The 45,632-nt window shown below is 45.7% G+C and carries 36 protein-coding genes and 2 pseudogenes (1 of these 38 only partly in view); 28 read left to right on the top strand and 10 right to left on the bottom strand.

Translation table 11 applies throughout. The features are described from left to right. Positions 1–2,080, bottom strand: partial view of a bifunctional (p)ppGpp synthetase/guanosine-3',5'-bis(diphosphate) 3'-pyrophosphohydrolase gene (locus tag QUA00_RS07450; RefSeq protein ID WP_333409222.1) — the 5' portion only. Its footprint begins 194 nt before the window's first position; only the first 2,080 of its 2,274 coding nucleotides appear in the window; it begins with the start codon at positions 2,078–2,080; its stop codon lies off the left edge, out of view. Positions 2,081–2,223: 143 nt separating this feature from the next. Then, positions 2,224–2,430, bottom strand: a complete 207-nt coding sequence (locus tag QUA00_RS07455; RefSeq protein ID WP_333409223.1) for a hypothetical protein — start codon at positions 2,428–2,430, stop codon at positions 2,224–2,226. A 113-nt stretch (positions 2,431–2,543) separates the two neighbouring features. On the opposite strand from QUA00_RS07455, the gene patD reads away from it, so the two are divergent. The 12 genes from patD (at position 2,544) to QUA00_RS07515 (ending at position 12,200) form a co-directional block, all read left to right on the top strand. Further along, positions 2,544–2,942, top strand: a complete 399-nt coding sequence (gene patD / locus QUA00_RS07460; RefSeq protein WP_333140213.1) for a heterocyst frequency control protein PatD — start codon at positions 2,544–2,546, stop codon at positions 2,940–2,942. A gap of 45 nt (positions 2,943–2,987) precedes the next feature. Then, complete coding sequence (locus QUA00_RS07465) at positions 2,988–3,572, top strand: zf-TFIIB domain-containing protein (RefSeq protein WP_333409224.1); 585 nt, start codon at positions 2,988–2,990, stop codon at positions 3,570–3,572. 370 nt (positions 3,573–3,942) lie between these two features. Further along, positions 3,943–5,616, top strand: coding sequence for an ABC transporter ATP-binding protein (locus QUA00_RS07470; protein WP_333409225.1), 1,674 nt, complete (start codon positions 3,943–3,945; stop codon positions 5,614–5,616). Between the two features lie 161 nt (positions 5,617–5,777). Then, the gene (locus QUA00_RS07475; protein ID WP_333140207.1) at positions 5,778–6,851 is read left to right on the top strand and encodes an RNA polymerase sigma factor, RpoD/SigA family; all 1,074 of its coding nucleotides are present in this window, start codon (positions 5,778–5,780) and stop codon (positions 6,849–6,851) included. A 175-nt stretch (positions 6,852–7,026) separates the two neighbouring features. Next, positions 7,027–7,512, top strand: a complete 486-nt coding sequence (locus QUA00_RS07480; protein WP_333409226.1) for a GNAT family N-acetyltransferase — start codon at positions 7,027–7,029, stop codon at positions 7,510–7,512. A gap of 9 nt (positions 7,513–7,521) precedes the next feature. Continuing rightward, positions 7,522–7,968: a hypothetical protein gene (locus QUA00_RS07485; protein ID WP_333409227.1), complete on the top strand. Its 447-nt coding sequence runs from the start codon at positions 7,522–7,524 to the stop codon at positions 7,966–7,968. Positions 7,969–8,062: 94 nt separating this feature from the next. Beyond that, entirely contained in the window at positions 8,063–8,269 is a 207-nt protein-coding gene (locus QUA00_RS07490; protein ID WP_333038077.1) for a glycogen debranching protein, read from the top strand. A 374-nt stretch (positions 8,270–8,643) separates the two neighbouring features. After that, positions 8,644–9,639: an AEC family transporter gene (locus tag QUA00_RS07495; RefSeq protein WP_333140201.1), complete on the top strand. Its 996-nt coding sequence runs from the start codon at positions 8,644–8,646 to the stop codon at positions 9,637–9,639. Positions 9,640–10,008: 369 nt separating this feature from the next. Next, a complete protein-coding gene (locus QUA00_RS07500) occupies positions 10,009–10,383 on the top strand; it encodes a DUF433 domain-containing protein (protein ID WP_333140199.1) in 375 nt (124 codons plus the stop codon). Positions 10,384–10,504: 121 nt separating this feature from the next. Continuing rightward, positions 10,505–10,750, top strand: a complete 246-nt coding sequence (locus QUA00_RS07505) for a type II toxin-antitoxin system HicB family antitoxin (protein ID WP_015178899.1) — start codon at positions 10,505–10,507, stop codon at positions 10,748–10,750. Continuing rightward, entirely contained in the window at positions 10,750–10,968 is a 219-nt protein-coding gene (locus QUA00_RS07510; RefSeq protein WP_333102003.1) for a type II toxin-antitoxin system HicA family toxin, read from the top strand. Before QUA00_RS07505 ends, QUA00_RS07510 begins: the two co-directional genes overlap by 1 nt. Before the next feature lie 416 nt (positions 10,969–11,384). Further along, complete coding sequence (locus tag QUA00_RS07515) at positions 11,385–12,200, top strand: hypothetical protein (RefSeq protein ID WP_333409246.1); 816 nt, start codon at positions 11,385–11,387, stop codon at positions 12,198–12,200. Positions 12,201–12,423: 223 nt separating this feature from the next. Here the strand turns inward: QUA00_RS07515 and QUA00_RS07520 are convergent, their stop codons facing one another. After that, positions 12,424–13,002, bottom strand: a complete 579-nt coding sequence (locus QUA00_RS07520; protein WP_333409228.1) for a Uma2 family endonuclease — start codon at positions 13,000–13,002, stop codon at positions 12,424–12,426. A gap of 113 nt (positions 13,003–13,115) precedes the next feature. Here QUA00_RS07520 and QUA00_RS07525 point away from each other — a divergent pair. The 4 genes and pseudogenes from QUA00_RS07525 to QUA00_RS07540 form a co-directional block, all read left to right on the top strand. Further along, a pseudogene (locus QUA00_RS07525) lies at positions 13,116–13,445 on the top strand (Uma2 family endonuclease); the annotation flags it as partial. A gap of 368 nt (positions 13,446–13,813) precedes the next feature. Next, a pseudogene (locus QUA00_RS07530) lies at positions 13,814–14,305 on the top strand (Uma2 family endonuclease); the annotation flags it as partial. Positions 14,306–14,381: 76 nt separating this feature from the next. Further along, positions 14,382–14,795, top strand: a complete 414-nt coding sequence (locus tag QUA00_RS07535; protein ID WP_333140194.1) for a nuclear transport factor 2 family protein — start codon at positions 14,382–14,384, stop codon at positions 14,793–14,795. 146 nt (positions 14,796–14,941) lie between these two features. Then, positions 14,942–15,430 (top strand): hypothetical protein, encoded by a 489-nt coding sequence (locus tag QUA00_RS07540; RefSeq protein WP_333409229.1) that lies wholly within the window; start codon positions 14,942–14,944, stop codon positions 15,428–15,430. Positions 15,431–15,755: 325 nt separating this feature from the next. Here the strand turns inward: QUA00_RS07540 and QUA00_RS07545 are convergent, their stop codons facing one another. The 3 genes from QUA00_RS07545 to QUA00_RS07555 form a co-directional block, all read right to left on the bottom strand. Beyond that, positions 15,756–16,424 (bottom strand): 2OG-Fe dioxygenase family protein, encoded by a 669-nt coding sequence (locus QUA00_RS07545; protein ID WP_333140191.1) that lies wholly within the window; start codon positions 16,422–16,424, stop codon positions 15,756–15,758. A gap of 201 nt (positions 16,425–16,625) precedes the next feature. Further along, entirely contained in the window at positions 16,626–17,390 is a 765-nt protein-coding gene (locus QUA00_RS07550; protein ID WP_333409230.1) for an aldolase/citrate lyase family protein, read from the bottom strand. A 91-nt stretch (positions 17,391–17,481) separates the two neighbouring features. After that, positions 17,482–17,994, bottom strand: coding sequence for a hypothetical protein (locus QUA00_RS07555; protein WP_333140187.1), 513 nt, complete (start codon positions 17,992–17,994; stop codon positions 17,482–17,484). A gap of 161 nt (positions 17,995–18,155) precedes the next feature. Between QUA00_RS07555 and QUA00_RS07560 the strand changes: the two genes are divergently transcribed. The 11 genes from QUA00_RS07560 to QUA00_RS07610 all read left to right on the top strand — a co-directional run bounded on the left by QUA00_RS07560 (position 18,156) and on the right by QUA00_RS07610 (position 39,273). Beyond that, positions 18,156–20,270 carry an FAD-dependent oxidoreductase gene (locus tag QUA00_RS07560; RefSeq protein ID WP_333409231.1) on the top strand — a complete coding sequence of 705 codons (2,115 nt, stop codon included), beginning with the start codon at positions 18,156–18,158 and terminating at the stop codon, positions 20,268–20,270. A gap of 292 nt (positions 20,271–20,562) precedes the next feature. Continuing rightward, the gene (locus QUA00_RS07565) at positions 20,563–26,379 is read left to right on the top strand and encodes a HAMP domain-containing protein (protein ID WP_333409232.1); all 5,817 of its coding nucleotides are present in this window, start codon (positions 20,563–20,565) and stop codon (positions 26,377–26,379) included. Next, positions 26,360–26,611 carry a hypothetical protein gene (locus tag QUA00_RS07570; RefSeq protein WP_333308046.1) on the top strand — a complete coding sequence of 84 codons (252 nt, stop codon included), beginning with the start codon at positions 26,360–26,362 and terminating at the stop codon, positions 26,609–26,611. The genes QUA00_RS07565 and QUA00_RS07570 overlap by 20 nt, the downstream gene beginning before the upstream one ends. 143 nt (positions 26,612–26,754) lie before the next feature. Then, complete coding sequence (locus tag QUA00_RS07575) at positions 26,755–27,582, top strand: protein-glutamate O-methyltransferase CheR (RefSeq protein ID WP_333140179.1); 828 nt, start codon at positions 26,755–26,757, stop codon at positions 27,580–27,582. Beyond that, positions 27,536–28,261, top strand: a complete 726-nt coding sequence (locus QUA00_RS07580; protein ID WP_333308048.1) for a chemotaxis protein CheB — start codon at positions 27,536–27,538, stop codon at positions 28,259–28,261. Before QUA00_RS07575 ends, QUA00_RS07580 begins: the two co-directional genes overlap by 47 nt. Positions 28,262–28,268: 7 nt before the next feature. After that, complete coding sequence (locus QUA00_RS07585; protein WP_333409233.1) at positions 28,269–30,338, top strand: response regulator; 2,070 nt, start codon at positions 28,269–28,271, stop codon at positions 30,336–30,338. 277 nt (positions 30,339–30,615) lie between these two features. Further along, the gene (map, locus tag QUA00_RS07590; protein ID WP_333052584.1) at positions 30,616–31,443 is read left to right on the top strand and encodes a type I methionyl aminopeptidase; all 828 of its coding nucleotides are present in this window, start codon (positions 30,616–30,618) and stop codon (positions 31,441–31,443) included. Positions 31,444–31,648: 205 nt separating this feature from the next. Then, positions 31,649–32,341: a response regulator transcription factor gene (locus QUA00_RS07595; RefSeq protein ID WP_333052586.1), complete on the top strand. Its 693-nt coding sequence runs from the start codon at positions 31,649–31,651 to the stop codon at positions 32,339–32,341. Positions 32,342–32,461: 120 nt separating this feature from the next. Next, entirely contained in the window at positions 32,462–32,620 is a 159-nt protein-coding gene (locus QUA00_RS07600; RefSeq protein ID WP_333409234.1) for a hypothetical protein, read from the top strand. Positions 32,621–33,012: 392 nt separating this feature from the next. After that, the gene (locus QUA00_RS07605; RefSeq protein ID WP_333409235.1) at positions 33,013–33,372 is read left to right on the top strand and encodes a hypothetical protein; all 360 of its coding nucleotides are present in this window, start codon (positions 33,013–33,015) and stop codon (positions 33,370–33,372) included. Positions 33,373–34,086: 714 nt separating this feature from the next. Beyond that, positions 34,087–39,273 (top strand): nSTAND1 domain-containing NTPase, encoded by a 5,187-nt coding sequence (locus QUA00_RS07610; RefSeq protein ID WP_333409236.1) that lies wholly within the window; start codon positions 34,087–34,089, stop codon positions 39,271–39,273. A gap of 71 nt (positions 39,274–39,344) precedes the next feature. Here QUA00_RS07610 and QUA00_RS07615 read toward each other — a convergent pair whose 3' ends face one another. Next, positions 39,345–39,617 (bottom strand): type II toxin-antitoxin system RelE family toxin, encoded by a 273-nt coding sequence (locus QUA00_RS07615; protein WP_332980082.1) that lies wholly within the window; start codon positions 39,615–39,617, stop codon positions 39,345–39,347. Continuing rightward, positions 39,604–39,816, bottom strand: coding sequence for a hypothetical protein (locus QUA00_RS07620; protein ID WP_333140163.1), 213 nt, complete (start codon positions 39,814–39,816; stop codon positions 39,604–39,606). Before QUA00_RS07620 ends, QUA00_RS07615 begins: the two co-directional genes overlap by 14 nt. A gap of 227 nt (positions 39,817–40,043) precedes the next feature. Here QUA00_RS07620 and QUA00_RS07625 point away from each other — a divergent pair, with 227 nt between their 5' ends. Next, complete coding sequence (locus QUA00_RS07625; protein WP_333409237.1) at positions 40,044–42,317, top strand: FdhF/YdeP family oxidoreductase; 2,274 nt, start codon at positions 40,044–40,046, stop codon at positions 42,315–42,317. A 29-nt stretch (positions 42,318–42,346) separates the two neighbouring features. Here the strand turns inward: QUA00_RS07625 and QUA00_RS07630 are convergent, their stop codons facing one another. Together QUA00_RS07630 and QUA00_RS07635 are read right to left on the bottom strand one after the other, a co-directional pair. After that, complete coding sequence (locus QUA00_RS07630) at positions 42,347–43,954, bottom strand: M10 family metallopeptidase (protein ID WP_333409238.1); 1,608 nt, start codon at positions 43,952–43,954, stop codon at positions 42,347–42,349. A gap of 168 nt (positions 43,955–44,122) precedes the next feature. Further along, a complete protein-coding gene (locus QUA00_RS07635; RefSeq protein WP_333140157.1) occupies positions 44,123–45,367 on the bottom strand; it encodes a glycosyltransferase family 2 protein in 1,245 nt (414 codons plus the stop codon). Positions 45,368–45,632: the final 265 nt, after the last annotated feature.

Consider the following 45,632-nt stretch of genomic DNA (forward strand, 5'->3'; position numbering starts at 1 on the left):
TGAGAACTCCCACTCGATCGAGGGCTTCAATTTGAATGTTAACCGGATAAGTGTTGGGCCGAGATTCATTGCGGTTGCTGGAATTCCAACTCACAGGAACCAAGCGATCCCCAGGCACGTTCTCAACATTTGAACATCCTTGTCGGTGAATCGAAATTCCGCGGGTGCGAGTCACAACTCCAATAATTGATTCCCCAGGAATCGGACAACAACAGCCGGATAAATGGTAGAGCAATCCCTCTACACCTGCGATCGGCGATTTGCTCGGAGACGAACTCGGTACTGGTTTCGGTGCCGTCGATGCAGGTATTAGCTGGGGCAATTCGTGGGTTCCTGCAGGAGCCGCTTCAATTTTTTGCTGCACTTTTACTAAATCTCGCAGTCGATTTACTACGAGATTTAGGGTGACTTCGCCGTACCCCAAACCGGCGATTAAATCTTCGACGCTGTGGTAGTTGCAGCGCTGAGCCACAGACTGCATGGGTTCAGATTTCAGCAAGGATTCTAAGCCGTTTTTACCTAATTCTTTTTCCAGCAATTCCCGCCCGCGAGCGAGATTTTCATCTCTGTGCGATCGCTTCAACCACTGGCGAATTCGGTTTTTTGCTCCGTTTGTCTTGACAAAATTCAGCCAGTCGGAACTCGGATGACCATTTTTTTGGGTCAAGATTTCTACAATATCGCCGTTCTTTAAAACCTTGTCTAGTGTTACCATTCGCCCGTTTACTCTGGCACCGGTGCAGTGATTGCCAATTTCTGTGTGAATGCGGTAAGCAAAATCTACGGGAGTTGATCCGCTATTGAGAGCAATCACGTCTCCGTTAGGAGTAAAAACGTAAATATCTTCGTCGAATAAGTTGTCCTTAATGCTTTGTAAATATTCGCGATCGTCTTTGAGGTCGCTTTGCCATTCAAGGAGTTGTCGCAGCCAAGTAAATTTTTCGTCGTCGCCGGTGACTTTTGTGTTAGAACCGCCAGTTTCTTTGTATTTCCAGTGCGCGGCAATGCCGTATTCTGCAATGTGGTGCATTGCTACGGTGCGAATTTGCACTTCGATGGGGCGGCCGCTGGTTCCGATTACTCCGGTGTGCAAAGATTGATAGCGGTTGGCTTTTGGTAAACCGATATAATCTTTAAAGCGTCCGGGAATCGGGCGGAAAGAATCGTGGACGATCGCCAAAGCCCGATAACAGTCATCATTGGTTTCTACTATGATCCGCACCGCCGCAATATCGTATACTTGCTTAAACCCTTTTTGGCGGCGCTGCATCTTCCCGTAAATCCCGTACAAATGTTTGGGACGGCCGCTAACTTCATAGCATTTAATGCCTAAATTGTCAAGCCTTTCTCGCAAACTATCTGTGACTTCTGCGAGTTGAGTTTCTCGATCGGCTCGCTTCTCGGCCACCAATTCCTGAATTTCGCGGTAAGCTTCGGGTTCCAGGTATTTAAACGCTAAATCTTCCAATTCCCACTTAAAGCGGCCAATACCCAAACGGTTTGCTAGGGGAGCAAAAATATCTCGGGTTTCTAGGGCAATACTGCGTTGCTTTTCTTCGGACAAATGCTCCAAAGTCCTCATGTTGTGCAGCCTGTCTGCCAGTTTGACCACAATGACGCGAATATCTTTAGCCATTGCTAGGAACATTCGGCGGAAATTTTCCGCAAGGCGCTCTGTTTTGCTGGAAAAATTAAACTTAGAAAGCTTGGTGACACCTTCAACCAACTGTCGCACTTCCGCGCCGAACCGCTGTTCTATTTCTTCGAGAGTAATATCTGTATCTTCAACAATGTCGTGGAGGAAGCCCGCGGCAATCATGACGTTGTTGCCGCCCATATACCGGAGTATTCCAGCGACAGCTACCGGATGGCAAATGTAAGGTTCTCCCGATTTGCGGTATTGTCCTTCGTGCAAGTCGCGGGCAAATTCAAAGGCCCGACAAATTAAGCTGTCGTCAGTCGAGCAATTCGGGTTAGAGCCCCCATCAGGCTCCGATCGAGCATTCAGGCATTCTTGCAGCCAATCGGGAACTACAGCAGGATCGATCGAAGGAGAGGGAGTCAGAGTGTTCGCGTTCATGGGGTACACCTTTAAAACTTAGAAATACAAATGGTTAAAAGCCAGTTTTTGGTTGAATTGCCGAAATTATGTGTTTAGCTATACTAAACTACTTGAATGCCACAATTTGCAATTCAAAAAAATAGTCGATTTTTCTGTTAACTCTACCTATCTAATTCCGAGTCGCCCCCCCTCGGAGGTAGGAAAATATAGTGACACCACTGCCACCGCCGCAGTCTGTCGATCGAGGAAAATCGGGTAAAATAAGCATATTTTGGCGGTAGCAGTTGAGGTTGCGGGCGATCGGCATTTACCGGCAACGCTAAACTAAAAGCAGCAGCCAGAAGGGTAGAGTTAGGGCAGAAAATCAAAAAAAGTTCTCACAAAACAGGGAATAGCTCCAAAAACGCACAGCTTCCCTCCCTATGAGCAAACTTAAGTAAGTATCTACTTAGATTATAAATACAAATTTGTTTACAAAATCATGATATTGTCCGAAGACCGCCGCCAGTGCTACCAAGAATTACAGCAAGCGCTAGAACAACTACAAAGAACTGCTGCACAGGATAATCTGGATCGGGCCGCGCTGGCGATCGAATACAGAAAAGTGCAACAATTTTTCGGAAACCAAATTATGAGAGCCGAAAGCGATGACTTAGACGCCTCAGAAACACCCCCAGAGCAGTCCTATTTGACGGAAATTCACAAGCAACTGCGGTTATTGGGGACAGATGTCACGTTTTTGCAAGCGTCGCGCCAGCCAGCGACAGCAAAGGCGAGGCAAACTGGGGCGATCGCGCGGCTTAACACGCTAATTGGCTACTGTGGCGCGCTGCTGCAAAAAAATTCTGGTTCTTCAGGGCCCGCCCAGATACAGAATTAATAATTGAATTAACAGGGAATTAATAAGGCAAGGAGAAATAAAGCGGTGGAATGTCCAAAATGTAAACATCCCAATTTAGAAGGCGGTACCTTAGCCGGCCGTATGTCCGTGCAGTGGTGTCCCAACTGTTACGGTATCTGGATTCCAGGCAGAGAATACGAAGCTTGGCAAAAAGAGCAAAGCCAGTGGTACAACAAATCCGAGAAGCCTGATGCGACAGGGACTCTGGGCATAGAATTCACCCCCTCTGTCTACGACAGCAAAGCAGCCCTGTGTCCCGAAGACGGTCACTATCTGTCGCGGGCGAAAGTTCCTTTCAGCAGAGTGCCCTTTTACATAGAGCGCTGTATGTTGTGCGGGGGCATTTGGTGCGATAACGGCGAGTGGGACATTCTCGAAAGTCTGGGATTCCACACCGAGATTGACAAGATGTTTTCTGCGAATTGGCAAGCTAAGGCCCGCGTGCAAGAACTCGCATCTCGGGAACGTCAAGTGCTGACTGAGAAGCTGGGGCCGGATATCGCCGGATATGTGTTGGAACTCGCGGAAGTTTTAGCAGACCATCCTCACGCAGATTGTGCCGCTACTTACATACTGCGGAGAGCTGAGTTGAAGCGAAGGGAGATTTAGTCAGTTATTAGTTGTCAGTTGTCAGTTGTCAGTTGTTAGTTGTCAGTTGTCAGTTGTCAGTTATCAGTTGCTCGGTGAATGATGTACTAATAAAAGCTTTGTTTGTAGCTATTTTTATTTGTATTTACAAACAGCAGAGCAGTCTCTTGCCCATAACTAATAACTCTGAAACACTAAGAAGTAACAACTAACAGCCAGTATATTGACCATTAAATAACAAATAACAACTGACCACTGACCACTGACTACTGACCGAAAGCATCCAGGATACAAGCCCCCGAATTTATCTCGCGCAAGTTAATGCTTTAATTCTTTAATCTAAAATCCAAAATCTAAAATCTAAAATCGATTGACTAAGGACTAATGACTAATGACTAATGACTCTTCTCTATTTTCCGTTGACAATCTGCGAGTAGCTTATCCTCAGCGGCGGGGCCAATCCGGTTGGGCAGTAGACGGGGTTTCCCTGACGCTGAAACCGGGGGAAAAGCTCGGATTAGTTGGGGAGTCTGGGTGCGGTAAGTCAACTTTGGGAAGGGCGGCGATGCGGTTGCTGCCGGATTCAACGCTGATTGAGGGGCGAGTTAGTTTTGCTGGAGAGTCGGTGTTTGATATGAATCCTTCGCGGCTGAGACGGTTTCGGGGCGAAGCTGTAGCATTGATTTTTCAAGATCCGATGACTCGTCTCGATCCTTTGATGACTGTAGGAGAACATTGCATCGAGACTTTGCAAGCTCACCGACCGAATTTGGATCGCAAGCAAGCTAAGAAACGGGCGATCGAAACTCTGGAAGCTGTGAAAATTCCCGCGTCTCGTTGGTCGCAATTTCCCCACGAATTTAGTGGCGGAATGCGGCAAAGAGTAGCAATTGCTTTGGCTCTTTTGCTCGATCCCAAATTAATTGTGGCGGACGAACCGACTACAAGTTTGGACGTAACTGTAGCTGCTCAGATTTTGCAGGAATTAACCCGACTTTGTGAGGAACGGGGAACGGCTATTTTGTTGATTTCTCACGATTTGGCGATGGTGGCTGAGTATTGCGATCGCATTGCGGTGATGTACGGCGGTAAAGTCGTAGAAACAGGGCCGGTGCAAAACGTTTTTGAAAAGCCGCAGCACGAATATACTCGATCGCTCCTCAAAGCAGCTTTGCACATTCAAGCCGATTCTGACAAAGGGTTAGCATTCGAGGAAATCAGGACTGAAGCGGTTACTGCAAACTCAACAAATGCGCCTCTTTTGACCGTAACCAATTTGCAGCAACACTACAGTTTAGAAAGCAATTTATTAGATCAGTTGTTTTCCAGGAATCGCCAGGTAATAAAAGCCGTAGACGGCGTTAGTTTAGAGCTACAACGGGGAGAAATCCTAGGGCTCGTGGGGGAGTCCGGCTGCGGGAAAAGTACCTTGTCACGCACGATTTTGCAGCTAATTACCGCGACTGGTGGCAAAGTGGAATTTCAAGGAATAGATATAACTGCCCTGAACCGCGATGCTGTGAGGAAGCACCGCCGCGAAATGCAAATGATCTTTCAAGACCCCCACGCTTGCCTGAATCCGATGATGACTGTCGGGCAAAGTATTGCTGACCCTTTGTTTATTCACAAATTAGCTAATGGCAGCGAAGCGAAAAAACAAGTAATCCAAATGTTAGAGCGGGTGGGTTTAAGTCCTGGGGAGGATTTCTTTCGTCGCTATCCGGGGGAATTGTCAGGAGGACAACAGCAGCGAGTTTCGATCGCCCGCGCTTTGATTACTCGGCCGCAACTGATAATTTGCGACGAACCTGTGAGTATGCTGGATGCCAGCGTGCAGACTCAAGTTTTAGAGCTGATGTTGGAGTTGAAGCAGGAATTTAATTTGACTTATCTGTTTATTACGCACGATTTGTGGGTGGCGAGATTTTTTTGCGATCGTATTGCGGTAATGAATGCTGGAAAAATTGTTGAAATCGGTAAGACTAGGGATATTTTTACTAATCCGCAGCACCCTTATACTCAGCAATTATTGCAGGCAGCTCCTTTACTGGCTCGAACTCAATAGAAAGGTCTAAAATTGGGGCGAACAGATACTAAAATTGGGGCGAACAGATATCAGCCACTAAAATCACTCACCGGCTTCTAGATGGATTTCGGAAATTTCGGGTTAAATTGGTTAAAGTTAAGGGATACTTTTCAAATCCTTCCACCGACACCAAGCACGATATGGCAGAATCTGACCTAGGCAGTTTTGCGGTGGCACCCGAAGCCTCATTCGCGATCGCAGAAGATGAAGACACCGAGATCGATCGTCCGACGGTAACTCGATCGTCAGCATACAACAACTGGTCTGCCGACGATCCAGTGGGAGCTTTGTTCAAGGAAATGGCTCGGTATCCTCTACTGACAGCAGCCGAAGAGGTGGAGTTGGCGCGCCGCGTTCAAGAATTGGTAGCCCTGGAGAAACTAGAACAGCGTTTGCAGCAGGAATTGGACAGAGTGCCGACAAAAGCTGAAATCGCTGCGGCTTTGGGGATAAGCGAAACTCAACTGCAACAGCTTCGCCACCAGTGTCAGTCGGCGAAACGGAAAATGATCAGCTCGAATTTGCGCTTGGTGGTTTCGATTGCCAAACGCTATCTTAATCGGGGCGTGCCTTTTCTCGATTTAATTCAGGAAGGAGCTTTGGGTTTAAATCGGGCAGCCGAAAAGTTCGATCCAGAGAAGGGTTACAAGTTTTCTACCTATGCCTATTGGTGGATTCGCCAAGGAATTACCCGGACAATTGCCAATCAAGGGCGGACGATTCGCTTGCCTGTTCACGTTGTCGAACAGTTAAATAAACTCAAAAAAGTTTATCGAGATTTGAAGCGTTCTCTTCAACGCAATCCAACTGAAACTGAACTTGCGAGAGAAATGCAAGTTACTTGCGAACAGCTTCGCTACCTCCAGCAAGTACGTCGGCAATCTTTGTCTCTCAACCACCGCATCGGCTCAGAAGAAAGTTCGGAACTTTTGGATGTTCTCGAAGATAACGCGACGCAATCTCCCGAAGCTCAGATGAATGAGATGATGATGCGCCAAGATATTTTGGAGGTGTTGGACAGTATTTTGACTGAGCGGGAAAAAGAGATTGTTGCTATGCGTTACGGTTTGCTGACCGGCGAACCTTACACTTTAGAAGAGGTCAGCAGTTTGTTCAATTTGTCCCGCGAACGAGTCCGTCAAATTCAAAATAAGGCAATGCGAAAGCTGCGTCGCCCTCAAGTGACGGAACGATTGAAGGGCTGGTTGAAATAAGCCAAAAACATTGAGTTGGCATTTTGAAAAATCTTAAAATTATTGTGGGGTGGCACTCCGAGGCCACCGTAAATATGCTGGTTTAATGTGGAAAAAATTAATTAAAAATTACCAATTAAAAATGTCTTGATGTGGTATTTTTAATTGTTGATTGTCGCGTACTACTTACTTATTTATGTCTTCTGAGGTAATTTTGCGTCCAGCTACCCGCGCCGACGTGCCGGTGCTGTTTGATTTGATTAAAGCTTTAGCTGAGTACGAAAAATTATCTCATGCCGTTACTGGCAATGCCGTTGATTTGGAGCATCATTTGTTTGGCGATCGACCTTTTGTTGAAGCGATTTTAGCCGAGTGCGAAGGTCAAGTTGTGGGCTGGGCGCTATTTTTTTACAATTATTCTACTTTTTTGACTCAGCCGGGAATTTATTTGGAAGATTTGTTTGTGGTGCCTGAGTTTCGAGGGCGGGGAATTGGCAAGTCTTTGATAGTTTATTTAGCGCAGTTGGCAGTAGAAAGGGGCTGCGGGCGTTTGGAATGGAGCGTTTTGGATTGGAATGAATTGGCGATCGGATTTTACAAGGGTATCGGTGCTGATGTGATGCCCGACTGGCGGATTTGCCGGCTTGCGGGCGAGTCTTTGGCAAATTTGGCATCGAAGTAATTAAGGCGTGTGGAACAGGCATCTTGCCTGTGTGTGGAACAGGCATCTTGCCTGTGTGTGGAACAGGCATCTTGCCTGTGTGTGGAACAGCCATCTTGCCTGTGTGTGGAACAGGCATCTTGCCTGTGTGTGGAACAGGCATCTTGCCTGTGTATGGAACAGGCATCTTGCCTGTGTATGGAACAGGCATCTTGCCTGTGTATGGAAAAGGCATCTTGCCTGTGTATGGAACAGGCATCTTGCCTGTATGTGGCACAGGCATCTTGCCTGTATGTGGCACAGGCATCTTGCCTGTGTGTGGAACAGGCATCTTGCCTGCGTGTGGAACAGGCATCTTGCCTGTGTGTGGAACAAGCATCTTGCCTGTTGTGTGTGGAACAGGCATCTTGCCTGTTGTGTGTGGAACAGGCATCTTGCCTGTTGTGTGTGGAACAGGCATCTTGCCTGTTAACCTAAAATGCCGCACTAGGGTTAATTAATACCTACCTACTTAATTGACAAAAATATAGGAAAATTTAGATAAGAGTTAAGTTAATTGGGAGAGTAGATCGTGATTATTTGGGTAAACGAGCAAATCGATCCGTCGGGTATTCTTTATTCTTGCATTGCTTGTTGCGATGAGACTCAAGCGAAGGATTGCCACGAATCTTTTGAGAAGAATTTGACGGCCGAGCAAAAACAGCAGGGCTGGGTTGCTACCTTGCGGACTGTTAGTTCTTGGGATGAGGTGCCTGTTAATGCTTTGAAATTGAATTAATGAGTGCAAGTCATCAGCAGCTTTAGTCTCACCCTGTTTCCGTTCGATCGAAGCGGCTGGAAAACGTTGCACGTCTGTTCGTCCAAGGCAAGATAACTCGATCGCACATTGGTCAAATTAACAGAGGTTTTGTGAATCTGAAGGCAAAAAGCTGCAAGCATTTGGGGCAGCCAGTCTGAGGATTGTGCCGTGGAAGGTGCGGGAATTTGGGCGAAAATTTTCGGGCCAGCAGTGCTGCGAACACGCTAGGACGAAAAAGCGTGCAAGTGCGATCCCCTTCGAGGGCTCCGCTAACGACAATTCGCATTTCTTAAACGGATTTTAGCATTACTATTAATAGATAGAGGCATTTCCAATTGTCTAGTTAAATTTTTATGATTGAAACCTTATTTCACGCTTATACCCCTCTAGTTATCTGGACGGGCTTGGGACTGCTGCTGTTTCGGTACATCCCAGTTGATTTTCCCAAGCTGCTGAGCCACTTTCTTTTCTGGATTGGGATACCGCTGCAAATTCTAGTTTTAGCCCGTCAGAGCGATTTTTCGGGTGCTGTGGGATTCACGCCGGCGATCGCCATATTCGTGTTATTTCTGAGTACGAGTTGTGCTTGGCTGACTTGGGTATTATTGCGTAGGCTGAGTGCGGCCCACATCCAAAAGCCCTATTTTCAGGGCAAAAATTCTCTGGTTAATTTATTCTTATTAAATTTTAATTCCCTGAAGCGATCGAGCCAAGGCAGTTTTCTCCTAGCTGCGATGTTAGGGAATACGGGCTTTGTGGGATTAGCAATCACCCCGTCTATCATCAGCACCGATAACAACAACTGGGCTGTCTTGTACAGCGTCACTAACAACGTTATTGGAACTTATTGTTTCGGTGTATTTATTGCTAGCTATTTCGGGAACTCCGAGCAAAAAAAACACTGGTGGACTCAGATCCGGGACGTGCTGACAGTTCCCGCCCTGTGGGCTTTTTTAATTGGTTTTTATACTAGAAACATCCCCCTGCCCGAAACAGTGGAATCGGGATTGCAGACTGCTGTTTGGGTGGTAATTGCCAGTGCTTTGGTGCTGGTTGGCATCCGGCTGAGGTCTATTAAGAAATGGGAAAGTTTTGAACTGGCGTTAATCCCGTCACTGTTAAAAGTGGTAATTGTGCCGGTGCTAATCGGATTGGGTGCTAGTTATTTCGGATTGAGCGGCGATCCGAGGTTCGTGTTGGTGTTGATGTCGGGAACGCCCACAGCTCTTTCGGTGCTGATTTTAGCAGAAGTCTACGAGCTCGATCGCGATTTGTTAGCTAGTAGCATCGCCATCACTTCTGTCGGTTTGCTGTTGATGCTTCCGCTGTGGTTAGCTGGGTTTAGTTGAAGTTGGGCGATCGCGTGGGAGTTAGAAACCGGGTTTCTTCACTAAATCGGGCGTGAGAATTCCAAGACGATCGCAGAAACCCGGTTTCTTGGATTTTGGGGCGCGTGGGAGTTAGAAACCGGGTTTCTTCTCAAAATCTCGGTAAGGATGCGTAAATTATCGCAGAAACCCGGTTTCTTGGAGTCTGTGGGGAGTCAGAAACCGGGTTTCTTTTCAAAATCTCGGTAAAGATGCGTAATTATCGCAGAAACCCGGTTTCTTGGATTTTGGATCGTGTTACTAAAACAGGAAACAAACCAAAAACTAATGATTGTTGCAAGGTTTTTGATAATTATTATAATATAGAAATAACTTCGAGGATGTTATGGCATGACAAGCATATCCGACGAACAAACAGCTATCATCCGTACAGAAAGAGGACTGTCGATCGCAGGTACGCGCATCACCATCTACGACATCATGGACTATGTGACGGCTCAATATCCGCCTAAGTTTATCAAGGGATTGTTTGACCTTACAGAGGAACAAATTAACGCAGCTTTAGCTTATATTGAGGCAAATCGCGCTGATGTTGAAGCTGAGTATCAAATGGTGCTTAAGGAAGCTGAAGAATTGCGGCTGTATTATGAAGAAAAAAATCGCGATCTCATTGCCAGAATAGCCGCCATGCCACCAAAACCAGGAACCGAAGCTGCTTGGGAAAAACTTCGAGCGACTAAGGCCAAACTTGATGCTAAAGCATAATTTTTTTGATCGATCGTAATCTCAACGGACAGGCCATAATTTTGTTTGGCTCTATTGCTAATCAAGGTTGGCTTGATATCATCCCAATTCGTTTTGTCACCTTAAAGGAGATTGCTTTAATATGTTAACTAAATACATCCAAGCTGCTATGAAGCAAGCTAAGTATGAAATTTTCCCTGATGATGGGACTTTCTACGGAGAAATTCCTATCTGTGAGGGAGTCTATGCAAATGCTGTAAGTCTCGAAGCTTGTCGAGAAGAATTGCAAGAGGTATTGGAAGACTGGATTTTACTTAGTCTCACCCTGAAACTTCCTTTACCTGTCCTTGATAATATCGACCTTACAGTTACCAAGGAAGTTGCCTGATGCCTCCTTTAAAACCCGTCAAACGTCGAGACTTAATTTATTATCTGAAACAACTGGGATTTGACGGCCCCTATTCGGGAAAAAGGCATCAGTTCATGTTGAAAGATAACCTTCGCATTACCATCCCCAATCCTCATCAAGGTGATATCAGTGCCAACTTTTTAGCTAAGATTTTGCGACAGGCTAAAGTTGATATTAGTGATTGGGAGAACCTCTAAACTTGAGAGGGTTTTGTCAATTATATTAAATAAAACGATCGCGCTTCTTCTGCTACTGGAGATGGTAGGGGAGGGGCGAGCGCAATTTGATTACCAACAAAAGTAAGGTGTGTCACCTGCGATAATCGATCGTTTTGGTGAAAAATGGCAAGGTGACGCACCCTACTACTAAAAGACCTATTCTAAAGATGTCTTTGTTTTACTTCTTGACAAAAGCATAAAAACTCGTTAGGATAACTTTTTAGGTAAAAGTTTTATTTAAACCAACAAGGTACAAGAAAAACTCACCCAAAAGTTGGTGTTTTGGCATTTTACAAAAAAAGGAAACAACGACAATGACTATTATCCAAGACGGTGAGTTCAAAGGCGCTATTGTTGGAACCAACGGCAATGACGCAATTCAATAATCTGGAATCATTTTTGGTGTCCAAGGTAACGATACCCTTTCTGGCAATGGTGGTAACGATACCATTTACGCTGGCAAAGATAACGATATCTTGTATGGTGGTGGTGGAGATGATTTTCTCCGCGGCGATCAAGGTAACGATACAATTTACGGCGGTGAAGGTAACGATACCATCTACGGTGGCAAAGGTGACGATTTCATATTTGGTGGTGAAGGTATCAACATTCTTTACGGGAGTAATGGCAGCGATACTTTCAATGTCAAAGCAGGAGATCAACTTCCAGACTACAATCCTGCAGAAGGAGATGTTTTAATCGGTAACTTTTCTGTCGAAAACGGAGTTCTTCAAGCTATAACTACTCCAACTCCCACACCAAGCCCAACGCCTACTCCTACACCCGCTCCGGCTCCGACTCCCACCCCTACCCCTGTGATTCCAAGACAAGATAGCGTTGCTGCTTATTCTAATGGCAGTGAAGTAATAGGAGTAGGTCGCACAGCCCCTCGTAATTCCGAGCTTGCTTCAGAATCTGGATCTGATACTTTGACTGGCTCCGGTAGCAGTATACTTGTAGGCATTGCTGGAGATCCAGATTCATTTGCTGCCAACTTAAACTCGCGGTTAATAGGAGATGCCATCAAAAACTTTGGAACAGAAGATGAAATCCTTCTTCCTAATGTTCTCCAAGGTAAAATCCGAATTGTTTTTTCAACACGTGAGAAGGGATTTATTGTCCAAGGAAACCAAAAAAATTACTTGTTGGTTTCTAACAGTCAAAACAATTTAACTGCAACAACAATAGAACAAGCGATTAAATACATATAGCATCGCATTTCTTTCGTCATCTACTAAATGTGAAAACTCATCTTGTCTCTATTTTAGAAATAAATAGGAGCTAAAATGAAAAAACTCCCTATAGAAATCAATTTATAATTAAAAGCTTGTTTGAATGCCAGCAGTTGTTGTGTTTGGTTTTCTTAAGGGGGCTTTATTGTGTCTTGTAACTTCACCTGCATCAATCAGTTTATATAGTAGCACTTCTCAACTTCTACATCGATCGCATAAAAGCATTAACCGCATCATATTGATCCGCCATCCGCGAATAAAACTCGATCGATCGCAAATCCAACTCCGGCAAAAGTTCGCTCTTACTCACCAACTCATATCCCATTGGACGCAAGCAATAAACCGAAATTACCCCATCCTCCCAAAACCAAACCTCTTGCACACCCACCCGACGATAGATTTCCAGCGTATCAATTCCACCACTCGTCACTGTTATTTCGATCGCCAAATCTGGAACCGACTTGCGCGTACCCAAACAATAAGACTCATCTGGTTCCTTCCGTGCACCTAACTCCTTCATCCCGATAGTTGTACTGCCGCGCCCGTAGAAACGAATGTTCTTCGTCCGCATATAAATCTCTAAAAGCTGATCTAAAGTGTTTCTAGATTCTTCATGTTCCTCAGAAAAAGGAGCCATAATTTCTAAACACCCATCCAAATAAGTTAAGCGCGCCCCAGTTGCCGCCAAATCAGCATCCAACTTTTCCAGAGTCTCCCATGTCACGTTTGAGAGGAAAGCCGCAACTGTACCCAATCCTGCTTTAGAAATTGCGACAACCATCTGAGTTACCTTTTACGATCGCTTTTTTATATTAGCGAATATTAGCTAAAGTTTCAAATCTGATTGCTCTAAAATTTCGCAGTACAATGAACAATAACTGCACGGAAAAGACGATGAACGAGACAATAACTGCTACAGGTCTGCCTCCTGCATTCCCCGACCATACCCAATTGCCAGACGAAGACGGTACATTTGTGAAAAATTTTCAGGAGCATCCCCAGAGCATCATTCTGACAGATTCGATCGGGCCGGTTGTAGAGCGACTGCATCCAGACGGACAATATGCGATCGGGCAAGATTGCGGGATTTACTGGCGAGAAACTGACCCGCCAGAGCGAGGTGCAGAAGCACCGGATTGGTTTTACGTGCCGAATGTACCCGCAACACTCGATGGTTTTCGCCGTTCTTATGTACTTTGGCGGGAACACATGGCTCCGTTCATCACAAATTTGGGTAGAAACCCCGTCCTTTTAGGACGGCTTTATATTAGAATGTAATTGGTCAACGACCCACCCGAGACGATGGATCAAACAGCCTATACGAGCGAAGTTCAGCCCGAGGTGCTGGCGGCGAAGCAAAATCGGTAGACCGGTTCAAGAGGATAGGGCAATGGAAGTCTAACCCTAGAATCAAACCTACGAAGAATTCCGTTTGGTATTCGACACGTAAAAACCGCAGGGCTTGCGGGGTTAGTCTGTGGAGCGAACATAAGACCAAAACTCTTTGAGGGTGGAGGCAGTTGCGAAGAAGCAGAAACTTAAGTCGCGAGGCTTAAGAATCACCGTACCTTCAGGTCGGTGAGTATGTCAATGCTTTAGAATTTGCTAGCGGTAATGGAGAGGAAGAGCGCGATTCCCTTCGGGATAGCTTCGCTTCACGTACTCCGCTTTCTGTGGCGGCCGACGGTACAACAACTAAACCCGGTAAGTTTTGGGTGTACGAGAGAATTATCCGCATCCCTTACTACGGTATTTATGAAATGAGAACTGGCAATTTAGAAGTCTATCACCTGATAGATTTTGGGTATCGAAGGATGGAGCCAAACGAACGCGGTCACTATCCGATTCCTGTACTAGATGTAGAATTGGGACTGTGGCAGGGAAGCTATCAAAATCAAGAACTGCTTTGGCTGCGGTGGTGGGATTCGCAGGGGAATTTGCTGTTAACTGGCTCCGAACAAGTTGAAATTGAGCGGGCTCGAACCGAGAAAGAACGAGAAAGAGCCGAACAAGCAGAGCGAAAAGTTACCCAGTTAGCGGAGCGACTGCGAGCAATGGGAATCGATCCCGATGCTGAGGATTGATATCAAAGTCCCAAAACTATCTCTGTAGCGCGAGCATCCCGCACCTAATCTTTTATAATCACAAAAAACAAAGCTGATGGAAACTAAACCACCTCTACCGCCCTTTACGTTGGAAACGGCTAAAGCCAAAGTTCAAGCTGCTGAAGATGCCTGGAATACCCGCGATCCAGAACGAGTAGCCTTAGCTTATACGGAAGATTCTCAGTGGCGAAACCGTGCCGAATTCTTCAGCGGACGGGAACAAATCAAGGCTTTTTTAAGACGAAAATGGGGAAAGGAACTAGATTACCGTTTAAAGAAAGAACTGTGGAGTTTTACAGAAAATCGGATTTCTGTTCGATTTGAGTATGAGTGGCACGATGATTCTGGCTACTGGTATCGCGCCTATGGTAATGAACAGTGGGAATTTGCAGAAAATGGGTTAATGCGAAGACGTGAAGCTAGTATTAATGATGTTCCGATTCAAGAATCTGAACGGAAGTTTCGATAAGATTTATCTGTGAGTTGTTAGAGGCATTAATAAGGGGGGACTTGCGGGCGGTGAATTTGACTTTTGCAAGAACTCTAGAGAAGTTTATAGAGCATCTGCGATCGTGTAGAATCTTAAAAAACAATTTTAATGGAGTTTTGTTGCAAATGAAAATTTTGGCGATCGAAACACTAATTGTTAGTTCTCTCCTTCTGTCAAACTCATCATTGTCATCTGCTCAAAGTAATCCACAAGGGTCTACAATTCTACCCACAGGAGCTTACTACGCTCAAGGAACAATGTTCAATAACTCCCGTAGAGAGATTGCACATCAAAACAATAGAATCTGCATCAAGATCGTTGATGGCCCTGCAAATCCCTACAAAGGAGTCGAATCTATCACAATTAGCAGCGTGTCTGTTGAAAATGGGAAATACTATATTGATGCAACTGGCACAGAGCTAGTATTAAAAAACAATGGAAAAGCATTCTCTGGCGACATTCGCGGTACATGGGAGTATAGAGGTATCTCGCCCGATCGAAGGAGTCAACCCATACAAGCTCAAAAAATGGCCGAGTGTGTAGCGGCTCAAGGACGATATGTGGAGAAGATGGAAGGAATATCAATTCCAGGAATCGATTTTCCCAAGCATTAACCACGATCGAGATGGGTGGGGGCGCAACCAAAAAGTCATCTGTGGGATGCAGTAATGGGTAATCGGAGTAAGGTGCGCGGCGCGCACCTTATACCAATTTTTTATGAGGTTGCATAGAATCCGATCCCCCCTAGCCAAGAGGGCGGGCACGGGGAGTAGGGGTCGCACCGCCCCTACTAAGGGGGGGACAAGATTCTTCTCAAAGTCAACCCCTACTCCCCAACAATCAGGGGGAGTAGGGGGTATGCGAGGGGGGATCGAGATATGTGCAACTTCACATTAAATTGGTATTACATCATTAGGTTATTCGTCCCAGACTGTATCCTCAATCGGTAAGCAAACTCGGAGAAGTCAGCACAAAGACATCCCTGGTTCCCACTCCTTCAGATTCCGGTTTAATCGGCGTAGTAAAGTGGAAAAACTCGTGGTCGTTAACTAACAGCAATTCTCCCGGATGCAGAATTTTATTAAAAACAGGCTTCTCTCTTTTAGCCAAGTACAAATGCGTTTCCCCGCCGACAATATTAGTTCTGTCCACCGAGAAAATCCCGATAAAGTCAGTACCGTCTTGGTGGATGCCTTCCGGTGCGGGGTTGCCGAAATTGTTTGGCGAACAAGTCGTCCTGATTTGATGGATGCCGATTTCAGCTTCCGGGTGAATTTTGCAGGAATCGAAAAAAGCAAAAATCATCTGTTTGAAATTATCGAGGGCGATTAGTCGATCGTCCAATTCGGCAAATTCCCGCCTGATATCACCCACTAGCGGATTGTATGTTTTGCTTTGAAACAAATAGCCGTGAGGTAACTTAACTAACTCATTTCCGTTGACTGCAAACCGCGATAATCTTCTCGAACGATACTTACCTTTCACATACGGATCGACAGGCATATCGTCAAAAAATTCCTTGAAACCTTCTAGCTTGATCGAGTTTACTTTTTTGAAAGTAAACATGAAAGCATAATCCAAATGAATGGATTCTAATACGGTTTTCATAGATTTTACTCCCTGAAGCCTTGCTCCCCTCCCTAATTTAGCCTGGAGGAGGTGTATGCTTCTACTCTAGCGCAGGTTTTTTGTATGTGTCGTAAAAGACACTACAAAAATTGCAAAGATATCGTAAAGCTTGCAAGATGAATCCGGGGCTGGTTCTTCTTTTAATCCAAAATCCCAAATCTAAAATCTAAAATCTAAAATCTAAAATCGATTGACTCCTTTCACCAGCGACTGACAGGCCCGCAGGAAAACGGCAACATCGACCCCAAGTGCGACGTACTGAACGCCAGCATCAATCCACTGCTGGGCGATTTCGGGGTTTTCGGCAAAAGTACCTGCGGCTTTGCCTGCTTTGCGGATGGTTTGCACTGCCTCCTGCATCATGTCGATGACGCGGGGATCGCGGACTTGGCCGGGAATGCCGATCGACTGCGACAGATCGTAAGGCCCCAGAAAAATCACGTCAACCTCTGGCACAGTAACAATTTCCGCCAGGTTGTCGATGCCAGCTTTGCCTTCGACATGAATCACAACTAAGGATTCTTCGTTGAGTTTGTCGGTGATATTTGTACCTGCGGCGGTGTAAAGTCCCGCCCGCGTAGCGAAGGAAAGGCCTCGCGTGCCCAGAGGACTGTATTTAGCGCTTTTGACAGCGGTTTCGGCATCGATTTTGCTTTCAATTTGAGGTACTTGAACGCCTGCACTGCCGATGTCGAGAGCTCGTTGAATTTGCGGCCCGTCGTTTTTGCGGACGCGAATAATCGGTGCAATTCCAGTGCAGTCGGCGGCGCGACACAAATCTTCAGCAGCAAGCGGGTTCAGGGGCCCGTGTTCCATATCGATAACCGCAAAGTCGAATCCAGCGTGACCGCATATTTCTATGAATGCGGGATAAGCGCAGTTCATAAATAAACCGAGGACTGTTTCGCCTTGTTTAATTTTTTGTTTCAGTTGGTTTTGACGCATGGGTAATCCCGGAAAATTGAGTTTTTTTTAGCGCAGATGAAGCCAGATTGCTTTTAATAATACAGCTAAAATATTGTCGTAATGAATTACTTTAGGTTAACAGAATAGACAAAAATTTTGTAGCTGCTTTTGCTTCTCTCTTAAAGGGAATCAAGCACAAAAGCCAGCCAACAATAAACATTCCTAAGATTGGTAAAAATATGGCTCCCACGGATGGTTCTACTAACCAAGCAAATAAAGCAAACATTCCAATACTGCCAGTTGTCCACAGCCAAAGAATCAGAAGTCCTATAACTGTTTTATGTAAACTCATCCTAATTTTGATGGAACAACCGAATTGTTGAGTATGTATATCTCCTTGTATAATTGGGAACAATAAATGTCTCCCGATGATGATGCGATTGATTTTGAAGGTTTTGCCAGAAATCGTTCCTTCATAGGGTTTCGCAGGTGGCGGGCCAAAGGGTATAATTATTCTAAAAACTTTTGGAGGAGTAACAACTTCGTCCAATCTGCGTAAAACTTCCGAATAAGTCAAACTGGTGGTAATTGTTAAACTCTCAAAAGGAATAAATAACCTAAAAAATTTGACTATTTTGAGCATAATGTTCATCCGGCTGTTCAATAGTTGTTGCTGGTATTAATGCCTCTTCTCTAAAAAAGTTTTCCCTGACAACACCGCGAAATACCAGTATACTGCAAAATAAACATTTAGATGGGATGAGTGTTTTTCGCGCTATGTCAAAATTAATTCCACAATCTCCGATGAAACTTCGACAGGATCTATTTTGGCTCAAAGGTCGATCGATCCTTAGCCTCACCCTCGGCATAATGTCCGCGATTGGGAACATTTCGCCAGTATTTGCCGCACCGGGTCGCAATCCAGACAATGCAGAAACTTGCGACATTCTAGTAGCAGGCGGCGGGCTTGCAGGCGCTGCTACCGCTTACGAAGGTTTGCTGGCGGGGCGCACAGTTTGCCTCACTGAAATTACTGACTGGGTAGGCGGTCAAATTTCTTCCCAGGGAACTTCCGCACTCGATGAAAGAGAGACTCAGCGATCGCTCTTATTTTACCCCCGTGGCTACCTAGAATTGCGGCGGCGGATTAAGGAACATTACGGCCGGCTAAATCCCGGAGGCTGTTGGGTTAGCTATTCGTGTTTCATGCCCTACGACGGTCACAAAATTCTATTTAACATCTTGCAGGATGCCGCTAGAAAAGGCAAAGGCACGCTGAAATGGTTTCCCAATACAGTTATTAAAGAACTAGCAATTACTCCTGCTGTGGCGGGGAATGCGGTTGGTGGTCAACAAATTAAAAGTGCGATCGCCATTCAACACAAACCCGCCGCCAACACCCCGCCAATCAACACCGAAACTCTTTCTCAGACTATCGAAGATGCCTATCGCTACGAAAATTCTCCGCGATTTAACAAAACTATTATTCAGTTTATTCCTAAAGCATCTGGAACCCCCTCTAACCCCAGAAGCGGAGGGAATTCCACAAGTTCCCCCCCTTCTGGCAGTAGGGGGGGTGCTGATTGGTACGTTGTAGATGCCACCGAAACAGGTGAATTGATCGGACTTGCCGATGTTCCCTACCGCCTCGGAATTGACCCGCGTTCCCCTCTCGAACCTTCCTCCGCCAGCCCCACCGGCGACGCTTACTGCACTCAAGGTTTTACCTACACCTTTGCGATGGAGGCAACGAAGGAACCGCAGCAGCATCAAGTGCCGTCTTTTTATCAACAATACGCTCCTTACTACAGTTACGAATTGCAGAGATTGGCGAGCTTTCCCTTAGTTTTCAGCTACCGCCAAATCAGGAGCATGAGACCCGATCAAAAGCGACCTTCCGACCCGAAGCAATACCCGATTTATCCGGGGGATATTTCGATGCAAAACTGGACTTGGGGCAATGACTATCGTCCCGGCAATTCTCAAGATAATTTAATTTACACTCGCGAGCAGTTGCAAGAGTCCGGTCAACTGCAACCGGGGGGATGGATGGGCGGTTTGCGAACGGAAACTTTGCGAAGAGGAGAGGAAAATGCCAAAGGATTTTTCTACTGGCTGGTAACAGGAACTACTGACTCGCAGCTAGGAGATGGAGTGAAAAAGCCTAATCCAAACAATCGTTTTTTGAGCGGTTTGAATTCGCCGATGGGGACGGTGCACGGACTTTCTAAATATCCTTATATGCGGGAGGGCAGGCGTATTATTGGGCGGCCGAGTTTCAATCAGCCTCAAGGTTTTACGGTGTGGGAAATTGATATGTCTCGCACTGACTTTACGGCTGATTTTTATCGCGAGAATTTGTCGGAGGAAGAGTATCGGAAGTTGTGGTTGGCTGTGGGTGGTTTGAATGCGCCGGCTTTGGCTGTGGGAAGTCAATCTGTTGAGGATACAAAATCGCGATCGCGCGCTACGATTTATCCTGATTCTGTGGGTATCGGTCATTATGCGATCGACTTTCACCCCTGCATGACTAACAGTCCGCCGGAAGCACCGGGAAATACCGAACGGGAAGGCACTCGCAAAGGTCAAGGGCAAGCTTATCCCTTCCAAATTCCGCTGCGGGCAATGATTCCTCAGAAAATTGACAATATGTTAGTGGCGGGTAAAAGTATTGCTGTTAGTCACACAGCAGCCGCTGCTTATCGAGTGCATTCTTTTGAATGGTCTGCAGGTGTGGCGGCGGGAGTTACGGCTGCTTTTTCCCTAGAAAAGGGGATTCTCCCTTATGAATTAGTGGACGAATTGCCGTCCCGCGAGCCAAACTTGGAAGTGTTGCAGTTGCGGTTGCAACAAAATGCTAATCCGATCGCCTTTCCGGGTACTTCTATTTTCAATAGTTCGTGGCAAAATTGGAAATAATCGCAGTTGGTAATCTGTAGGGCGGACATCCTGCCCCCCCTACAATAAAATTCACTCTTTGTGGAACAGGGTGGAACAGGCTTTCGGGCCTGTTCCTGACACCCCACAATTAACTCGTTACCAAGAAGAGCCTGCTAACCAGTAGAAAATAACCAGTCACAAAATAGCTGATAAACAGCAATTTGTCATCTATCTTTCAATAGAAGCAATCAGACACTGCTTTAGTTGGATAATATCAATAATCTCAAAAATTTTCCCCCCTTCCCCTTCAAACTCGTCAAAGGTAACGGTCATGTCAACTGCACAGATAACAAGCCCCACTTCCAATAATGGTTATGCCAAACAGTTACTCAGAACCTTAGTGGCCGTCAAAAAAGGGGACTTTTCAGTTCGGATGCCCATAGACCAGACCGGTCTAGCGGGGAAAATTGCTGACGAACTTAACGAAATTATCGAACTCAATGAGAGAATGGCGGCCGAACTCGATCGCATCGGCACAGTTGTCGGTAAAGAAGGCAAAATCGCCCAGCGGGCGACGATCGGCAGCGCCGAGGGGTCATGGGCAGCTAGCGTCAACTCTGTCAATACCCTAATTACAGATTTAGTGCAACCAACCTCTGAAACCGCCAGAGTAATTCGCGCCGTAGCAAAAGGAGATTTATCGCAAACCATCGCCCTAGAAATAGAAGACAGACCCCTCAAAGGAGAATTCCTCCAAACAGCGCAAATTGTTAACACAATGGTAGACCAGTTGAGCTCCTTTGCGTCGGAAGTAACGCGGGTAGCTAGGGAAGTGGGAACCGAAGGGAAATTAGGCGTGCAAGCTGAAGTTAAAGGAGTTGCCGGAACTTGGAAAGATTTAACGGATTCAGTTAACTCGATGGCGGGGAATTTAACAGCCCAAGTCCGTAACATTGCTGACGTGACAACCGCTGTGGCAAATGGCGATTTATCCAAAAAAATTACAGTAGATGTTAAAGGGGAAATTCTCGAACTGAAAAACACGATTAACATCATGGTGGATCAGTTGAGTTCCTTCGCATCGGAAGTAACCAGAGTTGCTAGGGAAGTAGGAACGGAAGGGAAATTAGGGGTGCAAGCTGAAGTGCGGGGAGTTGCCGGAACCTGGAAAGATTTAACGGATTCAGTTAACTCAATGGCCGGCAATCTTACCGCACAAGTACGGAACATTGCGGAAGTGACGACGGCTGTGGCAAATGGTGACTTATCTAAAAAAATTACAGTAGATGTTAAAGGTGAAATTCTGGAGTTAAAAAACACTATTAACATCATGGTGGATCAGTTAAATTCCTTCGCATCTGAAGTAACGCGGGTGGCGAGAGAAGTAGGTTCCGAAGGCAAACTTGGCGGTCAAGCAGAAGTTAAAGGAGTTGCCGGAACTTGGAAGGATTTAACGGATAGCGTTAACTTCATGGCAGGCAGTTTGACAGCACAAGTGCGGAACATCGCTGAAGTGACAACCGCTGTGGCAAAGGGCGATTTATCTAAGAAAATTACAGTAGATGTTAAAGGGGAAATTCTCGAACTCAAAAACACCGTCAACACGATGGTTGACCAGTTAAATTCCTTCGCATCTGAAGTAACCAGGGTGGCTAGGGAAGTGGGAACGGAAGGGAAATTAGGCGTACAAGCAGAAGTGCAGGAAGTTGCAGGAACTTGGAAAGATTTAACGGATTCAGTTAACTCAATGGCCGGCAATTTAACAGCACAAGTCCGCAACATTGCTGAGGTGACGACGGCTGTGGCTAACGGTGACTTATCTAAAAAAATTACGGTACAGGTTAAAGGCGAAATTTTAGAACTGAAAAACACCATTAACGTGATGGTGGATCAGCTTAATTCCTTCGCATCTGAAGTAACCAGGGTTGCTAGGGAAGTGGGTTCGGAAGGTAAACTCGGCGGTCAAGCCGATGTCCGAGGCGTAGCAGGAACTTGGAAGGATTTAACGGATTCAGTTAATTTTATGGCGGGTAGTTTGACAGAGCAAGTACGGAATATTGCTGCTGTTACGACGGCTGTGGCTAATGGCGACTTGTCGAAGAAAATTACTGTAGATGTTAAAGGTGAAATTCTGGAGTTAAAAAACACCGTCAACACGATGGTGGATCAATTAAATTCCTTCGCTTCGGAAGTAACCAGGGTTGCTAGGGAAGTGGGAACCGAAGGGAAATTAGGCGTGCAAGCTGAAGTTAAAGGAGTTGCCGGAACCTGGAAAGATTTAACGGATTCAGTTAACTCGATGGCGGGTAATCTTACCGCCCAAGTCCGTAACATTGCGGAAGTGACAACGGCTGTGGCAAATGGCGACTTGTCTAAGAAAATTACAGTAGATGTTAAAGGGGAAATTCTCGAACTGAAAAACACGATTAACATCATGGTGGATCAGTTGAGTTCCTTCGCATCTGAAGTAACCAGAGTTGCTAGGGAAGTGGGAACGGAAGGTAAATTAGGTGTGCAAGCTTATGTGCGGGGTGTAGGGGGAACTTGGAAAGATTTAACTGATAATGTTAACTTGATGGCGGGGAATTTGACGGCACAGGTGCGGAATATTGCGGAAGTGACGAAAGCGGTGGCAAATGGCGATTTGTCTAAGAAAATTACCGTTGATGTCAAAGGCGAAATTCTTGAACTGAAAGACACTATTAACGTGATGGTGGATCAGCTTAATTCCTTCGCTTCTGAGGTAACGCGGGTGGCGCGGGAGGTGGGAACTGAGGGTAAATTGGGCGGTCAAGCTGAGGTGAAAGGAGTTGCGGGAACGTGGAAGGATTTAACTGACAATGTAAACTCGATGGCGGGCAATTTGACCGCGCAAGTGCGGGGTATTGCTAAAGTTGTGACGGCGGTGGCGAATGGTGATTTGAAGCGAAAATTAATGCTGGAAGCTAAGGGAGAAATTGCGACTCTGGCAGATACGATTAACGAGATGATTGATACGCTGGCGACGTTTGCCGATCAAGTTACTACAGTGGCGCGGGAAGTGGGAATTGAAGGGAAATTGGGCGGTCAGGCGAAGGTTCCGGGTGCGGCGGGGACGTGGCGAGATTTGACGGATAATGTGAATGAATTGGCGGCGAATTTGACTACTCAACTGCGGGCGATCGCCGAAGTGGCAATTGCTGTTACCAGAGGCGATTTAACGAGGTCAATTTCCGTCGCCACTGAAGGAGAAGTTGCCATTGTTAAGGACAACATTAACCAGATGATTGCCAATCTCCGGGAGACGACGCAGAAGAATACTGAGCAAGATTGGCTGAAAACAAACCTCGCTAAGTTCACTCGAATGCTACAAGGTCAGCGGGATTTAGAAACTGTTTCTAAACTAATTCTCTCAGAATTGACGCCGCTGGTATCTGCTCAGCATGGCGTATTCTTTATGATGGAAGCTGTGGAACACGATCCGTTTCTCAAACTGTTAAGTACCTACGCATACCGCGAACGCAAACAGTTAGGAAACCGATTCCATTTAGGCGAAGGTTTGGTAGGACAGTGCGCCCTGGAAAAGGAACGAATCCTGTTGACTGAGGTGCCGGAAAACTACGTTAAAATTGGATCGGGACTGGGAGAATCTACGCCGTTGAATGTCGTGGTTTTACCCGTACTCTTTGAGGGACAAGTGACGGCAGTAATCGAGTTAGCTTCGTTCCGCCGATTCAGCGAAATACACTTGACATTTCTCGACCAACTTACAGAAAGTATTGCCATTGTCTTAAATACAATTGCGGCGAGTATGCGGACGGAAGAGTTGCTGAAACAGTCGCAGTCTTTGGCAGAAGAGTTGCAAACTCAGCAAAAGGAACTAACGGAAACTAACAAGCGTCTCGAACAACAAGCGCAGTCGCTCCGCGCATCTGAGGAACTGTTGAAGAGTCAGCAGGAAGAGTTGCAACAAACGAATGAAGAATTAGAAGAACAAGCTGAATTGCTAGCGCTGCAAAATAAGGAAGTTGAGCGGAAAAACCGAGATATCGAACAGGCGAGGGGGTTGTTGGAAGAAAGAGCGGAACAGTTGGCTCTAACTTCTAAGTATAAGTCGGAGTTTCTGGCAAATATGTCTCACGAGTTGCGAACTCCACTGAATTCGCTGTTGATTCTCGCTCGATTGCTTTCTGACAATACTGAAGGCAATTTGACTCTGAAGCAAGTTGAATACACGCGCACAATTTACTCGGCGGGAAATGATTTGCTGGGGCTGATTAATGACATCTTGGATCTCGCTAAGATTGAATCAGGCACGATGTCAGTGGAAATTGAGCAAGTGTTGTTTACGGACTTGCGAGATCATTTGGATCGAACTTTCCGCCAAATCGCCCAGGATAAGAAGTTGAGTTTTCAATTAGAGCTTGAGGCTGGGTTGCCAAAAGGTCTCTATACTGATGCTAAACGGCTGCAACAAGTTTTGAAGAATCTTCTCTCTAATGCGTTTAAGTTTACAGAACGGGGCGAGGTGAAATTGCGTGTCGAAGTAGCGCGGGCAGGGTGGAATTTAGAAATAGAAAGTTTAACGAGTTCCCCTACTGTTTTGGCTTTCTCAGTTAGCGATACGGGGATTGGGATTTCTGCTGAAAAACACAGGGTTATTTTTGAGGCTTTCCAACAAGCGGATGGTAGCACTAGCCGCAAATACGGGGGCACGGGTTTGGGTTTGTCAATTAGTAGAGAAATCGCTAATCTGTTAGGCGGAGAAATTAAATTGACAAGTCGCCCTGGTGAGGGTAGTAAGTTCACGCTTTATCTGCCGCAAACTTACCAAGAATCGCGAATAATGAAGGATACGGGATCGGGAAGGGGCAAGCAAACGGCTCAATTGCCGGCTGCTATTTCTTCCGCAGTTCCTGCGCCGAATTTCCACTTGCCGATCGCCCCTTATCCATCACCGATTATCGCTGATGACCGAGAAAATATTGAGAGTGACGATCGCGTGCTGTTGATTGTCGAGGATGATGTAAACTTCGCTCGGATTCTGTTGGATATGGCGCAGGAACAGGGTTTTAAAGGTTTGGTGGCTTTGCGGAGCGATATCGGTTTGGCGATGGCGCGAGAGTTCAAGCCAACTGCGATTATGCTGGATCTAAATTTGCCTGTGATGGATGGCTGGACAGTCCTCGATCGCTTGAAGCACGACCCAAGTACGCGCCACATTCCGGTTCACATTGTATCAGTTGAAGAAGGGCGGCAGCGCAGTTTGCAGTTAGGGGCGATCGCCTATTTGCAAAAACCTGTTAGCAGCGAAGCTTTGAGCAAAGCTTTGGCTGATATTAAGGGTTTTGTCGATCGGCGAGTCAAGAATCTGCTAGTCGTGGAAGACGACGAAACGCAGCGTCTGAGCATTGTGGATTTAATCGGCAATCACGATGTTTGTACAACGGCTGTGGGGAGTGGTGCAGAGGCGCTAGTAACTTTAAGATCGGGGCATTTTGACTGCGTTGTACTCGATTTGGGACTGCCAGATATGACTGGTTTTGAACTGATCGAGCAAATCAAGCAAGATGCAATTTTAAAAAGTCTGCCGATTATTATTTATACGGGCAAAGACTTGACGAAAGCCGAAGAAACTCAACTCAAGCGCATGGCGGAAACAATCATTGTTAAAGATGTGCGATCGCCGGAACGTTTGTTAGATGAAACAGCTTTGTTTTTGCACCGAGTCCAAGCAAATTTGCCGGAACCGAAGCGCCAAATGCTAGAGCAATTGTATCAAACCGATTCGACGCTCGCGGGCAAAACAGTCTTGATTGTTGACGACGATATGCGGAATATTTTTGCCCTCACGAGTATGCTGGAGCGCCATAAAATGAAAATTGAGTATGCTGAGAATGGCAGAGAGGGCATTGCTAAATTGCAAAATACGCCTGACATAAATATTGTGTTGATGGACGTGATGATGCCAGAGATGGACGGTTACGAAACAATGCAAGCCATTCGTAAAATGCCTCAATTTGCTTCCTTGCCAATGATTGCTCTTACTGCGAAAGCTATGAAGGGCGATCGGGAAAAATGTATCGAAGCTGGTGCGTCTGACTATATTACCAAACCTGTTGATACGGAACAGTTGCTCTCGCTGCTGCGTGTCTGGCTTTATCGATAATGAAGTCAGTTGTCAGTTGGCAGTTGACTGTTGGCAGTTGTCAGTTGGCAGTTGTCAGTTGGCAGTTGTCAGTTGGCAGTTGGCAGTTGGCAGTTGGCAGTTGGCAGTTGTCAGTTGGCAGTTGTCATTAGTCATTAGTCAACAGTCAACAGTCATTAGTCAACAGTCATTAGTCAGCAGTCAGCAGTTAACAGTGAACAGTCAACAGTCAACAGTGAACAGTGAACAGTGAACAGTCAACAGTCAACCGTCAACAGTGAACAGTCAACAGTGAACAGTCAACAGTTAACAGTCAACAGTTAACAGTCAACAGTCAACAGTGAACAGTCAACAGTGAACAGTCAACAATGCCCAATAACCAATTACCAATTACAAATGTCCGAAAGCCATGAACTTGAAACAATCGAAATTCAACTCTTACTAGAGGGAATGTTTCGCTATTACGGATTTGATTTTCGCAATTATGCTCTTGCCTCTCTCAAGCGCCGTATTTGGAACACTATTCGCTCGGAACGGCTCACCACTGTGTCTGCACTTCAGGAAAAGGTACTTCACAATCCTGCTTACCTAGACCGTTTACTGCTGGACATTTCTGTCAATGTAACGGCGATGTTTCGCGATCCCAGCTTTTACATTAGTTTCAGAAATAAAGTGGTGCCGCTGCTGCGTACTTATCCTTTTATTCGGATTTGGCACGCTGGATGTTCAACGGGAGAAGAAGTCTATTCTATGGCAATCTTGCTGCAAGAAGAAGGACTGTATGACCGTTGTCGGATTTACGCTACGGACATGAATGAATTAGTTTTGAAAACCGCAAAAACAGGGATATTCCGGCTGAAACAAATGCAAGAATATACGCAACTCTACCACCAAGCGGGGGGCACGAAAGCGTTTTCTGAGTATTACACTGCTGCCTATGAAAATGCGATTTTTCGGTCTTCACTTAAAGATAATATTGTCTTTGCTCACCACAACCTAGCAACGGATAATTCTTTTAATGAATTCAATGTTATTTTATGCCGTAATGTGATGATTTATTTCAATTCACACCTCCAAGAGCGGGTACACAAGCTTTTTTATGAGAGCCTGGGAATGTTTGGGGTTTTAGGACTAGGACATCAGGAGTCTCTGACTTTTACACCTTATGAAAAATACTATGAACCAATTGAAAGTAGTGATAAAATCTACCGAAGAGTTAAATAAAAAAAATTTTGAAATAGTGGTTGTTGGCACGTCTTTGGGAGGGCTAGAGGCTCTGACTGTGCTGCTGGCAAATCTGCCACCAACCTTTCCTTTGCCTGTAGTTATTGTCCAACACCGCCATAAGAGTTCTCAGAATAGGCTTACTTATTTTTTACAAAAGCAAAGCTCTCTCCAAATCACAGAGGCCCAAGACAAAGAGCCGATCGCACCGGGACGGGTTTACTTGGCTCCTGCTGACTATCACTTGCTAATAGAATCGCCCTCTGAGGAGGAGTTTAGCCTGCATGAAAACGACTTTACAGAATGGGGGGGCGTGGCAGTGGAGTCAACCCATAATTCAAAATCCCCAATCCCCAATGGCGGAGCTCCTACATTTGCACTATCAACTGAGGGCCCTGTCTCCTACGCGCGGCCCTCAATCGATGTGCTGTTTGAGTCTGCTGCGGATGCCTTTGGGGAGAAAGCGATCGGCATAATTTTAACGGGAGCTAATTCGGATGGCAGTAAAGGGCTGGCAAAAATTAAAGCTGAGGGAGGATTGACATTTGTGGAGGAACCGGCTTCGGCCCTATGCGCGACCATGCCAGCGTCGGCGATCGCAAATGTTGAAGTAGACTGGATTTTACCCCTCTCTAAAATCGCTCCCTGTTTAGTCAACTTGCTAAGAATTAAAGATTAAAAAATTTATGAATCTGCAGTCCCCCCATCGAGTAAATGTCCTTTTAGTTGACGATCGCCCAGAAAATTTGGTAGCTTTAGAAGCTATCCTCAACAGCCCCTCTTATCATCTAGTACAAGCTAATTCGGGCGCGGAGGCTCTGAGATGTCTGCTTAATGAAGATTTTGCGGTAATTTTGCTTGATGTGCAGATGCCGGGAATGGATGGATTTGAGACAGCAACATTGATTCGCTCTAGAGATCGATCGCGCTCGACTCCGATTATTTTTATCACAGCATTCAGCAGTAATGACACTCACGTGTTTAAAGGTTATTCTCTGGGTGCGGTGGATTACCTGTTCAAACCCTTGGAACCGGAAATATTGACCTCGAAGGTGCAGGTATTTGTGGAATTGTTCCAAAAAACAGTCGAGGTGAAACAGCAAGCAACACAGTTAGCTGCTGTTAATAGTGAACTAAGTAAAAGTGAAGAGCGGTTTCGCACTTTGTGTGCTTGTTCGCCGCTGGGAATTTACTTAGCTGACGTTGAAGGCCGCTGTACTTACATCAACCCGCGTTGTCAAGCGATTTGCGGGTTAGCTTTGGACGAAAGCTTGGTAGAGGTTTGGCAGCGGGAAGTTCATCCAGAAGATCGCGATCGCGTAGTAGCAGATTGGTTAGCTTGGATTAAAGAAAGCCAGGAATATTCTAACGAGTTTCGATTAGCTGGTAGCGAAAGTGTGCGTTGGGTTCACGTGCAGTCGTCGCCAATGTTTTCGGATTTTGGGAAACTGATCGGTCACGTGGGCACGGTTAGAGATGTCACAGACCGCAAGCAAGCAGAGGAAGAACGCGGGAGACTAATCCGCGAACAAGTGGCGCGGCAAGAAGCGGAGAGAGCTAACCAGATGAAGGATGAATTTCTAGCTATTCTCTCTCACGAACTCCGCACTCCTTTAAATGCCATTCTCGGCTGGTCTAGGCTGCTTCGTTCCAAAAAATTTGACCAAGACACTATTGAGAAAGCCCTAGAAACAATTGAGCGCAATGCTAAATCTCAAGCGCAACTCATTGAAGATATTTTAGATGTTTCGCGGATTCTGCGGGGCAAACTAAATTTAAATAAGCATCCGATTCGGTTGGAATCTGCGATTAAGCTAGCAATAGATTCTTTGCAGCCGCTGACTGAGGAAAAATCAATAGTCATAGAATTAACGTGCACTCCCAATGTAGGTGAAGTTATCGGCGATCCCGATCGCTTGCAGCAAATTGTGTGGAATTTGCTGTCAAATGCCATTAAGTTTAGTCCGCAAGAGGGTAAAGTAGAGGTGCGGTTAGAGTCAGTTGGAGATGAGGCTCACATTCAGATAATTGATAGCGGCATTGGTATCGCTCCTGATTTTTTGCCTTATGTTTTCGATCGCTTCCGCCAAGCTGATAGCAGCACAACTAGGTCTTACGGGGGTTTGGGACTGGGATTGGCGATCGTCCGTCACTTGGTGGAACAGCACGGCGGTAAGGTGTATGCAGAGAATAATCCGGGCGAGGGTGCGAAATTTACGGTGGCTTTACCTGTTGCACAGAGGAAGACCCAAGGTGCAGGGGATGCTTGGTCGCCCCTCAATGACGCGACAGAGGTTCTCCCCACTCTGGCTAATTTGCAATTGCTGGTGGTGGATGATGACGATGACACGCGGGAGTTTTTGATTGCTTTACTCGAGGATCAGGGAGCTATTGTGCGATCGGCATCATCGGTGGCCGGGGCTCTAGCTGCACTGGAGAGTTATTGGCCGGATGTGCTGCTGAGCGACATTGGAATGCCGGAAGCAGACGGCTATGAGTTGATGGCGCGGGTGAGAGAAATGGAAGTGCTCAGGGGTGGAAAGATGCCTGCGATCGCTCTGACGGCCTACGCCAGAGAGGAAGAGCGCAAGCAAGCGCTGGAAGCTGGTTTCCAGATGCACTTATCTAAACCAGTTGACATAAATAAATTAATTGCCGCAATTGCTAACCTCACAGGAATCCTCGGAAATCCCGATCCAACTCACATCTTGCACGATGCTCAAGAACAGGCAAGATGCCTGTTCCACAAAGATTAGATTTTATTGTGGGGAGTAGGGGTTGGGCAGGAGAGCCCGTCCGTGAAGGCTGATTGACAATAGTGCTATTCGGTGATTTCCAAGGGAATCGGCGGTTAAAACCGCTTTGTTGACCCCCAATCCCGTGCTGATTACTGAGAAAAATATTAAGCTAGCTAAAAGGAAACGCGATCGACAGTTCGGAACAAGACACCCGTTTTTTCACAAAAAACTGGATATTTGCCGTTTTTTTGCTTCAACCTGCCGTCAAAGTACAAAATTACCCGCCAATCAATTCATGAATATTTTTAGCAGTCTGCTTTCTAGCCCAACTCAAGCACCCCAAGTCAAAAAACAGCGTCGAGGCATTGAAATTAAGTCGGAACGCGAAATCGAAATTATGCGGCAAGCAGCAAAAATCGTTGCAACGGTACTCAAAGAAATTTCCCAAATGGTGAAACCGGGAATGACTACTGCTGATTTGGATGCTTATGCCGAAAAACGTATCCGTGCTATGGGGGCAACTCCGAGTTTTAAAGGCTATCACGGTTTCCCTGGATCGATTTGCTCTAGCATTAATAACGAAGTTGTTCACGGCATCCCCAGTCCCAAAAAAGTAATTCGGGCAGGAGATGTTCTCAAGGTAGATACTGGGGCATATTATCAAGGTTTTCACGGCGATTCTTGCATCACGATCGCAGTTGTGGAAGTGACTCCCGAATCGGCAAAATTAATCCGAGTCGCAGAAGAAGCTCTCTACAAAGGCATCGAACAAGTGAAGGCTGGAGCCTATTTGCTCGATCTGGCTGGCGCGATCGAAGATCATGTCAAAAGCAACGGTTTTAACATCGTTGAGGAGTTTACCGGCCACGGTGTCGGGCGAAATTTGCACGAGGAACCGTCGGTTTTCAATTTCCGCACGCGGGAAATGCCGAACGTGAAATTGCGAGCGGGCATGACATTGGCGATCGAACCGATTCTGAATGCGGGTTCTAAGTACACTCGGACGCTTTCTGACAAGTGGACTGCTGTAACCGTTGACAATGCTATGTCGGCTCAGTTTGAGCATACTGTGTTGGTGACAGAAACTGGCTATGAAATTTTGACCGATCGTTCAAAAGTTTAAGTGGAAGGGTTCAATAATAATTTTGAGTTTTGAGTTTTGAGTTTTGAATTAAAGATTTAATCAGTTTTTTATCGTTAGCTCAAAACCTAACTCAAAACTCTTGAGTTAAACAACAAGTTTTTAACTTCTTTCGAGGGATAGAGTGACAAGAAGAGTTAAATTCGGCTAAATTAAAAAATAGTGGTAAAGCGTAAGGGTAACAACTATGTCAGCACGATTATTATTGGTAGACGATGAACCGGGCTTGCGGGAAGCAGTACAAGCTTATTTGGAAGATAGCGATTTTGCGGTTGAGGTTGCCAGTAATGCTCGGGATGGGTGGGAACTCTTGCAGCAGACTAATCCAGATTTGGTGATTTCAGACATTATGATGCCCCAGGTGGACGGTTATCAATTTCTCAAGCAAGTGCGGGAAGATCCTCGCTATAAGGCTTTGCCGGTGGTGTTTTTGACGGCTAAGGGGATGACGAGCGATCGTATTCAAGGCTATCAAGCAGGCTGCGATGCTTATCTTTCTAAGCCCTTCGATCCCGACGAATTAGTAGCAATAGTAACGAATTTGCTCGCCCGTCGCGCGGCTGCTAAGGAGACAAGCGAAAATCCTGAAAGTCCAGATATTGCTGCTTTGACAAGCCAAATGGCGAGAATTGAGTCTTTGCTGAGTGGGCGGAGTTCGATCGCCCAAAGTCCTTCGCCGATTAAAATTGATTTGACTCCGCGAGAACAAAGTGTTTTGGATTTGGTTGCTCAAGGTTTGATGAATAAGGAAATTGCCCGCCGCTTGGAAACTAGCGTGCGTAATGTGGAAAAGTACGTCAGCCGTTTGTTTAGCAAGACGGGTACTAACAGCCGTACTGAGTTGGTTCGCTTCGCTCTCGAACACGGCTTGACGAAATAGGGGCCCTCTCGACTTGGCTGGAGGCTCTCCCTCGGCCATCGGCGTTACCAGGTTCTTCCTGGTAACGATAATTATGAAAAAACTTAGAAATGTTAAGATATAAGTATTGACAGGTATCCGGTGGCTGTGGTATGTCACATCAGCTTGCTGGTGGCAGCGCGGGGGTGCGAAAACTGGTGTGCGAAAACTGGTGTGCGAAAACTGGTGTGCGATCGAACTTTTCACCCACTTTGCTTTGAGTCTGAGATGAACACTCGCAAAGGCTGGGGAATTACTTAACGGGAAAACCTGACTGTTTAAGAGTTTTCACGTAGTAAATACAAAGGCAAACACTTGACCGGATATGCTCCGTTAAGCAAACTTGCCACGAAAAGTCACAGATCAGGTTATATCCTATGGAAAAGCAAGCCACTATTAATTACAGTTCTGGATGCACTCCGACAAAGAAACCGGGTTTTTTACCGAATTTACGGTGTGTAACAAAGTATTTCGTAAAAAAACCCGGTTTCTGGGCCCCCATGCTAAAAGTTTACACCCTAGTTCAAGCTCTCAGATTCATCTGTGGAGAAATCTAAAATCTAAAATCTAAAATCGACTCACAGCGCTCTAAAGTAGCCGCAGATGTTGAATGTATAGCAGCACCAAAGTTTAGTTTATACCAGGAGGATACCATGAGGAAAATCACGGCGCGACAAACACTAAGTGCTATAGTAGCACTGCCGATCGTACTAATAGCCAATACAACTCAAGCTTTGGCCACTGATACCAGTCAGAAAATAGAGCCAATTAAGAAAGTTTCGGATTTTGGCGATGAGCTAGATTTTGATATTGGGCCACCAACAACAATCAGCATTGAAGAAAGCGAGGATTGGGATGAACCTGATTTTACAGCTACTTTAGATATGGAGATTAGTAAATTTATGACAAAAAATCTTCAACCTGTAATTGATGAGCCGCCCCCGGTAGTTTATCTCAGTGCCGCCAGGGGCCAGTCAAGCAAGGAATGCCGGATTTCAGCGATATGCGAATAACTGAATCGGATTTGCGCGATTTGGGCGATGGCTGGGATCCCCCCAAACAAAGACTCTTTGGCTGGGTAGAATTTGAGCAATTATCAAGATTTAAGTAAAATCCGGTTGATTTTGCTGGGAATATGCGAATAACAGAGTATGTATTTTTTTGGGTATGCTTTAATGCGATCGGCTAAAATAATAAGTATGCAGGCTGAAATAAACTTAACTAATTGATATAGCAATCCTAAATGATTCAGATACATTTGTAGGGGTAGTGCTACCCCTACTCCCCGTGCCTACCCCCTATCTATCGGGCAACCACGGGGGGATTGCCCCTACAATAATTATGCAAATGATTGAGGATTGCTATAGTTCCCAGTGAGGGGAAATCGCCCTAAAGGGCACAAATAAAATTAATCATGTGATTCTTCACTGTGATTGGCAAACGTAAAAAGGAGTAAAAGTAAACTTAGAGCAACCGCCAAAACGGTTAGGATGTTCTTAATTACACTTTCCCCAGCAGTCGATTCCTTCCATCCGTTACATCCGTTACATCCGTTACATCCGTTAAAAAATCCGTTGCCGAACTGACATCCGTTACATCCGTTACATCCGTTAAAAAATCCGTTACACCCGTTACATCCGTTACATCCGTTAAAAAATCCGTTGCCGAACTTCCTTTTTTCGGCAGTTGACAGCATCTATCCTCAGAAACTTTTTCAAATATTAATTATGATTAATTCGCACTGCCAGCAAGACACCGCAGCACAGCAAAACAAAAGTTCGCTGCAAACTCTCACCCGGACTCTCTCGATGTCTCAGGGGCAATTTTCGCTGATTTTGGTACGGTGCAATTACAGTGCGATGAGAGAGCAAACGGCACGGCAATTGCGGGAGGAGTCGGGTATCGAGATTCGAGAAATTGTCCTCCCGCCATCTGTTAAAACTCTTTACACGACGATAGAAACCAAAGTTTCCTGCAGCCACCCGTCAGCTTTAATGGTGTTTGGCTTGGAATCGGTAAGTGCGATCGATCGACTGCTAACTTCTACCAACTACGTGAGGGAAGAATTTCGGAATAATTTTCCCTTCCCGGTGGTGCTGTGGGTGACAGACAAAATCTTAAAAAAACTGATTCGGTTAGTAACAGATATCGAGACTTGGACGACCACTGTTGAATTTGTGATCGGCCCCGACGACTTGGTGGATTTCCTGGGCAAAAGTGCCGATCGCATTTTTTCCAACATTTTAGAAAGTGGCAATTGGCGTTTAACTAATTCTGCCATTCTCGGAGCCAATTCTTTGAGTGAATTAGAGTCGGCTAGCCAAGACTTGCAAACTTGCAATATCAGATTAGAACCAGCTATTGAAGCGAGTTTGCAATTTATTCGCGGTAGGCACGAATATGCTTGTCACCGCATCCCTGCAGCTATTGACTTGTATCAAAAAAGTCTCAAATTTTGGAAGCATCAAGTAGCATTTATTGGGCCAAAAACACAATTTAGCGATTTGTTATTTACCGTTCACCCTGCACCGGTGTTAGAGGGAATTCTGCTATTCCACATCGGTCTTTGCTACCGCTTCCAAGCAGAAAAACACCGCAGCGGCAACCGTCCTTACTGGACGGAAGCTAAGAATTATTTTCAGGAATGTATTGATGTTTTAGAACGCGCGGGGCGGCCGGATGCCGTTGGTATATTCATCAATCAACTTGGCGAAGTATTGCAGCATTTAGAAGATTGGGATGCACTCTGGAATTTAGCTATCAAAGCTCGGAGGTTACATGAAAATATGGAAAATTCAGCAGTTAATTTGGCTCAAGATTACGGCTTTTTGGCTAGAGTAGCCTTAGAGCAAAAGAACTGGCAAGGGGCGAAAGAATGGGCTTTAGTGGCTCTAGAGGTTCTCAACTCAAATTTAGAAGTGACGGGGCAGGGAACGCCTGTAAAGTCGCAGCCTTTAGGCTTGTATCTGTTAATTTTAGCAGAGGCCCAGAGTCAGTTGGGTGAGGTGCAGGAGGCGATCGCGCATTTAGAGCTTGCTCGCTCGGAAACCGAAGCGTGCTACAACCCGCAACTGTATTTGCGGGTTTTAGAAATGCTGCGATCGCTCTATTTTCAGCGGGGAGAATATCTCGAAGCATTTCAAATTAAGCAAGATTATCGAGCGGTGGAACACACGTATCGGTTCCGAGCTTTTATTGGAGCCGGAAAGTTGCAGCCGCACAGAGAAGCGGTTAATTCCGTCGCCGAAACTGTTGCCGACGCTGCTACTATTGCTGACGAAATTACTGCTTCCGGCAGAGAACAAGACCTCAACCGCTTGATATATAGGATGAACAATACCCCAGACAAACTGACAGTAATTTACGGTCAGTCTGGAGTTGGCAAAAGTTCAATTGTCACCGGGGGATTAGTACCAGCTCTCAAACAAAAAAAAATAGAAAGGCGGACTGTTTTGCCGATTGTGCTGCAAGTTTACAACAACTGGCCGCGGGAATTGACCAGACAGTTATCTGCTGGGAAAGCTGAAATATTCGAGCCGGAACTTTCCGAAGCAGTACCGGAAACTGCTCCGGTAGATTTTCCAGTAGAAGCAGGCGCAGTTCAAGAAAATCTTATTTCGGGATTTAACGACGACTTGGCTGGGAATAATGAGGAGAGAAGGGAGCAGTCACAGCCAGTAGAATTAATTAGAGAACCACAGGCGAACGAATACGAAAAAATCATCAAAGAGCTGGAAATAAATTCCGAACATCTAGTGACGGTTCTGATATTTGACCAATTTGAAGAATTCTTTTTCGTGTGGAAAGAGCCAGCCCAAAGGCAGAGATTTTTTGATTTTTTGCGGGACTGCTTAAAAATCAAATATTTAAAAGTCGTCCTCTGTTTGCGGGAAGATTACCTGCACTATTTGCTGGAATTTTCCCGACCAAAAAACCCGACTGGATTCGTTAACAATGATATTTTAGAGGACATTCTCAGCAAAAATATTCTGTTTTATTTGGGCAATTTTTCGCTGGTCGATGCGCGATCGGTAATTCGCACTTTAACTGAGCGAGCGCAGTTTTACTTAGAACCGGAGCTGATCGAAGAATTAGTCAATGATTTAGCTGGAGAATTGGGAGAAGTCCGCCCGATCGAACTACAACTTGTCGGCGCTCAACTGCAACAAGAGAACATTAGAACTTTAGCTCAATATCAGGAACTAGGCAACAATCCGCAACAAAAATTAGTCGAAAGGTTTCTCGAAGAAGTCATCAAAGATTGCGGCCCGGAAAATGAAGTAGCGGCGCGCCGAGTTTTGTATTTGCTCACAGATGAAGATGAGATCCGTCCCCTAAAAACCCGCGCCGAATTAGCCTCTAATTTAGCGACATTTGCCGAAGCTGACAAATTAGATTTAGTCTTAGAACTGTTAGTAAACTCTGGTTTAGTTTTTCGATGGACGGAACTGCCTGCAGAGCTTTATCAGCTCGTTCACGACTATCTAGTTAGTTTCATCCGCCAGCAGCAAGAATTAGATAAAAAGGCAGAATTTGAGGAACTGCGAAAGCAAAACCAAATTAACCGAGATGAAATTGAACAAATTCGCAAAGACAGAGAGCAAGATGCTTTGCTGTCGGAAGCTAGAGAGAAACAGCACGAAGCGGAAGCTCAACTTTACCAATCTCGGAGATGGCAATTGCGGGCGGCGGTTCTAGGAGTGCTTGTACTCGCAGGTGTTTCGGGGATGGCATTCGAGCAAGCAAAATTAGCAGAAAGCGCGCGGCAAGAAGCAGAAAGAAGTCGGACTGACGCCCTAAATTCGGCCTCGGAATCTTTAGTGATTTCTAATGAAAAAAATCAATTAGGAGTGTTGGAAAATAGTATCAAAATTGGTCGTGATTCTCTGAAAAGTACAGCGCTTCCTGTAGACACTAAAACTAAAATTGCAGAAAGACTCAGACAAGCAGTTTCCGGGGTGCAAGAACGCAACCGTTTCGAGCAGCACAGCAAGTTTGTTTTGGATGTGAGTGTCAGCCCCGACGGCAATTCCGTTGCTTCGGCAAGTGCTGATAAAACGGTTAAATTGTGGACCAAAGAAGGTAAGTTATTAAAAACTTTCAATCACCCGGATAGCGTGACGAGTGTTAGTTTTAGTCCTGATGGGAAAACGATCGCTACTGGTTGTGCCGATCGTACAATTAGAATTTGGCAAGTAGATAACGACAAAAGTGCGATAGGCATTTTATCCGGCCACCGCGATATCGTCACCAGCGTCAGTTTCAGTCCCGACGGCAAAACCCTAGCTTCCGCCAGTCACGACAACACCGTCAAAATCTGGAACCTTGCGAACAAAAAATTGCTGCAAACCTTAACCGGACACAAAGACTGGGTACTCGGCGTCAGTTTCAGTCCCGACGGCCAAACAATTGCCTCCGCAAGTGTTGACAAAACTGTCAAACTTTGGAACCGAGAAAGTAAAACGCAGAAATTTAGAATTAATCCCAAAACATTAACCAAACATTCTGACATTGTTTACAGCATTAAGTTCAGCCCAAACAGTCAAGAACTCGTCTCGGCAAGTGCCGACACCACAGCCAAAGTTTGGAACCGAAACGGTGAGGAAATCAGAACTCTCAAAGGACACAACGATGAAGTTGTCAGCGCAAGTTTCAGTCGCGACGGCAAAAAAATTGTCACCGGCAGTGCAGACGATACGGTGAAAGTTTGGAGTCGCAGCGGCACTTTGCTCAACACTTTTCGAGGACATCAAGACGACGTAAGAGCCGTAAGTTTCAGCGGCGACGGCACTATTGCTTCCGCAAGTAAAGACAAAATAGTGAAAATTTGGAAACCGGACAGCACTCCGCTGAATAAGATTTTATCTGGACACGGAGACTGGGTTTACAAAGTCAGTTTTAGTGCTGACAGCAAAACAATTGCTTCTGCTAGCGGGGACAAAACAGTGAGACTTTGGCGCACTGACGGCAGTTTATTCAAAACCTTAGAAGGTCACAATGATTCTGTTACCTGGGTGAGCATTTCGCCTGATGATAAAACTGTTGCTTCTGCCAGCGATGACAAAACCGTGAAAGTCTGGAATTTAAACGGCAAACTGTTAGATACTCTCAGCCACAGTGGCATTGTTAGAAGCGTGAGTTTTAGTCCAGACGGAAAGATAATTGCCGCCGCTAGTGCCGATCGCAAATTGTACATCTGGCGCTGGAACGGTTCTAAAGCAACTTTGTTGACCAAACTCGATCACAGCAATCCAGTAATTAGTGTTAGCTTCAGTCCCGACGGCAAAACTATTGCTACTGCTACTGCTGCTGAGGACAAGGCAAGCGGGAAGAAAAAGGCTTTTGAAATTACGGGAGAAAAGAGAGTTTACCTGTGGCAATTTAACGGTTCGTCGGCGAAAATTATGAAAACTCTCGACCACGAGGACAGCGTTAAAAATGTGAGTTTTAGTCCCGACGGTAAGACTATTGCTGCTGCTTGCGCTGACAAAAAAGTTTACTTGTGGGAGTTTGATGGAAAGGTGGCGAATTTAACTGAAAAACTCGACCACAGCGATACTGTAGAAAGCGTGAGTTTTAGTCCCGACGGCAAGTTGATTGCGGCGGCGAGTGGGGGAAATACTGTTAAGCTGTGGGATTTTGACGGCAAGAAGGCGCTGCTATCGAAGACTTTGGAATCGAGCGATCGCGTGTTGAGCGTTACTTTTAGTTCGGACAGCAAAACTCTGGCTTTTGCTAGCAGGGATAGAAGTGTAATTTTGTGGCCTGTGGAGAATTTGCAACTGAATAATATCATTGCTCGGAGTTGCGAATGGTTGGGAGATTATTTGCAGAATGACCCGAATGTTGCTGAGGGCGATCGACTGCTTTGTCTTGGATTTGGGAAGCAAGCCCTAAATAAGGGGAAGCGGTGAAATTGACAGCGGTAAGTTGCGGGCTGCACACCCTACATAATTATATTTTGCTAATTCTCATCAACATAATTTTATGGAAAAATTCTGTATATGTCTCGGCGGTGCGCTACTCGCTGACAAATTAAAGTTTTTGTCGGTGCATCAACTGTGAGTCCAATACGGTAGTCACCAACACGAATTTTATATTTATCTGGATAACCTTTCATTTTTTCCAGATATCCTAATGCAAAGGGATTGTCTGATTCTAAGAATTGAAAAACTATAGGTTCTATCCTACTTCTAATTTCAGCAGGTAAAGCAGCTAGTTCTTTGAGGAACCGATTTGTATATTCAACTTGCCACATTATTTTGTTTGATTGAGTTATAATACTTTAGTGCTTGTTCTTTTGATAATCTCTCATCACCTTCAGTTTCTTCTATAAGTTTAGCCAGACCATAGTTTTCCAAAATCTCCTCGATTTTCTCAAATTGTTCAAGGGGGATTTGAACAGCAATCGGCTGCTGATTTTCGTCGATTACATAACTTTTATGTATTTCTAGCATTTTGTAGTGTTTATATATGAGTATATGAATTATTATAATAGATACATTTTTTTTGTCAATAGGCCATCCCGTCTGCCTGTCGAGTTGCTCAACCGATAGGTTAAACAAATCTATCTACTGGCTAATGGTGTTGGCAGTAAAATTGCGCTAGAATTCGACTGACAAGCTTAACCTTTTTGGCAATTCCCCACAGAATTAACCAGCAATTAAAATCCGAGGTAAACCACATGGATGTCAACTCCCCAAATGTCCAACCAATCCCGCCATTCAACGAGACAAACGAGGAAACACCAGAGATAGGTGGCGGTTTACCCGTAATTGAATATTGGGCCGAACATACATTGTCCCCGGAAGGGCCGAAACTTTGGAAAACTTTGCTGCACAAAAGTGCTTGTTTGTCCTGTTCTTGGGGCACTGGCGGGCAGAAAGGAGGTTTTACGAATGAAGAGGGCGAAAAACTTCAGCGGTGCATGAAAAGCGTCGAAGCAATCTCCGCTGAAATCAAGCCTGCTATCTCAACTCAATTTTTTGAACAGCAGAGTATTGCACAACTTCAGCAATTAACTTCAATGGAAGCCGATAGGTTGGGAAGGCTGAGTTTTCCCATGATTTTGCGGGCTGGTTCATCTCATTACGATCGCATTTCTTGGCAAGAAGTTTATCAAATTGCGGAAGCTGCCTTTCGCAAAACCCCCGAACGAGTGGCATCTTACAGTTCCGGTCGCTCTTCCAACGAAGCGGCTTTTCTGCTGCAATTGATGATGCGGGCGATGGGTTCCAATAACTTAGCAGATTGTTCCGATCTCTGCCACGCTCCCTCGACAATCGGGTTAAGCGAAATGTTTGCCACCCGCACCTCGTTAGTGAGTCTAGAAAACTTGAAGGAAGCAGATTGCGTCGTGCTCGCGGGCAGCAATTCTTCCTACAACCATCCCCGTTTGATGAACGAATTGATTAAAATTCGCGACAAAGGCGGTAAAATAATTGTAATCAATCCGGTGATGGAAATCGGGTTAGTCAAGTTTGGTTCTCCCGCATTTCCGGTCAAGTCGCTCATCCCCGGTTCCGATATTTCCTCGCTATACTTGCAACCAATTCCCGGCAGCGATACGGCGCTCTTTGTCGGCATTCAAAAATCTGTAATCGAACAAGGTTTGCTGGACGAAAGCTATTTGCAAGCTCATACAGAAGGTTGGGAATCAGTAGTACAGCACGCCCGCGAAACCGATTGGGAAACTATTACTAAAACCTGCGGAGTTTCCCAAGCCGAAATTGAGGCTGCAGCCAGAATTATTGGCACGTCCCAGCGAGTTGTATTCGGTTGGGCGATGGGAATTACCCAACAGGATAACGGTGTAGATAACGTTTTCAGCATTGCCAATACTGCCTTAATGACAGGAAATGTCGGCAAAGAAGGGGCGGGATTAATGCCAGTGAGAGGACACTCAAACGTCCAAGGATTCGGCTCTATGGGCGTCACTGTGAAGCTGAAAAAAGAAATTCAACAAGCTTTAGAAAAGTTATTGAATCGTCCCCTCAGTCCTGTTAAGGGCTACGACACTCGATCGCTCATTGAAGCAGCAGAAGCAGGCAAAGTCGATACGCTGATATGTCTGGGCGGCAACTTGTATGGGGCGAATCCAGATTCAACGCAGGCAAAACAGGCTTTAAGCAATGTTGAAACCGTTATCTACCTCGCAACCAAACCGAATTTAGGGCATTTTCACGGATTGGCAAAGCACAATACAATTGTGATTCCTGTACTAAATCGCTTTGAAAATCCCCACAAAACAACGGTAGAATCTGGGAATAACTTTGTGCGTTTAAATGATGAGGGCGAAACTCATCTCCAGCATTCGGATTTGATTCCTGAAGTGTATTTTTTGACGGAATTAGCCAGCAGGATTCACGGCGATTTTCCTGTTGATTGGCGCCAACTTCAAGACACAAAATATGTTCGCCAATTGATTGCTAAAACTATTCCGGGCTATGAAAAGATGGCGACAATTGATGAAACACAAGAGGAATTTACCATCAGCGGTCGCATTTTTACAGAACCTAAATTCCCTACAGAGTCTGGGAAAGCTAAGATGTTTGTCACGCCTTTACCTAAGCTGAAATTACCGGAAGCGAAAGAGTTTGGAGTATCGGAATCCACACAGGGTATTGTTGTGGCATTGATGACGGGACGCAGCTATTCTCAGCACAATACTGTGGTTTACAAAATTGATGACAAATACCGGGGAATGCCGCACCGCAACTGCATTTTGATGAATCGCGCGGATGCAGAAAGCGCTGGTTTGCAAGAACATCAGCGGGTTACGGTGCAGGGAAATGTGGGGAAAATGGAAAATGTCGAGGTGATTTACGGGGCGGTTCGTGAGGGTGCTGCTTTGATGTTTTATCCTGAAGTTAATGTGATTTTTCACCCGGAGATTGAAAAGCGATCGGGCACGCCTGCTTACAAGCGCGTACCTGCTTTTGTTTATGCAGAAAGGTAAAAACCGAATACTACAGATACCTGCTTTCTTCAAGAATTGGGGGAGGTAAACAACGTACTTGAACTAATTAAAAAATCAGATTGCCCGATCGAACTTAACGCCATTCCCGGTAACAGCGCCAAGACTTGTCCGGTGCTGCCGATCCGAATTTCAGTATCGTTGCCTGAAGGTACGATCGACAGTTGGTCGAATGTCAAACCATCAACTAACACTAACCAATCCACACCATCAGCAAAATCAACAATCGTATCCGTACCCCCATCCGGCTCCAACACAATGCCATCGACACCGACACCGGTGATAATAGTATCGTTTGCCCGACCGCCCCGCAGCAAATCCCCCCCGCCCCCGCCAATTAACAAGTCCATGCCTTTGTCGCCGTAAATATAGTCACCGCCTTCGCCACCGTCCAAACTATCGCTTTGCCGCCCCCCACTAATCGTGTCGATCCCCGCACTGCCTAGAATACTGTTAGCTAATTCATTTCCAAGTACCTGGTCATTTCCGGGCGAACCTACCAGATTTTCGATATCCGCGCCAAAAGCAATGTACGTGCCAAAGGTTTCAGTTGTATAAAGCCGATCGAGATCACTACCTAGCGCCACCTGCGAAGTTTGTAGATAGTAGCTCTGATCTCCCAGAGCGCTCTTTGCCGTGAGCGGCTTACCCTGATTCATGTTCAAAGAATAAACGTTGTTGGCAGGCAGTGCCGAAAAGTCCAAAGTATCGCTGCTGCCGCCGCCGTCCCAGATAGTTTGAACGGTATTGAAATTAGTGCTGTCGAATTTGTAAACATTATTGTCACCGTTAAAGTCGCTGCGGGTGCCGTAAAGATACTGCAATGCCCGGATGTCATAAGGCATCAAACTCCGGGGATTTTTGTTACGGGAGGTGCTAGATATGGATAATTGGGGATTGTAGGACATGATCGTATTTCTGGTGTTGTCCTTGTCAAACGGAAGATACGGAGGCTGTCCGGGGTTGTCTATTCGATCGCTGCTGAAGCTGTAGTTGCCAGGGTGCTTCAAACCCATCGCGTGAGCGATTTCGTGAATTAAAGTCGAGTGGCCGTAACTGCCGGGCTCTGAGGAAAAAGCTCTTGCCGGATCGTTTTCATGGATTTTTTGGAGGTGGATGGCGCCACCGCGCAATAAATTATCTGGATCATAAGCGTAGGCATAGCCCTCAGCACCCACCCCATCAGAAAACATAATTCTGATGTTGCTTTGGGCCGAGTCTGGAACTTCTACAAAGTTGAGCGGCAAGACTGTGGCATAATTGTCCTGCAAGATTTGGCGGACATTCTGTTTGATGCGATCGTTAACTTCCTCAATATTGGTTTCGTTTCTAGATGCAAAATAACTGGTCGCGCTGTCAGCAGTCACAAAACTGTAGGTGATGGTGCCGCCGGGAGCGACGTTCCATTTGGCTGGCTGTCCGGGGTTTGCTCTACTTCTTGTCAGCAGAGCATCGATCTCGTTAGAGTTGCTGAAGGCGGAAGCTTGAGCCGCCGATCGTTCGGCGCCCGAATCTGAGGTTTGAGCGCCGCTGCTACAGATCGGGCAGCTATGTTTTGAAGCACCTTGCAACAAATCTGAATTGTGATTACTTAAATCACTCAGAGTGTAAACAGACATGAGGTTCCTTCCAATTGGAGGCAAGAGGATGTTGATTAATATTATTAAATAAACAGATATGAAAGTCAACTCATAAAATTCATGACTTTGACTTCATAAAAATCATATTTATCAATAAATGTTACCAACAAACGATCGGTTGTCACGAATGATTTGAGCTTGCTGCTATTAACTCTTAATTTGCAAAGCTCTACCCCGCCAAGTCCATCCCCAACCAGTTTCGGTTTTAATCGCAGAGGCGATCGCCATCGCCGCCACGAACGCACCTCCGAAACCTCCCAACCACCAGTATTTCGTCGGACATTCAGAAATCTCGGCACCCAAGCGGCGCAAAGTGTAATGCTGCCAAATTACGATTACGGATAAACAGATAGTTAGCCAGGTAATTGGCAATTGGTAATTGGTAATTGGTAATTGGTAATTGGTGATTGTGAGAATTTCTGCGAAGTCCCCGTTTGCCAGCAAAATAGCTAATGCCAACCACGGCATCGGATAAAGAAAAAACATAATTGCAGCCATGTAAACCATCATGCCCCAACTGCGGTTAGCGCCGAGATACAAATTCTTTGTCCAGCCTTCCCACAATGCGTTCCAAGACCGATACATCCGCACGGATGCCAAATTTGAACCGGAATAAAGTCCGAGCTTTAAACTCGCACGTTTGATGCGTCTAGCTAATTCCACATCTTCCACAATTTCGCTTGCAACTGCTTCGTGACCCCCGATTTTTTCGTAGCCCGATCGCCTAAATAACATGAACGGGCCACCCGCAAAAGCACTGTCTGTTTTCGAGGGATCGTTGACGGCGGTGAAGTCGAAGCAAACTGCTAAGTGATTGAACATTATCGGCTGCACTAACCACTCGGCAAAACACTCACAAACCAGCGCTGGCATACAGGTGAACAAGTCTATTTTCTCGGTTTCGGCTGTGGCGATAGCGGTTTCGATCGCCCCTGGTTTGAGTCGCACGTCGGCATCGATAAATAAGAAGAAGTCTCCGGTTGCTGTTTGAACAGCTTGGGCGCAGGCCCAGTTTTTGCCCGCCCAATATTGGTTGGTTGGTCGCGGCTGGCCTGCTAATATTTTAAGCCGGGGGTCGTTGAGATGCTGTTGCAGGGTTTGCCCGATCGCCTTGGTGTCGTCTGTCGATCGATCGTCTACAATTAAAACCTCTAAGTTGTCCACAGACAGCGGTGTACTCTCCAAAATGGCGATCGCGCAATCCCGAATATTCTCTGCCTCGTTGTATGCTGGTACGATTACCGAAACTTTAGGGAACTGTGCGGCGGAGTCCGGTGAGGGCCTCGCGGAACTTCTGTCGGTTCGAGGCGCATTTTTGACCGATCGGCGCAAATTCTTAGTGTAAGCTGTACTTACAATCAGAGAAAAAATTAGCAGGGTTAACAATATCAAAGCGAACTGACCTCAAAATTTCGGTACAGGATTTGTCTCCCTAAATATTAAAAAATATTAAAACAAAAAGCTAGTCGATCGCCCGAAAAGTTATTTTGACCGAAAGCATCCAGGATACAAGCCCCCGGATTCATCTCGCGCAAGTCAATGCTTCAATCTAAAATCTAAAATCTAAAATCTAAAATCGATTGACCGAAAGCATCCAGGATACAAGCCCCCGGATTCATCTCGCGCAAGTCAATGCTTCAATCTAAAATCTAAAATC

This window comes from Microcoleus sp. T2B6 (assembly GCF_036700475.1).
Lineage (GTDB): Bacteria > Cyanobacteriota > Cyanobacteriia > Cyanobacteriales > Microcoleaceae > Microcoleus.

Coding starts and splice junctions, on each gene's coding strand:
- QUA00_RS07610 (WP_333409236.1), top strand. CDS start 34,087: ATGATTAATTCGCACTGCCAGCAAGACACCGCAGCACAGCAAAACAAA.
- QUA00_RS07630 (WP_333409238.1), bottom strand. CDS start 43,954: ATGTCTGTTTACACTCTGAGTGATTTAAGTAATCACAATTCAGATTTG.
- QUA00_RS07505 (WP_015178899.1), top strand. CDS start 10,505: ATGTTAACTAAATACATCCAAGCTGCTATGAAGCAAGCTAAGTATGAA.
- QUA00_RS07555 (WP_333140187.1), bottom strand. CDS start 17,994: ATGCTCAAAATAGTCAAATTTTTTAGGTTATTTATTCCTTTTGAGAGT.
- QUA00_RS07500 (WP_333140199.1), top strand. CDS start 10,009: ATGACAAGCATATCCGACGAACAAACAGCTATCATCCGTACAGAAAGA.
- QUA00_RS07620 (WP_333140163.1), bottom strand. CDS start 39,816: ATGCTAGAAATACATAAAAGTTATGTAATCGACGAAAATCAGCAGCCG.
- patD (WP_333140213.1), top strand. CDS start 2,544: ATGATATTGTCCGAAGACCGCCGCCAGTGCTACCAAGAATTACAGCAA.
- QUA00_RS07475 (WP_333140207.1), top strand. CDS start 5,778: ATGGCAGAATCTGACCTAGGCAGTTTTGCGGTGGCACCCGAAGCCTCA.
- QUA00_RS07510 (WP_333102003.1), top strand. CDS start 10,750: ATGCCTCCTTTAAAACCCGTCAAACGTCGAGACTTAATTTATTATCTG.
- QUA00_RS07535 (WP_333140194.1), top strand. CDS start 14,382: ATGGAAACTAAACCACCTCTACCGCCCTTTACGTTGGAAACGGCTAAA.
- QUA00_RS07565 (WP_333409232.1), top strand. CDS start 20,563: ATGTCAACTGCACAGATAACAAGCCCCACTTCCAATAATGGTTATGCC.
- QUA00_RS07470 (WP_333409225.1), top strand. CDS start 3,943: ATGACTAATGACTCTTCTCTATTTTCCGTTGACAATCTGCGAGTAGCT.
- QUA00_RS07605 (WP_333409235.1), top strand. CDS start 33,013: ATGAGGAAAATCACGGCGCGACAAACACTAAGTGCTATAGTAGCACTG.
- QUA00_RS07560 (WP_333409231.1), top strand. CDS start 18,156: ATGAAACTTCGACAGGATCTATTTTGGCTCAAAGGTCGATCGATCCTT.
- QUA00_RS07585 (WP_333409233.1), top strand. CDS start 28,269: ATGAATCTGCAGTCCCCCCATCGAGTAAATGTCCTTTTAGTTGACGAT.
- QUA00_RS07615 (WP_332980082.1), bottom strand. CDS start 39,617: ATGTGGCAAGTTGAATATACAAATCGGTTCCTCAAAGAACTAGCTGCT.
- QUA00_RS07550 (WP_333409230.1), bottom strand. CDS start 17,390: ATGCGTCAAAACCAACTGAAACAAAAAATTAAACAAGGCGAAACAGTC.
- map (WP_333052584.1), top strand. CDS start 30,616: ATGAATATTTTTAGCAGTCTGCTTTCTAGCCCAACTCAAGCACCCCAA.
- QUA00_RS07480 (WP_333409226.1), top strand. CDS start 7,027: ATGTCTTCTGAGGTAATTTTGCGTCCAGCTACCCGCGCCGACGTGCCG.
- QUA00_RS07625 (WP_333409237.1), top strand. CDS start 40,044: ATGGATGTCAACTCCCCAAATGTCCAACCAATCCCGCCATTCAACGAG.
- QUA00_RS07575 (WP_333140179.1), top strand. CDS start 26,755: ATGTCCGAAAGCCATGAACTTGAAACAATCGAAATTCAACTCTTACTA.
- QUA00_RS07580 (WP_333308048.1), top strand. CDS start 27,536: ATGAACCAATTGAAAGTAGTGATAAAATCTACCGAAGAGTTAAATAAA.
- QUA00_RS07520 (WP_333409228.1), bottom strand. CDS start 13,002: ATGGTTGTCGCAATTTCTAAAGCAGGATTGGGTACAGTTGCGGCTTTC.
- QUA00_RS07595 (WP_333052586.1), top strand. CDS start 31,649: ATGTCAGCACGATTATTATTGGTAGACGATGAACCGGGCTTGCGGGAA.
- QUA00_RS07540 (WP_333409229.1), top strand. CDS start 14,942: ATGAAAATTTTGGCGATCGAAACACTAATTGTTAGTTCTCTCCTTCTG.
- QUA00_RS07545 (WP_333140191.1), bottom strand. CDS start 16,424: ATGAAAACCGTATTAGAATCCATTCATTTGGATTATGCTTTCATGTTT.
- QUA00_RS07495 (WP_333140201.1), top strand. CDS start 8,644: ATGATTGAAACCTTATTTCACGCTTATACCCCTCTAGTTATCTGGACG.